The 45,814-nt window shown below is 54.8% G+C and carries 44 protein-coding genes and 2 pseudogenes; 27 read left to right on the top strand and 19 right to left on the bottom strand.

All coding sequences use genetic code 11. From position 1 onward, the window contains the following. Nucleotides 1-177: 177 nt before the first annotated feature. Both BMZ23_RS11080 and BMZ23_RS11075 read right to left on the bottom strand, forming a co-directional pair. Nucleotides 178-756 (bottom strand): REP-associated tyrosine transposase, encoded by a 579-nt coding sequence (locus BMZ23_RS11080; protein ID WP_093476961.1) that lies wholly within the window; start codon nucleotides 754-756, stop codon nucleotides 178-180. Nucleotides 757-1,152: 396 nt separating this feature from the next. After that, entirely contained in the window at nucleotides 1,153-2,520 is a 1,368-nt protein-coding gene (locus BMZ23_RS11075) for a class II 3-deoxy-7-phosphoheptulonate synthase (RefSeq protein ID WP_093476958.1), read from the bottom strand. A 55-nt stretch (nucleotides 2,521-2,575) separates the two neighbouring features. Here BMZ23_RS11075 and BMZ23_RS11070 point away from each other — a divergent pair, with 55 nt between their 5' ends. Both BMZ23_RS11070 and BMZ23_RS11065 read left to right on the top strand, forming a co-directional pair. Continuing rightward, nucleotides 2,576-3,340, top strand: a complete 765-nt coding sequence (locus BMZ23_RS11070) for a spermidine synthase (protein ID WP_093476955.1) — start codon at nucleotides 2,576-2,578, stop codon at nucleotides 3,338-3,340. 82 nt (nucleotides 3,341-3,422) lie between these two features. After that, on the top strand, nucleotides 3,423-4,535 hold the full coding sequence (locus tag BMZ23_RS11065; RefSeq protein WP_177197272.1) for a DUF5610 domain-containing protein: 1,113 nt from the start codon (nucleotides 3,423-3,425) through the stop codon (nucleotides 4,533-4,535). Here BMZ23_RS11065 and BMZ23_RS11060 read toward each other — a convergent pair whose 3' ends face one another. After that, complete coding sequence (locus BMZ23_RS11060; protein WP_093476953.1) at nucleotides 4,536-5,027, bottom strand: SprT family zinc-dependent metalloprotease; 492 nt, start codon at nucleotides 5,025-5,027, stop codon at nucleotides 4,536-4,538. A 47-nt stretch (nucleotides 5,028-5,074) separates the two neighbouring features. Here BMZ23_RS11060 and BMZ23_RS11055 point away from each other — a divergent pair, with 47 nt between their 5' ends. From BMZ23_RS11055 to BMZ23_RS11045, 3 genes are all read left to right on the top strand, one after another. Then, nucleotides 5,075-5,701, top strand: coding sequence for a DNA-J related domain-containing protein (locus BMZ23_RS11055; RefSeq protein ID WP_093476947.1), 627 nt, complete (start codon nucleotides 5,075-5,077; stop codon nucleotides 5,699-5,701). A 68-nt stretch (nucleotides 5,702-5,769) separates the two neighbouring features. Further along, a complete protein-coding gene (gene ttcA / locus BMZ23_RS11050; protein WP_093476943.1) occupies nucleotides 5,770-6,594 on the top strand; it encodes a tRNA 2-thiocytidine(32) synthetase TtcA in 825 nt (274 codons plus the stop codon). Nucleotides 6,595-6,604: 10 nt separating this feature from the next. Then, nucleotides 6,605-7,282 carry a DNA-3-methyladenine glycosylase I gene (locus BMZ23_RS11045; protein ID WP_093476938.1) on the top strand — a complete coding sequence of 226 codons (678 nt, stop codon included), beginning with the start codon at nucleotides 6,605-6,607 and terminating at the stop codon, nucleotides 7,280-7,282. 2 nt (nucleotides 7,283-7,284) lie between these two features. Here BMZ23_RS11045 and BMZ23_RS11040 read toward each other — a convergent pair whose 3' ends face one another. After that, nucleotides 7,285-8,064: a hypothetical protein gene (locus tag BMZ23_RS11040; protein WP_093476935.1), complete on the bottom strand. Its 780-nt coding sequence runs from the start codon at nucleotides 8,062-8,064 to the stop codon at nucleotides 7,285-7,287. 165 nt (nucleotides 8,065-8,229) lie between these two features. On the opposite strand from BMZ23_RS11040, the gene aroC reads away from it, so the two are divergent. The 4 genes from aroC (at nucleotide 8,230) to BMZ23_RS11020 (ending at nucleotide 11,282) form a co-directional block, all read left to right on the top strand. Beyond that, complete coding sequence (gene aroC, locus BMZ23_RS11035; protein ID WP_093476930.1) at nucleotides 8,230-9,324, top strand: chorismate synthase; 1,095 nt, start codon at nucleotides 8,230-8,232, stop codon at nucleotides 9,322-9,324. Nucleotides 9,325-9,349: 25 nt separating this feature from the next. After that, nucleotides 9,350-10,477, top strand: coding sequence for an MFS transporter (locus BMZ23_RS11030; protein WP_093476926.1), 1,128 nt, complete (start codon nucleotides 9,350-9,352; stop codon nucleotides 10,475-10,477). 68 nt (nucleotides 10,478-10,545) lie between these two features. Beyond that, nucleotides 10,546-11,076 carry a cupin domain-containing protein gene (locus BMZ23_RS11025; protein ID WP_093476921.1) on the top strand — a complete coding sequence of 177 codons (531 nt, stop codon included), beginning with the start codon at nucleotides 10,546-10,548 and terminating at the stop codon, nucleotides 11,074-11,076. Between the two features lie 14 nt (nucleotides 11,077-11,090). Continuing rightward, entirely contained in the window at nucleotides 11,091-11,282 is a 192-nt protein-coding gene (locus BMZ23_RS11020; protein ID WP_093476916.1) for a PLD nuclease N-terminal domain-containing protein, read from the top strand. Nucleotides 11,283-11,289: 7 nt separating this feature from the next. Here the strand turns inward: BMZ23_RS11020 and BMZ23_RS11015 are convergent, their stop codons facing one another. Further along, nucleotides 11,290-12,063 carry a ferredoxin--NADP reductase gene (locus BMZ23_RS11015; protein WP_093476912.1) on the bottom strand — a complete coding sequence of 258 codons (774 nt, stop codon included), beginning with the start codon at nucleotides 12,061-12,063 and terminating at the stop codon, nucleotides 11,290-11,292. Between the two features lie 102 nt (nucleotides 12,064-12,165). Here BMZ23_RS11015 and BMZ23_RS11010 point away from each other — a divergent pair, with 102 nt between their 5' ends. After that, nucleotides 12,166-13,056, top strand: a complete 891-nt coding sequence (locus BMZ23_RS11010) for a LysR family transcriptional regulator (RefSeq protein ID WP_093476908.1) — start codon at nucleotides 12,166-12,168, stop codon at nucleotides 13,054-13,056. Here the strand turns inward: BMZ23_RS11010 and BMZ23_RS11005 are convergent. Continuing rightward, nucleotides 13,053-13,385: pseudogene (locus BMZ23_RS11005) on the bottom strand (GreA/GreB family elongation factor); the annotation flags it as partial. The gene BMZ23_RS11010 and the pseudogene BMZ23_RS11005 sit on opposite strands and share 4 nt — an antisense overlap. A gap of 127 nt (nucleotides 13,386-13,512) precedes the next feature. On the opposite strand from BMZ23_RS11005, the gene gmtY reads away from it, so the two are divergent. The 5 genes from gmtY to BMZ23_RS14840 are packed head-to-tail and all read left to right on the top strand — an operon-like array spanning nucleotide 13,513 to nucleotide 19,795. After that, complete coding sequence (gmtY, locus tag BMZ23_RS11000; protein WP_093476899.1) at nucleotides 13,513-14,838, top strand: gamma-mobile-trio recombinase GmtY; 1,326 nt, start codon at nucleotides 13,513-13,515, stop codon at nucleotides 14,836-14,838. Then, complete coding sequence (gene gmtZ, locus BMZ23_RS10995; protein WP_093476895.1) at nucleotides 14,825-17,560, top strand: gamma-mobile-trio integrase GmtZ; 2,736 nt, start codon at nucleotides 14,825-14,827, stop codon at nucleotides 17,558-17,560. The genes gmtY and gmtZ overlap by 14 nt, the downstream gene beginning before the upstream one ends. A 10-nt stretch (nucleotides 17,561-17,570) precedes the next feature. After that, the gene (gene gmtX, locus BMZ23_RS10990) at nucleotides 17,571-18,176 is read left to right on the top strand and encodes a gamma-mobile-trio protein GmtX (protein WP_093476890.1); all 606 of its coding nucleotides are present in this window, start codon (nucleotides 17,571-17,573) and stop codon (nucleotides 18,174-18,176) included. Between the two features lie 6 nt (nucleotides 18,177-18,182). Then, nucleotides 18,183-18,668, top strand: coding sequence for a transcription elongation factor GreB (greB, locus tag BMZ23_RS10985; RefSeq protein ID WP_093476887.1), 486 nt, complete (start codon nucleotides 18,183-18,185; stop codon nucleotides 18,666-18,668). Between the two features lie 50 nt (nucleotides 18,669-18,718). Further along, the gene (locus BMZ23_RS14840; RefSeq protein ID WP_143069590.1) at nucleotides 18,719-19,795 is read left to right on the top strand and encodes a hypothetical protein; all 1,077 of its coding nucleotides are present in this window, start codon (nucleotides 18,719-18,721) and stop codon (nucleotides 19,793-19,795) included. 36 nt (nucleotides 19,796-19,831) lie between these two features. On the opposite strand, the gene BMZ23_RS10980 is transcribed toward BMZ23_RS14840, so the two are convergent. From BMZ23_RS10980 to BMZ23_RS10950, 7 genes are all read right to left on the bottom strand, one after another. Further along, nucleotides 19,832-20,581, bottom strand: coding sequence for a M48 family metallopeptidase (locus BMZ23_RS10980; RefSeq protein ID WP_245748192.1), 750 nt, complete (start codon nucleotides 20,579-20,581; stop codon nucleotides 19,832-19,834). 2 nt (nucleotides 20,582-20,583) lie between these two features. Beyond that, the gene (locus tag BMZ23_RS10975) at nucleotides 20,584-23,871 is read right to left on the bottom strand and encodes a type I restriction endonuclease subunit R (protein ID WP_093476882.1); all 3,288 of its coding nucleotides are present in this window, start codon (nucleotides 23,869-23,871) and stop codon (nucleotides 20,584-20,586) included. A 24-nt stretch (nucleotides 23,872-23,895) separates the two neighbouring features. After that, nucleotides 23,896-25,737 (bottom strand): DUF262 domain-containing protein, encoded by a 1,842-nt coding sequence (locus BMZ23_RS10970; RefSeq protein WP_093476878.1) that lies wholly within the window; start codon nucleotides 25,735-25,737, stop codon nucleotides 23,896-23,898. Between the two features lie 14 nt (nucleotides 25,738-25,751). After that, on the bottom strand, nucleotides 25,752-27,020 hold the full coding sequence (locus BMZ23_RS10965; protein WP_093476875.1) for a restriction endonuclease subunit S: 1,269 nt from the start codon (nucleotides 27,018-27,020) through the stop codon (nucleotides 25,752-25,754). Next, nucleotides 27,010-28,533, bottom strand: a complete 1,524-nt coding sequence (locus BMZ23_RS10960) for a type I restriction-modification system subunit M (RefSeq protein WP_093476871.1) — start codon at nucleotides 28,531-28,533, stop codon at nucleotides 27,010-27,012. The genes BMZ23_RS10965 and BMZ23_RS10960 overlap by 11 nt, the downstream gene beginning before the upstream one ends. Nucleotides 28,534-28,606: 73 nt before the next feature. Beyond that, entirely contained in the window at nucleotides 28,607-29,101 is a 495-nt protein-coding gene (locus BMZ23_RS10955; protein ID WP_245748191.1) for a restriction endonuclease subunit S, read from the bottom strand. A 207-nt stretch (nucleotides 29,102-29,308) separates the two neighbouring features. Then, a complete protein-coding gene (locus BMZ23_RS10950; protein ID WP_093476862.1) occupies nucleotides 29,309-29,599 on the bottom strand; it encodes a type II toxin-antitoxin system TacA family antitoxin in 291 nt (96 codons plus the stop codon). Between the two features lie 85 nt (nucleotides 29,600-29,684). On the opposite strand from BMZ23_RS10950, the gene BMZ23_RS15380 reads away from it, so the two are divergent. The 5 genes from BMZ23_RS15380 (at nucleotide 29,685) to BMZ23_RS10925 (ending at nucleotide 33,285) form a co-directional block, all read left to right on the top strand. After that, nucleotides 29,685-29,843 carry a DUF4113 domain-containing protein gene (locus BMZ23_RS15380; RefSeq protein ID WP_093476857.1) on the top strand — a complete coding sequence of 53 codons (159 nt, stop codon included), beginning with the start codon at nucleotides 29,685-29,687 and terminating at the stop codon, nucleotides 29,841-29,843. A 147-nt stretch (nucleotides 29,844-29,990) separates the two neighbouring features. Continuing rightward, nucleotides 29,991-31,040 carry an adenosine deaminase family protein gene (locus BMZ23_RS10940; RefSeq protein WP_245748190.1) on the top strand — a complete coding sequence of 350 codons (1,050 nt, stop codon included), beginning with the start codon at nucleotides 29,991-29,993 and terminating at the stop codon, nucleotides 31,038-31,040. Then, the gene (locus BMZ23_RS10935) at nucleotides 31,037-31,597 is read left to right on the top strand and encodes a non-canonical purine NTP pyrophosphatase (protein WP_093476851.1); all 561 of its coding nucleotides are present in this window, start codon (nucleotides 31,037-31,039) and stop codon (nucleotides 31,595-31,597) included. The genes BMZ23_RS10940 and BMZ23_RS10935 overlap by 4 nt, the downstream gene beginning before the upstream one ends. After that, nucleotides 31,594-32,391 carry an SIR2 family protein gene (locus tag BMZ23_RS10930; protein ID WP_093476846.1) on the top strand — a complete coding sequence of 266 codons (798 nt, stop codon included), beginning with the start codon at nucleotides 31,594-31,596 and terminating at the stop codon, nucleotides 32,389-32,391. The genes BMZ23_RS10935 and BMZ23_RS10930 overlap by 4 nt, the downstream gene beginning before the upstream one ends. Before the next feature lie 24 nt (nucleotides 32,392-32,415). Continuing rightward, a complete protein-coding gene (locus BMZ23_RS10925; protein WP_093476842.1) occupies nucleotides 32,416-33,285 on the top strand; it encodes a DUF2971 domain-containing protein in 870 nt (289 codons plus the stop codon). Between the two features lie 160 nt (nucleotides 33,286-33,445). Here the strand turns inward: BMZ23_RS10925 and BMZ23_RS10920 are convergent, their stop codons facing one another. Further along, a complete protein-coding gene (locus tag BMZ23_RS10920) occupies nucleotides 33,446-33,676 on the bottom strand; it encodes a helix-turn-helix domain-containing protein (protein WP_093477125.1) in 231 nt (76 codons plus the stop codon). A 99-nt stretch (nucleotides 33,677-33,775) separates the two neighbouring features. Here BMZ23_RS10920 and BMZ23_RS10915 point away from each other — a divergent pair, with 99 nt between their 5' ends. Together BMZ23_RS10915 and BMZ23_RS10910 are read left to right on the top strand one after the other, a co-directional pair. Then, a complete protein-coding gene (locus tag BMZ23_RS10915) occupies nucleotides 33,776-34,363 on the top strand; it encodes a hypothetical protein (RefSeq protein ID WP_093476838.1) in 588 nt (195 codons plus the stop codon). Then, nucleotides 34,360-35,742 carry a DEAD/DEAH box helicase gene (locus tag BMZ23_RS10910; protein ID WP_093476834.1) on the top strand — a complete coding sequence of 461 codons (1,383 nt, stop codon included), beginning with the start codon at nucleotides 34,360-34,362 and terminating at the stop codon, nucleotides 35,740-35,742. Before BMZ23_RS10915 ends, BMZ23_RS10910 begins: the two co-directional genes overlap by 4 nt. Before the next feature lie 54 nt (nucleotides 35,743-35,796). Here the strand turns inward: BMZ23_RS10910 and BMZ23_RS10905 are convergent, their stop codons facing one another. Beyond that, complete coding sequence (locus BMZ23_RS10905; RefSeq protein ID WP_093476829.1) at nucleotides 35,797-36,063, bottom strand: hypothetical protein; 267 nt, start codon at nucleotides 36,061-36,063, stop codon at nucleotides 35,797-35,799. A 261-nt stretch (nucleotides 36,064-36,324) separates the two neighbouring features. Here BMZ23_RS10905 and BMZ23_RS10900 point away from each other — a divergent pair, with 261 nt between their 5' ends. Beyond that, on the top strand, nucleotides 36,325-37,575 hold the full coding sequence (locus tag BMZ23_RS10900) for a hypothetical protein (protein ID WP_093476825.1): 1,251 nt from the start codon (nucleotides 36,325-36,327) through the stop codon (nucleotides 37,573-37,575). A 173-nt stretch (nucleotides 37,576-37,748) separates the two neighbouring features. Here the strand turns inward: BMZ23_RS10900 and BMZ23_RS10895 are convergent. From BMZ23_RS10895 to BMZ23_RS10885, 3 genes and pseudogenes are all read right to left on the bottom strand, one after another. Next, nucleotides 37,749-37,922, bottom strand: a pseudogene (locus BMZ23_RS10895) (transcription elongation factor GreB); the annotation flags it as partial. Then, nucleotides 37,919-40,423: an ABC transporter permease gene (locus BMZ23_RS10890; protein ID WP_093476821.1), complete on the bottom strand. Its 2,505-nt coding sequence runs from the start codon at nucleotides 40,421-40,423 to the stop codon at nucleotides 37,919-37,921. The pseudogene BMZ23_RS10895 and the gene BMZ23_RS10890, both read right to left, overlap by 4 nt. Next, nucleotides 40,423-41,100, bottom strand: a complete 678-nt coding sequence (locus BMZ23_RS10885; protein WP_093476817.1) for an ABC transporter ATP-binding protein — start codon at nucleotides 41,098-41,100, stop codon at nucleotides 40,423-40,425. The genes BMZ23_RS10890 and BMZ23_RS10885 overlap by 1 nt, the downstream gene beginning before the upstream one ends. Nucleotides 41,101-41,126: 26 nt before the next feature. On the opposite strand from BMZ23_RS10885, the gene BMZ23_RS10880 reads away from it, so the two are divergent. Together BMZ23_RS10880 and BMZ23_RS10875 are read left to right on the top strand one after the other, a co-directional pair. Beyond that, nucleotides 41,127-41,765: an arylesterase gene (locus BMZ23_RS10880; RefSeq protein ID WP_093476814.1), complete on the top strand. Its 639-nt coding sequence runs from the start codon at nucleotides 41,127-41,129 to the stop codon at nucleotides 41,763-41,765. Further along, nucleotides 41,765-42,697, top strand: coding sequence for a L,D-transpeptidase family protein (locus BMZ23_RS10875; protein WP_093476810.1), 933 nt, complete (start codon nucleotides 41,765-41,767; stop codon nucleotides 42,695-42,697). The genes BMZ23_RS10880 and BMZ23_RS10875 overlap by 1 nt, the downstream gene beginning before the upstream one ends. 19 nt (nucleotides 42,698-42,716) lie before the next feature. Here the strand turns inward: BMZ23_RS10875 and BMZ23_RS10870 are convergent, their stop codons facing one another. Continuing rightward, complete coding sequence (locus BMZ23_RS10870) at nucleotides 42,717-42,971, bottom strand: Lpp/OprI family alanine-zipper lipoprotein (protein WP_093476806.1); 255 nt, start codon at nucleotides 42,969-42,971, stop codon at nucleotides 42,717-42,719. A gap of 208 nt (nucleotides 42,972-43,179) precedes the next feature. Here BMZ23_RS10870 and BMZ23_RS10865 point away from each other — a divergent pair, with 208 nt between their 5' ends. Then, nucleotides 43,180-44,565, top strand: coding sequence for a GntP family permease (locus tag BMZ23_RS10865; RefSeq protein ID WP_093476803.1), 1,386 nt, complete (start codon nucleotides 43,180-43,182; stop codon nucleotides 44,563-44,565). 184 nt (nucleotides 44,566-44,749) lie between these two features. Then, the gene (locus BMZ23_RS10860; RefSeq protein ID WP_245748188.1) at nucleotides 44,750-45,064 is read left to right on the top strand and encodes a GNAT family N-acetyltransferase; all 315 of its coding nucleotides are present in this window, start codon (nucleotides 44,750-44,752) and stop codon (nucleotides 45,062-45,064) included. Nucleotides 45,065-45,814: the final 750 nt, after the last annotated feature.

Below are 45,814 nucleotides of genomic sequence, written 5' to 3'. Positions count from 1 at the left end.
CCGAAAACCCAACCCCAGCGCCCGGCTACGCCGTGCTGGCCGAATGAATTCGGCGGTCCCAGAGGCCGCACAGCCTGCTCGCCCAGCGCTCGGTCAAGGGTGTGCTTTTCTGGGACCGCCGACTTCAGTCGGCAAAGCAGCCCGTAGGGCTGCCCGATGGTTATGGCACCACTCCTGTCACATGCCGACAACCCGCTGATTTGCGCTGCTCCATTGCCAGTCTGTAGCCTGCGTAACCAAGCCGGCGGCTACGGGGTTGTTTTCAATGTAATGGACGACATTCTGCAAGTGCTGTTGGTTGCGAATGAACCTGTCCCAGTAATCCCTATGCCAGAGAGGCTGAATGCAGTCATCTGGATACGCCGACCGGATCAGGCGGCTGCTGCGACCTTTCCAGCCTTTGACAACCTTACACAGAGCAACGTCCCGCCATTGTTCGATCAGCACGTGCACATGATTTGGCATGATTACCCATCCAAGCAGCAGGTATTCATTGCCGTCGCCAGCCAACAATAGGCGCTGGACTATTTCAGCCACCCGAGGCCTGGCCAGCAAGCAGCTGCCGTGTCCCACATCCAGTAATTGCTCGATCTTCTGCAGGCGCTGCAGGTCATCAGTTTGGGCGCCGAGACGCAGCAGCGTTTGTCTGGGCAAGGAGTCGCCAAGACGGAAACAGACATGCTGGAGTGCGCCTGGTGCATCAAAATGTGGAAGATAACCGCGCGAATGCCAGTTGTCCTTGCCTGTGGTTTCCATGGTTCATCCTTGCCGGGGTGACATGGAAGTATAGGTGGTGGCATCTGCGAAGCAGTCTTGGTTGTTGGTTTTTGTGAGCTGTTTAGCAGTAAGACAACCCTGGCAGCCCTGTGGGCTGCTTTGCCGACTGAAGTCGGCGGTCCCAGAAGACCAATCCCCGCTCGGGCGCTGGGCGGGTAGACTGTGCGGTTTTTGGGACCGCCGGATTTATCCGGCCAGCACGGCGTAGCCGTGCGCTGGGGGTGTCTGATGCAGCGCTGAACCCCGGCAGCCCTGTGGGCTGCTTTGCCGACTAAAGTCGGCGGTCCCAGAAAGGCACACCCCGGCAGCCCTTTGGGCTTGAAGTCGGTGGTCCCAGAAAGCAGCTGCCAGGTAGTGTTGTGGGGGCGGTTCTGGTTATTGGGGGTCGGTGGGTTTTCGGACCTTTTTCAGGGTTTCTGCGATCATGAATGCCAGTTCCAGTGACTGGTCGGCGTTCAGGCGTGGGTCGCAGTGGGTGTGGTAGCGGTCTGACAGGCCGGCTTCGGTGACCGGGGTGGCGCCGCCGATGCATTCGGTGACGTTTTGTCCGGTCATTTCGATATGGATGCCACCGGCCCAGCTGCCCTGGGCCTGGTGCACCGCGAAGAACTGTTCGACTTCACGCAGTACCGCAGCAAAATCGCGTGTCTTGTAGCCGCTGGACGCCTTGATGGTGTTGCCATGCATGGGGTCTGAGCTCCAGAGCACCAGCCGTCCTTCGTTCTCTACGGCAGCCAGCAGTTCCGGGAAGTGTGCCTCGACCTTGTCTGCACCCATGCGCACTATCAGGTTCAGGCGTCCGGGATCATTCTGTGGATTGAGTCGGTCGATCAGCCGCAGCAGGTCATCCGGGCGCGTGCTGGGGCCGATCTTTACGCCAATCGGATTGTGGATGCCGCGCATGAATTCGACATGTGCGCCATCCAGTTGGCGGGTGCGATCACCGATCCACAGCATGTGTGCCGAGCAGTCGTACCAGTCGCCGGTCAGGCTGTCGCGTCGGGTGAAGGCCTGTTCGTAGTTCAGCAGCAGGGCTTCGTGGGCGGTGAAGAAGCTGGTTTCTCGCAGTTGCGGCGTGCCTTGCGCGTCTACGCCACAGGCGCGCATAAAGGCCAGACTTTCGTCAATGCGCTCGGCCAGGTGCTGGAAGCGATCGGTCAGCGCCGAGGCGGCGACGAAGTCCAGATTCCAGCGATGTACCTGGTCCAGACTGGCAAAGCCGCCCTGGGCAAAGGCGCGCAGCAGGTTCAGGGTGGCGGTGGCCTGGTGATAGGCCATCAGCAAACGCTGCGGATCCGGGTTGCGGCTGGCGGCGTCAAAGGCGATGGCGTTGACGATATCTCCGCGGTAGGCCGGCAGGCTCAGACCATCCTGCTCCTCGTTGTCTGCCGAGCGCGGCTTGGCGAACTGGCCAGCCATGCGACCGACCTTGACTACTGGACAGCCGGCGGCAAAGGTCATGACCACCGCCATCTGTAGCAGTACCTTGAAGGTGTCGCGGATTTTTGGGGCCGAGAATTCGGCAAAGCTTTCGGCGCAGTCGCCACCCTGCAGCAGGAAGGCACGACCCTGGGTGACCTCGGCAAACTGTCGGCGTAGCTCGCGTGCCTCGCCGGCAAATACCAGCGGCGGGTAGCCGGCCAGTGTCTGTTCTACAGTGGCCAGTGCCTGGGCATCGGGATACCGGGGCTGCTGCAGGATAGGCCGGCTGCGCCAGCTGTCGGGTGTCCAGGGTGCGGTCATCGGGTATGCTCTTGGTTTCCAGTGCGCGATCTTACCCGATTCGACCGAGTCCTACATGCGTCCCGATTTACCAGACAATGAACAGGAACTGCTCAGCCTGCGTGACGAGTACGGGCTGCTGCGGGTCAGTGCGGCCGGTGATTACCGTTTTTTGACCTTTGGCGAGAGTAGCGAGCAGAGCTGCTGTTACCTGCCGGAGCCGCACTGGCTGGAGTATGACTATACCCGCGCCATGTTATTGGGTTGCCACTGGGCGCCGCCGTCTCCGCGCGCGGCGCTGCTCGGGCTGGGTGCCGGTAGTCTGGCTAACGCGCTGCTGGCACATTTTTCCCCGCAGCAACTGGATGCCGTGGAGTTGCGTCCGCAGGTGCTGGCGCTGGCCCGCGAACATTTTGCGCTCACGGATGATCCGCGCCTGCGGGTACATGTCGGTTGCGCCGAGCAGTGGCTGAACAGCGCCGGGCAGCCCTTCGATCTGCTGATGGTGGATCTGTATATGGAGGGCGGCATTTCACGATTGCAGTTGCAGGCGGATTTTTTCCGGTTGTGCCGCCAGTCGCTGTCTGCACAGGGGGTGTTGGTGATCAATCAGTGGCAGATGGGCACGTCTGGCCGGCCCTATGCCGAGCGGCAGTTGCGCTCGGTGCTGGGCGATTATCTCCAGGTTCAGGTGCAGGAGGGCAATATGCTGTTGTTTGCTGCCCCCGAAGGCCACAGTCTGCCCCTGGTGCGGGCTGGCTTGCGGGATTGGGCGACCGGGCTGCAAGCGTCATTGGGCTACAGTTTGCAGCCCTTTGTTGACGGGTTACGCAACAGCTAGCCATCACCCTTTGCCCGACCAGCGGTCATCAAGTCTGGCTGATTGCGGCCGATACTGAATAAGTCACGCGGAGGTGTATGCCATGACCCAGATCGGATCTTTCAATCAGCCGCAGGTGCGGCAGACAGCAGCCCAACAGTTTCAGGCCAACAAGGCCGCGGCTGCCGGTCATCAGCAGTTGCTGGCCAACCGGCTGGCCGAGCGGCTTGGTTTGCCGGCCGGCAGTCTGGATGGTCCGGCGGAACAGTTTGCCCCGGCCAAGGTGGCCGAGACGGTACTGGGCTTTATCGAGGGGCGCCTGGCCGGTGCGGCTGCCGATGGTGCCGACCGTGAGCGCCTGGAGAAGCTCTATCAGCAGGCGCAAAGCGGTATCGAGAAGGGCTTTGCCGAGGCGCGCAAGATTCTCGATGGCATGGGTGTGCTGAACGGTAAGGTGGCCGAAGATATCGACAATACCTGGACGCGGATCCAGGACGGTATGACCGATCTGGCGCGTCGTTTGTTGCCGGATACCCAGCCGGCAACAGAGGTTCGCCGCAGCGAGTCGATGCAGGCCCTGGCGCAGACCTTCGATCTGTCGGTAACCACCCGTGCCGGTGACCAGCTACGCATCAGCATTGCCGAGGCGTCCTTCAGCCAGAGTCGCAGCCTGCAGGCGTCGGATGGCAGCAGCAGTGTGTCCGCCCGCAGTGACAGTAGCCTGCGCATTGGTATGTGGCAGGTCGAGGTGCAGGGCGATCTGGATGCTGGTGAGCGCAAGGCGCTGGAGTCCTTGCTGGGACAGGTGCAGGAACTGGCTGGCAGCTTCTATGCCGGGGACATGGCGGGTGCCTTTGATCGCGCCCTGCAGCTGAACATGGACGGCAGCCAACTGGCCTCGATGTCATTGCAGTTGACCAGTAGCAGCGTCACCCAGGCCAGCAGTGCCTACGGCAAGGTGGCTGGTAGCGGCGCAGCGTCACCCAGTGTGGTCAACAGCGCCCTGCGTGAATATGCCGGTGGTCTGTTGCAGGCGCTGCAGCAGGCTGGTGAGCTGACCGAGCAGCCGCGGCAACTGCTTGAGGAGTTGCTGCAGGGCGGTCTGTCGCTGGATGCGCGCTTTGATCAGCCGCGTCTGGACAAGGCCATGGATCTCAGTCGCTTGTTGCTGGATGGCCTGCAGGCACTGCCGCAACAGCCTGACAGCAAGGCCTGATCAGGCGGCCTGACGGCGTTTGCCACTAAAGGTCAGGGCGCTGCCGCAGCGCAGGCACTGGTAGCGCCGGCCGCGCTTGACCAGTGCATGGCGTTGCGGCGAGAAGGGCACTGGCTCGCTGCAGCCGCACAGATACAGGTAGCGGGTCTGCACCCGTCGCTCTATCCGGTAGTTGTGGCAGCGCAGTGGCGGCAGGCCGAACAGGTCTTGCATCAGCATGCGCCACTCGCGGCCGTGCGGGGCGATGCGCGGCCCGAACAGGGCATGGGCGATCAGGTGGGCGACCTCGTGGGGTACTGTCTGATGCAGGAAGTCCTCACGGTTCTCCTGGTACAACCGGTGGTTGAAGCTCAGACGGTTTTCCATCAGCCAGGCCACGCCGGCCTTTTGGCCGCGCACGGCAAAATCCACCCGGGGGCGGCTGAAGCGCTGTTCAAGATGCTGTTCGGCCAGCTGGTAGCAGGCTTCTATGCGCTGCAGTATGGCGTCCAACGGTGTTTACCTCGGAGTCTCTGTACGGCTAATGCTAGACTTCCGGGATGACGGAATCCAGCTCTGATGCACCCAGCGCCGATCAATTGCTGCCACAGGGCTTCGAGCCATGGCTGCTGGATCTGCTGCGCGAGCACCCCAAGGGGATTGACGAATACCGGCTGATTCGTGCCCTGGCCGAGCAGTTTCCGGAGTCTTTGTTTGCCTTGCCGGGTGCGCTGCGTGAGCCCTTGCAGCTGTTCCAGCTGCACTTTCTGTTGTTCCATGCCCTCTACCGATTGTCCGACCGGCTGTCCGCTGAGGGGTTCGAGTTGCGTGTGCATGCCCTGGGTATTCGCCTGCAACTGCGCGCGGCAGGCGAGGAGGGGGTGGCGCTGACTGATCCGCTGCGCGCCTATTATCTGGACTGGGATCAGTGGTTGCAGACCCGTGATGAGGATGTGCGCCGCTTGCTGGATGATTTTATGCGTGGCGCTGGCTCGCTGGATGCGGACGAGCTGCAGCAGGCGCTCGGGTTGTTCGACCTGCCGGCGCAGGCCAGTGGCGCGCAGCTGCGTCAGCGTTACCGGCAACTGGTCAGTCGTCATCACCCGGATCGTGGCGGCGACACTGCCATGCTGCAGCGCATCAATCAGGCCTGGGAAGTGCTGCAACGCCACGCCGGCCGTGCCTGAGCGGCTGGCGAGCCGGGGGCGGCGAGGGTAGAATACCGGCCCTTGCCAACCAGCGGGTGCCGATCGCCATGACCCAACTCAGTGTCAACCAGAACAAGTTGCAGAAACGCCTGCGCCGCCTGACCGCCGAGGCCGTGACCGATTACGGCATGCTCGAGGACGGCGACAAGGTGATGGTGTGTCTGAGCGGCGGCAAGGACAGTTATACGCTGCTGGACATGTTGTTGTACCTGCAGAAGGTAGCGCCGATCCGTTTCGAGCTGGTGGCGGTGAATCTGGACCAGAAGCAGCCTGGCTTCCCTGAGCATGTGCTGCCGGCTTATCTGGACAGTATCGGTGTCAACTACCACATCCTTGAGCGCGATACCTATTCGATCGTCAAGGAGAAGGTGCCGGAGGGCAAGACTACCTGCTCGCTGTGCTCGCGGCTGCGGCGCGGCAATCTGTATACCTTTGCCGACGAGATCGGCGCGACCAAGATGGCGCTCGGACACCACCGTGACGATATCGTCGAGACATTTTTCCTCAACCTGTTCCACGGCGGCACGCTGAAGGCGATGCCGCCCAAACTGCGGGCGGATGACGGGCGCAACGTGGTGATTCGTCCGCTGGCCTATTGCGCCGAGGCGGATATCGAACGCTATGCGCAGATGCGCGAGTTTCCGATCATCCCCTGCAACCTGTGCGGTTCGCAGGAGAACCTGCAGCGCAAGGTGGTCAAGCAGATGCTGAATGACTGGGAGCGTGAGTCGCCAGGCCGGGTCGAGACCATGTTTCGCGCGCTGAAAAACGTGCAGCCCTCGCAACTGGCCGATCCCAAACTGTTCGATTTTGCCGGGTTGCGGGTTGATGAGCAGGCGACGCCGCGCTTTGTCAATGTGATGAACCTGTAAGGCTGTTGTTGTGCGTGACTATCGCTGGTTGCAGGCGTATTGCCTGAACCGCTTCGGTTCCGAAGCGGCCTTGCAGGCGCTGCTGCCGGTGCCGCGAACGCCTGAGGAATTGCGCAGCACAGCGGATGACCGTTACCTGTCACTGCTGGCGCGCCGGGTGTTCCGCGCCGGGCTGCGTCACGCCATGGTTGACGCGCGCTGGCCGGCCTTCGAGAAGGCGTTTTTCGGTTTTGACCCGCACAAGGTGCTGTTGATGGGCGACGAGCATATCGAGCGCCTGATGCAGGATGCCACGCTGATCCGTCACCTTGGCAAGCTGCGCAGTGTGCCACGCAATGCGCGCATGCTGCTGGAGCTGGGCGTGCCGGCGGGAGGCTTCGGCCAGTTGCTGGCGGACTGGCCGGAGCAGGACATCGTCTCGTTGTGGCAACTGCTGGCGCGACACGGAGATCAGCTGGGTGGATTGTCAGCTCCCGGCTTTCTGCGCATGGCCGGTAAGGACACCTTTTTGCCGGTGAAGGATGTGCTGGCGGCACTCAAGGGCATGGATGTGATTGACGGGCCGCTGACCAGCAAGCGCAATCGCCAGGCTGCGCAGGCGGCTTTCAATCACTGGCAGCAACAGAGTGGCCGGCCACTCTGCCAGTTGTCGGCAATGCTGGCGTTTACCGTTAACCAGCCGGTTTAGGGTCAGCGCAGCACTACCCATAGCAGCAGCAAGGCCTGGAACAGGCAGAAGATTACCAGGGCAAAGATGGCAAAACGTTGTCCGGCATCCTGCTGTTGCAGGGTTTTCATTTTTGCCTCGCGCTGGTTCAACTCGGCCTGAAGCTGTCGGCCGGCGGCTTCCTGTTCGCGCAGTCGGCGCAGTAGCTCGCCGATATGCAGGGGCTCGATCTTTTCATTATTCCAGCTGCTGATCAGTGCGCTGACATCGTTGACCTGGGCGCGGCCCTCGGTCTGTTCCTCGTTCTGGTAGCTGATTTCAAAACCGGCGCGGCGCAGCAGGCGTTCGCGAATTTGTCGTTGCTCTTCGGTGGTGACCTGATGGGCATGCAGGATAATCGGCGTTACCTGGTAGTCGACCAGATTGCGCAGGCACCAGTCGCACAGTTGCGCCAGCAGGAATCCACCCAGGCCACGTTGGGCCGGTGCCAGCTGCACCGTCTGCAGCGGACCGAACCGCAGGCGTTTGTGTTTATGGTCAATCAGCACCTCTACCGGTGTGCAGTGGCCGGCAATACCGTCCGGCCGCGCCTCCAGTCGCAACAGCTCCAGCATGCCACGTTGCTCGTGGGTCACGGCTATTTGTACCAGCGCCTCGGCATGGGTCTGTTTCTGGGCCTTGAAAACCGGCTTGAGCCGGGTCCAGTACAGATCGGATGGCCGGGCATTGGCAAAGGGGTCCGGTGGTGCAGGGGCGGTGCTGGCCGTTTCGGCTTCTGCGGGCGCACGCTGCGGGCTGTTCATGGGCTACATCCTGAAGTAGGGCTTTTGCCTGTATCGGCAGTCGCGGGCATTTCTGCAATATTGAGCCTGCAGTGAGCCAATCCGCGAGTCAAGCACCGGGCTGTCACCGGATGGGCGCTGCCGCTATACTGCGGGCCTCATTGATTATCACTGCAGGTAGCTCGCATGTCCGGAAATACCCTTGGCACTCTGTTCACCGTGACCACCTCCGGCGAGAGCCATGGGCCGGGGCTGATGGCGATTGTCGACGGTTGTCCGCCCGGACTGGAACTCTGTGAGGCTGACCTGCAGGTGGATCTTGACCGCCGTCGTCCCGGCACCAGCAAGCATGCGACCCAGCGTCAGGAGCCGGATCAGGTGGAGATCCTCAGTGGCGTGTTCGAGGGTCGCACCACTGGCTGCCCGATCGGCCTGCTGATTCGCAACACCGACCAGAAGTCCAAGGACTATTCGGCCATCAAGGACCAGTTCCGTCCGGCCCACGCCGACTATACCTACCATCACAAGTACGGCATCCGTGACTATCGCGGCGGTGGCCGCAGTTCCGCGCGGGAAACCGCCATGCGCGTGGCAGCCGGTGCCATTGCGCGCAAGGTGCTGGCGGCGGAGGGTATCCGGGTGCGTGGCTACATGAGCCAGCTTGGGCCGATCGAGATTCCGTTCAAGAGCTGGGACGGGGTCTACGACAACCCGTTCTTCAGTGCCGATCCGGACAAGCTGCCGGAGCTGGAAGCCTATATGGAGCAACTGCGTCGCGATCAGGATTCGGTGGGCGCGAAAATCACCGTGGTGGCCGATGGTGTGCCGCCGGGGCTCGGCGAGCCGGTGTTTGATCGGCTGGATGCCGACCTGGCCCACGCGCTGATGAGCATCAATGCGGTCAAGGGCGTGGAGATCGGTGACGGCTTTGCCTGTGTTGCCCAGCGTGGCACCCAGCACCGCGACGAGATGACCCCGCAGGGCTTTGTCAGCAACCATGCCGGCGGCGTACTCGGCGGGATTTCCTCGGGCCAGCCGATCATTGCCCACCTGGCACTGAAGCCGACCTCCAGCATCACCACGCCGGGTCGCTCGATTGATGTGCATGGCAATCCGGTGGAGGTCATTACCCGTGGTCGCCATGACCCCTGTGTCGGCATTCGCGCCACGCCGATTGCCGAGGCGATGATGGCGCTGGTACTGGCTGACCATCTGCTGCGTCATCGCGGCCAGAATGCCGGGGTACGGGTCAGCACACCGGTGCTCGGCCAGTGTGACTGACGCATACGGCTGGTATTGATACGCCATGCCCTGGTGGCGGCTGTCGAATTTTTATTTCTGGTACTTTGCCCTGCTCGGTGGCGTAGGGCCCTTCCTTGCGTTGTATTTCGAGCATCTGGGGTTTTCCCCGGCACGTATCGGCGAGCTGCTGGCCATGCCGATGCTGATGCGCTGCCTGGCGCCCAGCCTGTGGGGCTGGCTGGGTGACCGAACCGGTCAGCGTCTGCCGATTGCCCGCTGGGGAGCCTTCTGTTCGGTGCTGGCCTTCAGTGCCATCCTGCTGCGCCAGGATTACCTCTGGCTGATGCTGGTGATGGCCGGTTACAGCTTTTTCTGGCATGCGCTGTTGCCACAGTTCGAGGTCATTACCCTGCAGCATCTGGGCGATCAGGCGGCGCGCTACAGCCGTATCCGGTTGTGGGGCTCGATCGGTTTTATCTGTACTGTGGTGATTCTGGGCGCACTGCTGGATCGCTGGTCGCTGGATATCTACCCGCTGGCGATGTTGGTAATACTGCTGCTGATTCTGCTGGCCAGTTTGCTGGTGCCGGCGCCGGCGCGGGTCGTTCAGCGGCATGGCGCCGAGCTGGCCAGCGGGTTCCTGCGCAGCCTGAGACGTCCCGGCATCCCTGCCTTTTTGCTGGCGGTAGCGCTGATGCAGCTGTCGCACGGCCCCTATTACAGTTTTCTCAGCATCCATCTGGAGAGCCTGGGCTACAGCCGTGCACAGATTGGCGGCTTCTGGGCACTCGGGGTGGTGGCGGAGATTGTATTGTTTCTGCTGATTCAGCCGTTGCTGCGGCGGGTTTCCTTACCGGCGCTGCTGATTGCCAGCCTGTTGCTGGCAGCGTTGCGCTGGGTGCTGTTGGGTAGCCTGGCGGAACAATTGCCGGTGCTGCTGTTGGCGCAGCTGCTGCATGCGGCCACCTTCGGTTGCTTCCATGTGGCGGCCATCCACTTTGTCCAGCAACACTTTGATGCCGCTCATCAGGGGCAGGGTCAGGCGCTGTACGCCACCCTGTCGGGTCTGGGTGGTGCCTTGGGTGCCCTCTACGCCGGCTATGCCTGGCAGACCCTGGGCCCGCTGCCAAGCTTCCTGATTGCCAGTGTGGCGGCGTTGCTGGCTGCTGCGGTACTTGCCGTACGCCGCTGATGCCTTTCGCCCTTTTCCCCCTGCACCTATACTGCGGTCAGCCAATTCCAAGATGAGCGATGTCACCGATGAGCATTCTGGCCGTGTATCGGCAAGACCAGTTGCAGGAACCCATGCGGGTGCTGACCCATGCCGAGGATATTGCGCGTGATCTGGCGCGGGTTGGTGTTCTGTGGTGGCAGTTTCCGCTGTCCCAGCCGCTGGCGGATGACGAGGCGCTGCGTCGGCAGTTTGCCCCTCAGGTGGAGCAGTTGATGCTGGAGCAGGGCTATCGTCATGCCGAGATCGTCAACAAGCCGCCACTGCCTGCCTATCTGGAGGCAGAAGAGGTGGTGGCCGAGTCCTGGCACAGTCACCCGCAGGAGGGGTTGCGGTTGTTTCTGCGTGGAGGCGGGGTGCTCAGCCTGCTGGTTGGTGACGAAGTGCTGAGTATTGGCTGCCAGCCGGGTGACGCCCTGAAGGTGCCTGCCGACATTGTGCACAGTTTTCGCGGGCGCCCTGGTGAGGACTGCATGCTGGTTTGCCTGATGCCGGGAATGGACGGTGTGCAGCGTCAGGACTACACGGGGCTGAAAGGTTTCAGACCCTTGGATATCTGAGTTCGGAGTTGATGATGGATGTGAATTTTTCTGGTGGCCTGTTGGGCCTTCTTCACCTGCTGGCCTGTATCTGGGCTGTGGTCAACATCGTACAGAGCAATGCCGGCAACGGCGCCAAGGTCTTATGGATCGCCTTTGTGCTGCTGTTGCCGGTCTTCGGTCTGATTGTCTGGTTCTTTGTCGGCCCGCGGGGCGGGCGACGCTAACCGGCACTCACTTCTCGACAAAGGCGCGCTCGATCACATAGTGCCCCTGATCACCGTGACGGGCTTCCTGAAAGCCCCAGCGATCCAGCAGTGCGGTCAGGTCCTTGAGCATGCTCGGGCTGCCGCACAGCATAAAGCGGTCGTTCTGCAGATCCGGTTGCGGCAGGCCGATATCGGCAAACAGCTTGCCGCTGTCCATCAGCTCGGTCAGCCGGCCCTGGTTGCGGAACGGCTCGCGGGTCACCGTGGGGTAGTAGATCAGCTTCTCGCGCACCAGCTCACCCAGATATTCATGATTCGGCAATTCCTCGTTGATCAGTGACTGGTAGGCCAGCTCGCGCACCCAGCGGCAGCCGTGGGTGAGAATCACCCGGTCATACTGCTCGTAGGTTTCCGGGTCTTGAATGATGCTGATAAAGGGCGCCAGACCGGTGCCGGTGCTCAGCAGGTAGAGGTTACGGCCCGGCAGCAGATGATCCAGTACCAGAGTGCCGGTGGGCTTGCGGCTGATCAGGATCTGGTCGCCCTCGCGGATATTCTGCAGGCGCGAGGTCAGCGGGCCGTCGGCCACCTTGATGCTGTAGAACTCCAGATTGTCTTCGTGGTTGGGGCTGGCGATGCTGTAGGCACGCATCAGCGGACGGCCCTCGACTTCCAGACCGATCATGATGAAATGGCCGTTCTTGAAGCGAAAGCCGGGGTCACGGCTGGTCTTGAAGCTGAACAGGTTGTCGGTCCAGTGGTGCACGCTCAAAACATCTACGGTGTCGAAGCCGGCCATGCGGGTTTCCTCAAGGGCTGTAGCGAATGGACGGAAGTCTAGGCTTGATTGATAAATCGGTTAAGTGGATTATTTAGATAACGCTTATCGGAATAATCGAATATGAAGTTTACCCTGCGTCAGCTTGAGGTCTTTCTGGCGACCGCCAGCCGCGAGAACCTCAGCCGTGCCGCCGAGTCACTGGCAATGTCGCAGTCGGCGGCGTCCAGTGCGCTGCGCGAGCTGGAAACCCAGTTCGATGTGCAGCTGTTTGACCGGGTTGGCAAGCGCCTGCAGCTGAATGAGCTGGGGCGCACCCTGCGCCCGCGCGCCGAGGCCTTGCTGGAACAGGCCCGTGACCTTGAACAGGCTCTGCAGCAGCACCAGCAGGCCGGGCATTTGCGGGTTGGCGCGACCCTGAGTATCGGCAACTACCTGGCGGTGCAGATCATGGCGCGCTATATGGCCGAGCAGAGCGGGGCGCGGGTTGAGTTGGAGGTGGCAAATACCGCCAGCATTGTGGCCAAGCTGGCGAATTTCGAGCTGGATATCGGGCTGATCGAGGGCGAGCTGCAGCACCCGGAACTGCAGATGATCCACTGGCGTGATGATGAACTGGTGGTGTTCTGTGCCCCGGACCATCCGTTGGCCGGGCGGCCCTGGCTGACCGATGCCGATCTGCTGGCGGCGCAGTGGGTGGTGCGCGAGCGCGGTTCGGGGACCCGCCAGCACTTCGAATGGGCGATGCACGGTTTGCTGCCGGAGCTGGATATCCGTCTGGAGTTGCAGCATACCGAGGCGATCAAACGTGCAGTGGAGGCCGGCCTGGGGCTGGGTTGTCTGTCCTCGTTGACCCTTGAGGAGGCCTTTCGGCGCGGCTCGCTGGTGCCGCTGGCGGTGCCGCAGCGTGATTTTCGCCGGCGATTGTATTTTGTCCTGCAGCGCGAGCGTTTCCTCGGTCCGGGGGTGCTGCGCTGGCTGGAGCTGTGCCGGGAGATGGGCGGGACGGCTTAGCCGCGGTAATCAATCCCCAGCACCCACCAGAGTTTCTCCCCGGTCGGCGTCTGTACGCTGATTTCGTCATCCACTGTTTTGCCCAGCAGGGCGCGGGCCAGGGGGCTGTCGATGCTGATCCAGTGGCGCTTGGGGTCGATTTCGTCGGGGCCGACGATACGTACCTGCAGGGCGTCGCCCTGTTCGTCCTCCAGACTGACATGGGCGCTGAAAAATATCCGGTTCAGGTCGGCCGGCGGCTGCTCGACCACCTTGAGTTTCTCCAGTCGCTTGCGCAGAAAACGCACGCGGCTGTCGATCTCGCGCAGCATCTTCTTGCCGTAGATGTATTAGAACCCCTAAAGAAATCCTACTATTTTTAAGCTCAAGGGCTGTCTTCAGCTGCCTTCAGTGGGGTAGGGTTGGTGTCATCACATCACATCACATCACATCACATCACAGCCACAGCGTTTTCCCATGAAAAGTACATTCAAACTGATTGTTGACTACACAGATATCGCTAGCGGCAAAAAGCAAACATTGCCTGCTGTGTACACGAGTAAAGGGATACTGATTTCGCACTTGAGATATCTTGCCTGGAATTCTGACAAGAGTCAGTCTTGGAAGCAACGGTCGGTATTTTCGGTGCGACTTTTAATTGATTATGTAGAAGCGGCGTTTGGTTTTAAAAAGACTACTGCACTACTTAAGAGTTTCACAGAGGCATTGGTGACAGGAACTATTGACTATGAATCTAGTACTGACCCGCTAGGGTTGTATTGGAAGCCAAGAGACCTCGTGGACGCCAATAATATTCTTTCTAATATTACAAATTACACTGACTTTATTGCGCGACAAGAAGGGCATGATGATAGTCTAATAAATCCTTTCAGAGAAGCAACTGGCTGGGAAGAGAGGATGAATTGGTGTGCTTACTATAATAAGCAGGCAAATGTGTTCTTGAATCATCTCTCTTCGTACTCTGAAGCTAAAAAGATGGCGGGAAGAAAAAGGCTGATTTATACACCAATGCAAATGATGGTAAGCAACGAAAAAGCAGAAAGATTTCCAGAGGATAAAATTGAAAATTTGTTAATGAAAGGTTTTTATGCAAGAAATAAACATGACTATCGCTCGCAGTTGATAACCATGTTGATGAATTATGGCGGCCTGAGGAAGAGCGAAGTTTTTCACTTGTACATATCAGATATTACAGTGCATCCAGTTCATGCAGATGAGGCTTTAGTAAGGGTTTATCATCCGGAATATGGTCGTTCGCCTGATTTGAAATATAAGAATAGGTCGGAGTATTTGATAAGCGAAACAGATTATAAGTCAAGGAATAAATATCAAATAACTGAGCGTCTGTACTCGGGGTGGAAAAATCCGATGCTCGCCAGTAAGGATGGTTATTTTGAGGTTGTATTTAATCCTGCAAGTAAAGCAAGAGACTTTATTAATTTATGGGTTAAATATTTAAAGTTTCAGCGTGTTGAGCCGGTTAGATTTCACCCATTTGCCTTTACTAACGACAAGGGAGAACCGGAAACTTTGAAAAATTTCCAGCAGCGACATAAAAGAGCTGTAGAGCGAATTGGTTTAATCTGTAAGAAAGAGTTTGGTACAACAGAGCATGGGCATAGGCATGCTTACGGTTATAGAGGGAGGAAAATGGGCTTTAGTCAAGTCGAGTTGCAAAAAATGATGCATCATAAGAGCCCAAACTCATGCTTGATATACATAAAGCCAACCAATGAAGATGTGAGGGATCAGATGAGGAATTTAAACAATGAAAAAGGATGATAAAGGTGATTTTATTGGGGCGCCTGTCAGTCCGTCTAATTTGGATGAGCTTAAGTCAATAATTAGAGAAAATGGCATAAATAATTCGCCCCAATATAGGCGGCGTTATAAAGATATACCAGGGCTGCCGGCGCATCCTGAGAGGGTTTTTAGTGAAGAGTGGAAAGGATATGTGGATTTTTTTGATATCCCAGATTTGATTTCATACAAAAAGCTCAAGAAAGAAGTAATTGCCAGTAAAATAGGCTCTAAGAAAGCGTACATATCATGGGTTAATTCCTTGAATAATGATGCGCGCTATCCTAGAGCACCTGAAGAAGCTTACGGAGAAGAGTGGGAGGATTGGTACGAATTCTGCGGAAAAGAAAAGCCTTACCAGTTGAGATATATATCTGAGCCATATAAGTTATGGGCAGATAAGATAGAAGAGTTTATGAGGCAGGCTTTGGGGGGTGGCTCTAAGATAAACAACCTTTGTAGATTTGTAAGAATGTATATTGAGAAGCACGAAAAGAGTAAGTCGCCACAAGAATTCCTCACAAAAGAAAAGGTTAATATACGACCATTTCGTAAAGAGCTTGATTTGCTCCCGACGGATAACTATCGCCGAAACGTGATAATCGCAGTAAATGAGTTCCTGAACTTTGTTATTGAAAATGATCTTACTGACGAAGATGAAGATACTGGTGAAATTGTTCGTGTCATGAATGCTCGTAATCCTTTCCAGTTTATGACTGATGATAAGAGCGTTACATCGCCTGTTAGAGGCGAGTCAACTAAGCCATGTTTGCAGTATTATTTTGTAAGGCGCTGCCAAGATTGGATTGTTCCGAAAAATGCAAAGACATTTAAGGACTTGGTTCATCTGCAAAAATTTGACACTGACTGGATAAGCGTTCCTAGAAAATTAATAGATAAAAAAGATCCGGACTGTGTTTACAGGGAGCGGCTAGGAGAGTATCAAATTTGGTGTCCAATTGACTGGATCCATACTTATGCCTTGACAAAGGTGCCGTTGAGAGGCAGGCAGATATCATATAACGATTCAGGGGAAGGCGATAATGAGATCGCTGAAATTGGCCCCAATGGATCAATAATTTGGGTTAAGAATACTGGGGGTTTGGCCGGCACTACAAAGGCCCAGTCATTCATTAAAAAAATGTCTGATGGCAACATAGGGATGTATGTTACTACAAACAAGACCAGTAACAACGGAGCTGGGTATAGCATTCCCTGGATCCCAGAGGATCTAGCCTATTGGTTGGTAAGACTCCGAAAATGGCAACAAAAATACAACTCAATTTCTGAGGCAACGCCATGGACCCGTTGTGTGCGTACAAACCTCAATGAACTACAGCTTCGAGCCAGAGGCGTTAACTGCTTTCTATTTCGGGCTTTTGGTGACGTAGAGCCAAAGAATCCGAGTTTGGCACTTACCACGCGTCTTGCTGCCGCGCTTTATCATATCCAGCCTGCTAGCCTTAAGTTGGCTGAGGTGAATGGAACTCCTTACCGTCTTTCCAACTACAAATCAAAGTATACGCCACACTCCATGAGAGTTAGTTTGATTACCGCATATGTTATGGAGTATGGGCTGCCAATAGAAGTTGTAATGAAGATTGTAGGTCACTCTTCTATTGTCATGTCTATCTATTATTGCAAAATAAATCATACAGATATTAGGCAGCGCTTAGAAGAGGCTGAGAAGAAGGCTTTAAAATCACAAGCAGAAGCCACTCAGGCACTTATTGAGCAAAACCAAATTGAGTCGGTAAAGAATCAGCTTGTTGGTTCAAATCAGGATTTGCTTCGGTCTCTTACGAATGATGTTCCTGCGGGAAATTATGTTTTTAGAGATTACGGTATCTGTCCGTACGCTGCCTCCAGGTGTGATGATGGTGGAGAGGAAATTGCTGGCTCGAAAGTAAGAAGCCCTGCTCCAGCAGGATATCTTGGGATTCAAAATTGTTTACGTTGCCGACATTTCATTACTGGCCCCGTATTTTTGGGCGGTTTGCTCTCAATTACCAATGAGGTTTTGTTTGAGGCTAACGAGCAATCTGCTATTTGTGATGATCTACAAGTAAAAATTCAAAATATAAATACACGGTTGTCAGATCTTGATAGGCAGGAATATTTGGCACAGCTAAAAAATAAAAGCTTTGATTATGAAGAGCGCAAGGTCTTGGAGTTTAAAATAAGAAAGCTGGAGTCTGAGTATGAGTCTGCGGCTAAAAAGTTTGATATGCTTTTATGTGATCTTCAGTCTTCATATAAATTAATTCAGCTTTCGCAATCAGTCGCTAATGGTGTTCTTGACTCTGGTGAATCAAGTTTGCAGCTGATAAAAATGCCAGAATCTGAAATAAAGATTGAAGTAGAAGAGTCATCACATTTTCAACAGCTACATGAGATTTGTGAGAACGCAACTATTTATGAAAGTTGTAATCCATCAAGGGCTGTATTTCCACGGTCTCAGTTGTTGGATCGTATGGCTACTTTTAACGATATGGCTCCCGGATTGTTTTTGCTTTCAAAAGAGGAGCAGCTGGTGGTTGGTAATCAACTGGTCGCTTTGTTTAAGACCAGAGTTGGTTCGTGGGGTAAAATTAATAGTTTGATTAATGGTGATTTAAAACTTTGCGATTTGGTTGGTCCTGAAAGAATAGAGCTTTCTGAAATTGAGCTAATCCGAAAAAGATCCGTACAGGAAATTTTATGAGGAATTTTCAGTGAATGCAGAAGATTTTCTTAAAAACCTCAAGCAGTCTTCATCGCCTAAAGTAAGCAAGACGCTTGATGCTATTTATCAGATTTGTCTTGAGCAAGAAAAGCGTAAGATATATGACTTTTCTGCAGCAACTATCGCGCGCCTTGGTTACAATAGGGGTGTTCCTAAAGCACAAAGTATTAATAATAAGACGGGGCAAGTTTATAGAGAGCTATTAAGTTTTTTTTCTAGCCAATATGCTGAAAAGAAGTCTGTTATTTATCCTAAAGGCGATGATGATTGGATTGAAGAAATTAATAGCCCAAAGCTTAAGCTTTTGGTTCGTATGCAGGCGGCTGAATTGGCGGCTGCAAAAAAGAAGCTTGCTGAGTTTATACCCCCATCCGCACGTATTGCCGTAAGTGATTATCAAAACGTGATTTTAGATGAGGATGCCAAATTTACAAATCTTGAGCGACGCGCACTTGAGTATATTGTTTCTGATGATTTTCTAAATAAGTGGGGTTTTTCGATATCGGAGTATGGCGAAATTGTTGATGCCTCTGGTACTGTTGTTTTGCGCGCAGCCACATCTGATGCCGTAAGAAAGGCTCTCAATTTTCTGTAGGATAATATGGATACAAACGTAATTACTCCCGAAGGTTTTTTGCAGCTTAAAAGCGAGCTAGATAACTTGTGGCGGAAAGAACGTCCTGAATTTACAAAGCTAGTGCAGTGGGCTGCAAGCCTTGGAGATCGTTCTGAGAATGCTGATTATCAATATAATAAGAAAAGGTTGCGAGAGATAGATCGTCGGGTACGGTTTTTGAGGAATCGCTTAGAAAAACTTCGTGTAATTGAATATAGCCCCGTTCAAGAAGGAAAGGTTTTCTTTGGCGCCTGGATCACATTGCTAGATGATGAAGATAATTCGTTGATTTTTAGAATAGTTGGTCCTGATGAGATTTATGGAAAGAAAGATTACGTTTCTGTAAATGCGCCTATTGTAAGGGCGTGCTTAGGTAAAAGTGTTGGTGATGAATTCATTTTGGAGTTGCCTGATTCTTTTGCTTCATGGGTTATTGAATCTATTGAATATCGGCCTGATTTTTTTAGATAATATTTTTCTGCGGTTTCCGATTTCTGATGTATGGTTGATTAGGAGGTTTCTTGAGATACTATTCTGATTATTTCAAGTATGTAATCCTCAAGGCTTGCGAGGAGCTTGGCGATGATGAGGTTTTTGATCGTGTATGTCATGTTCAAAATATTTTACCGATGAAAAGGAAAAGTACTATTTCGCGTTGGCGATCTCAGGTTTCTAAGCATTCGAATGATTTACGAGAACAGTTTGATAAGTTTGTCTGTGGGCAATTGAATTCTTCTTCTTTTTTTTATCATGGTCATATAATTGAGTACCATCTTATTCTTAAAGATTTTTATAGGCAGCAGCGAGATGTTAATGAGCTTTCTAATTTGGAAAGATCGGTCTTTAGGAAGTACCTTAATAAGGAGAGGTTAACTAAGTCTGATGTTAGGCTTTTGCGCTGTGGTGCTTTGATTGATCGCGATCTTAAGTTGACGAATATAGGTCGGTCATTTTCGTTGAGCACTAAGTCTCTTAAATCCCAATGTGATGCTATTGATATACCGATTGAGCAGGTTCATCTACCTTATTCAGAACGTCCGCTTGAAAGTATTTTTTGTGATCATATGTCTTCTTTTCAGCAGTGGTATTATGTTGAAAATGATATATGGAGGGTATTTATTCGTGATCTTGAGAGAATGATTTTTGATGTTATGCGTAGTTTTTATTCAGGTGTAAGGGTGTCTTCAATTCTTGGTGTTAAAGCGTTTGGTTTTGAAGAGATTTTTTTGGATGCTTTTACAGAGAAAGTTTTTTCTGATTATTTATATTTTATAAGAAATGAAAATCGTTCGCTTGATTTTTGTTTTGCAAAAAATAATTCTTATAAAATACAGAGCAATATTACATCTGATGTTGTTGTGCAGATTTTAGAGGGTATAGGCTTTTCTCGAATGAAAAAAATACTAGAGCGTTATGCCAATGAGCCTCTTTCATGTGTTAGAGGGTGGCCAGACCTAATTAGTGTTAGTTTTGGTGTTGTAAGCTTAGTTGAAATAAAGGGTAAGGAGTCCCTCACTGTAGGTCAGCTTGAGAATTTTTCATTTATTAAGAATTTGTTCGATGGTAGGTTGGTTGTCAATAAGATTATTTTAAAATAGCGGGGTTTGTTTATCGCTAGATGGTTGCTTTTTTAATTATGTTATAAATAACTTAGCCATCCCATCCAACCGCTCCTTGGTCTTTTCCCACTCAGGCATAACCTGTCTCATCAGCCGGTAAAACCGCTCGCTGTGGTTATGCTCGGCGATGTGACAGAGCTCGTGCAGAATGACGTAATCAATGCATTCCCGTGGCGCCTTGACCAGATGTGGGTTCAGAGTAATTCGGCCTTTGGGTGAGCAGCTTCCCCATTGGGTCTTCATGCTAAGAATCCGCAAGGGTGGCTTATCTGCTACCCATAATGCCTGCTCCAGAACGGCGTCCAGTCGTCTGGAAAATACCTCCTTCGCCCGCGCCTTGTACCATCGGGATAGTTGCTCTTGTACCCGGTCAGCGTCTTTGTTGCGTACGGTGACTTCCAGCTTCCCACGAAGCAGTTTGACGCCTTGCCCCTGGTCGGGAGCTTCATTGACCTTCAGCAGGTACTGTTTGCCCAGGTAGTAGTGGGTTTCGCCACTGATGTATTGCCGTGGCCTGACGTGCTCAAGCTGTTTGCGAAACTCACGCAGTTGCTGGTAAATCCAGCGGCCGCGCTTTTTTACGGCGCATAATACGTCCTCGTTGTTCGCATTTTCCGGTGCTGACACCACGATACGGCAATCGGGGTGAACCTTGATCAATATGCTGGCTGTTGCCAATGGGCGTTTGACGCGCTCGAAGGCCAACTGCTCGTCCCCATAGCGAAAACTCATGGGCAGACTTTTGGGTTTAATCGGCAGGTTCATGTTTACTGCACACCGTTCAGGCCGACACGGGTGATCTGCACCACCATTTCCACAATTTTCTTCGCCTGGTCCATGCCGCCGCCAATGACTTTGCACTCCTGAAACATCCGGGGCAGAAGCTTTTTGCGGATATCAGCTTCGATGTTCTGCGGATTGATCGAGTTCTCGGAAACGGCAATTTCGACTACCTGATCGATTTCAAATGCCAGTTTGACCCACTTGTCCTGAACCTGCTGATCCATCACGGCGAGGGCTTCTGGCAGTACCGTTTTAAAAACACCGAAGTAGGCCTGGGCATGACGGTTGCCGCTGAACGCATCGGGAATCCCGTCCACGCGGCGCTCACGCACCTGTTCTTCGAACTCATGGAACAACAGATACTGCTTGAGCGGATGGTCGAAGAGTTTTTCCGCCTCTTCAATCGCTTGTCGTAGGAGCTTGGAGAAGGATTCCTGCGCAAAGGGATCATCTCGCAATTCCTGCTCGATCATCTTGGTGATGCGGGTCTTGATGATATCCGTTTCGTTCCGCGTCTTGTCCTCGCTCCAGTCCTCAGGTTGCTGTGACTGACCCATCTTGCCGACTTCATAGACACCTTGCGGATCTTTCACGCCAACGCCGACAACGTGCTTGTCGAGGAGCTTTTTCACTTGATCGGCATACTCGTCGTAGTCGATCCTTTCTCCGGCATCCTGTTGCACCAGTTGGCGCAGGCTGGATAGTTGCTTGACCGTCTCCTTGTAGTGGCGACGGTCGGCATCGGTGAAGCTTTTATCGTCAAAGAAAGTAGCAGACTGCAAGGCCACCTTCAGGCAGCTGGCAAAGGCCGTCAGAGCCTCGTAGAAGTCCTCGCGCACCTTCTGGTGCCCATCCACCAGCTCACCATCTTTTTCCTCAATACGGGGCACCAGAACCTGCCGTAGCTGCTCGATGTCACTCTTGTTCCTGACGCCATCGAAAATGGCCCATAGCTGCTTGTACAGCTGCGGCAGCCGTTTGTACTCAGTGCTCATCTCGTTATAGAGACCGGCAATGTCATTGATGTCATATCCGCCCTGAGTCCGTGAGGCCAAGTCCTGGTACTTCTGGATGGTGGTATCCAGCTCGGCCAGAATGCCCCGGTAGTCGATCAGCAGACCAAACTTCTTCTGCGGGTGCAGGCGATTGACCCGGGCAATGGCCTGAATCAGGTTGTGTTCCTTGAGGGGTTTATCGATGTACAGCACCGCGTTTTTCGGCTCATCAAAACCAGTCAGCAGCTTGTCCACCACGATCAGCACTTTAAGCGGGTCCTTGGCATCGGCAAAGCGTTCAATCAGATGCTTGGTGTAGCTCTGCTCATCCTGACTCCCCACCGTTGCCTTCCACCACTGTGTGACTTCTGGGCTAGCGCTCTCATCCACAGCGGTATTGCCCTCTCGCGTATCGGGGGAGCTCATTACTACAGCCGCCTCAAATAGCCCTGCCTCGTCCAGGTACTTCTTGTACTTGATGGCAGAGGCTTTGCTGTCGCATGCCAGTTGCCCCTTAAGACCATCGTCGATGTTCTTCACAAAGTGATTGGCGATATCCAGCGCAATAAGCCGAATGCGATCATCCACGCCGTACAGCTCACCCTTCCTGGCAAACTTGCGCTTCAGGTCGGTCCTCTGCTCGTCCGTCAGACCTTCGGTAATTCGCTCGAACCAGCTGTCGATAGCGCGTTCATTGACTTCCAGATCAGGGATGCGCTCTTCGTAAAGCAGCGGCGTGACCGCTCGGTCTTCCACCGCACGCTGCATGGTGTAGGCGTGCACAATGGGGCCGAATTTGTTTGTGGTTTTATCGTCTTTCAGAAGTGGCGTACCAGTGAAGGCGACGAATGATGCGTTCGGCAGTGCCTGGCGCATGCGGATATGGTTCTCACCGCCCTGACTGCGGTGGCCTTCATCGATCAGTACGATGATGTCGGTACTGCTGTTCTGACATTCCGGCAGCTTGGTAGCCGAGTTGAATTTCTGGATCAGAGAGAAAACGATCCGCTCCGAGCCTTTGCCAATCTGTTCCGCCAGGCGTTTGCCTGAGGTTGCCATAGCGGCTTCGCGGTCTTTCTTGTCTGCTAGCTCACCGCCAGAGGCAAAGGTTTTGCTCAGCTGGTTTTCCAGATCTACCCGATCGGTAACCACAACAATGCGGCACTGCTTGAGACTGTCATGCAGGATCAGCGCCTTGCTGAGAAAGACCATGGTGAAAGACTTGCCGGAGCCTGTGGTGTGCCAGATCACACCGCCCTCACGCCCGCCATCCGGGCGACGGGTATTGATGCGTTCGATCAACCGCTTGATGCCAAACACCTGCTGATAGCGGGCAACAATCTTGCCGGCCTTCTTGTCGTAGAGTGTGAAAAACCGAATCATTTCAAGCAGGCGGGCAGGACTCAGCAGGCTGATCAACAGCCTGTCCTGGCCGGTAACCGCCAGATGCCCGGCCGCGATAAGGCTGTCATACCAGCGCCGATCAGCGGCTGGGCGGTAGTCGAACAGGCCAGCCAGATCGGAATCACTCAGCGAGCGGTTCTTGATCGCATACATATCGGCGTCGGAAATATCCTCCTCACGCCAGGTCGCCCAAAACTTGGCCGGGGTGCCGCAGGTGCCGTAGCGACCGTCCGTTCCGTTCACAGACAGCAGTAGCTGACTGTAAGCGAAGAGTAGAGGGATTTCATCGTGGCGCTGGTTGCGCAGGCTTTGCGAGATGCCTTCGTCGATGGTTGGGCCTTTCTTGGCGTTCCCATCCGGGCGTTTGGCCTCAATGACGACCAGGGGAATACCGTTCACAAAGCACACGATATCCGGGCGGCGATTTTCCTCGCCACCGGAACGGGCCACAGTAAATTCTTCGGTAAACACAAAGCTGTTGTTGGCCGGGTTGTGCCAGTCAATCAGTGCAATGGTCGGGTTGGCTTTTTTACCGTCCACAAACTCGGTAACGGAAATACCGTAAAGCATGTGGTTGTACAGGCGCTCATTGGCAGCCTGTAGCCCTTCGTTAAGCGGTGGGCTGCATACCTCTGCTATCAGGTTGTCGATGGCCTTGTCTGACAGGGAGCAGGTCTTACCCGCCACGCTATAGGTGCGTTTTTGCAGGGCCTGACGCAGCAAGCCGCGTAGCACCACACCGTCGGTTTTACCGTCGCGGGCTGCCAGTGCCTGCTCTGGCGACAGGAATGTCCACCCCAGGTTGGTCAGTAACGTCAGCGCCGGTAGCTTGGCGCTGTATTCTTCCTGAAATTTTGGGGTGTTGTAGTTCACATTAAGTCCCTTTTGTCAGCGAGCTCAACCTAGCCGCGCAGGCCAGATGCGTTCACATATTGCCTGATACAGCGCCTGCCGTGCTTCTATATCCTGCTTTTTGAACTGCGGATGGGCGCTAAAAGGCAGGTTGTGATGGCGGGTGAGTGCCTGGAAATTCGGGTTGTTCTCATAGGCCAGTGGGCTGAGAGACTTCACCAGCAGGTTTTCCTTGATGTAGTGCGGTTGTTTCTCGGCATAGGGCAAATCGCCGTAGGATTGGTTGGTACCACGCGGCAGCAACACCAGGTCACCCAGCCGGTTACGGTAGTTCTGGAACTCGTGCTCCTGCTCAAACTCGTCCTTGTGCCGGGAAAACTTGTCGGCCCAGATGTGTTCTACCTCGAAGGGTTTGCCACTGACAGGCTGGTAGTAGGTTACAAAATTGGTACTCATGCCCGCCTGCTGCTCGCACCAGGCCGTCATGCGGGCCAGCAGAAACTTCACAAAACGCTTGTTCTGGCCATGCATGCGGAACTTGTCCATGCCCTCAAACGACTCTTTCATATCCGCCAGTTTTTGCGTCAGCAAGGCCTGCAATGCTGGTAAATCCAGTCCGCGCAGCTCTTTGACCAAGCTGTACATGGTGTAGCGGATAGAGCTGGCAGAAAAGTTGCGGAAATTGACGGAGCGGCGCACCACAAAGGTTTCGATATAGGAGGCCACTGTGCTGATCTTGGCGGCCACGGTGCTGTCGTCATCATCGGTATTCAGAGCAGCCAGCAACAGCGGATAGCTAAGCGTCGGTGCAATGCCCCAGTGGTTGATGTAATACACCGGCTCCAGCCCAGGGGTTAAGGTGCGCTCGGCATCCAGAATGCGCAGGTAGGCTTTCAGGTAAAAACGTAAATCCTGCTGCACAAAGCGCTCGAAGCTATTGCCATCAGTGGCGTCCAGCCCGACCTTATCCAGGTTGTCGCGTACCCAGCTGTGAAAGCGCGTGCCAATCTTTTCAAAGTCCTCGTTTTTGGAGCCGGCCTTACCGGGGCGGATACTGTCGGCATAACGGGCTCGCAACCAGGACTGGAAGAAACGCTGGTCCTCGTCCTTGTCATAGGCTTTCAGCTGCAACATGCTCTGCTTCCACAGCTCGTTGGCATTGTGCCGCTTGGCAGGCTGATCGAACCGCGACAACACATAGCCCTTCAGCATTTCAGAAGGGGTCAGGTTCAGGCCACGGTCGTTCATGGTTTCAAAGATCGTGTAGGCGTTCTCATCCGAGTAGGCGATGATTTCTACCATGATCACGTTGTACTTCAGCCAGTCGATAAAAAACGGAAAGGCATCGGCTTTCAGTTCTTCCGGGAAGGCGCGCACAATGTCCTGATAGCGCTCAGCCATGTTGCGGGTTGATTCGGTGGAGTTGTCATCAGGCTGGTATTCGCCCTGGGTGAACAGGCTTTCCAGGCAGGGAATACGCTCATCTACAGTGATGTTGAACGACTTGCTGCCGCGCAATTCGGAAAAAATCATCGGCTCGATTTTTTCGTTGTAGCCGAGCTCTTTCTGCAAGTTATGCAGGTAGATCAGAAACAGCGTCAGCGAGGTCAGGCGCTGCTGGCCGTCGATAATGCTGCGCTTGCCGTCCTTGCTGCTGACCACAAAGGGGCCAAGGTAATAGTTGTTGTACTGCTCACCCTGTTCGCGTTTATCGCCGGGGCTGTATTCCGCCAGAAAGGCTGAGGTCAGGTCGGTCACCAGCTCTTCAATGTGCTTTTCGCCCCAGCTGTATTCGCGCTGGAAATAATCGACCGTGTACTTCTGCTGATTCAGCACATCGAACAGATTACGGTGGCGGGCTTCAATTTTGTTCTCCAGTTTGCTCATGGCAACCTCCTTGTTCAGTTCAGGGTCACGCGGCGCTTACCCGTGAGTAGCTGCTGCATCAGGGCTTTTTTCTCTTGTTTCAGGCCCTCGAGCTGGGATTGCAGGCTTCCGATTTCTTGGTCTGCATCGGAAAGAACCGAGGCTATTTTTTTCTGCTCATCAACAGGCGGGAGCGTAAGCTTCAGTTTCATTAATTGCTTTTTCGAGAGGTTGTAGCGGGTAGCGCCCTGACCGAGTACTGCAATTTCACCGCGAACATGTTCACTTCGAAGAAGATAGCTGGCGAATTCTGGGTGCAGTGATTCAAAACCAAATAGGCGATAACCAAAACAAAATGAGTTAAGGTATAACTCATCGACATGATCAAGCAACACTGAAGACATGCCAACTTCATCTGGAGTTTCGGATGATGTAGTGAAGAAAATATCGCCATATTGAGACAGCGACTGGGATTCACCTTCATTGACATCAACAAGCTCTAGCGCTCTCACATCGATTCGGCTGTTTTTAAAGATGTTGATGTATGGAATGTATTTCTTCCCAAAACCAAAATCTTCTTTAGTTTTTCCGGTTAAGCCGTTGAACGTATTCCCCAGCTCACCGAGCGTGTACTTTTTCCAGACCCCCTCAAAACCAGGAAAGCGTTTTTTGCCGGTGAGCAGTTGTTGCATCAGGGCTTTTTTTTGCTGCTGGCTGTTGGCGAGCAGTTGTTCGGTGGTGGTAATGGCCTTATCCCAGGTGGAGAGGATTTGGGCGATTTTTTTTTGTTCGGGGATGCTTGGTAGTAGTACCCGAAATTTCTTCAAGTCCTTCGTGTTAATGTGGAGGATTGTCGAGCCGACCTCAAGACCTCTCATGCGAGCGCGACCTATCTCAGAATTTATGTAATAAGACAAAAATTCTGGATTGGCTTTTTCTTTTTTTAGCCTTGTTACGATGAGAGCATGGCAGTTTGCGCCGTCGAGCTGACTTGTAACTACGGCGGTCTCCCCAATGTGACCAGACTGAACCGTCAATAAATCTCCTGGCTTGAGAGCGGTTTTACTCTGAGCTTCATGGAATTCTTGAGTGATATAACGAACAGTATCTAATTCTAGCTTGTTGGCTCTTACATTGGTTCCGTAGAGGTAAGGGACTCCAGTATTGTCTGTGTAAAAAGGCGTAGCTGTGCCTACAAAGCCATTTGTTATTAAAATGGAAACTTCACTTAATCTGGGTGCACCCCATTCCAATGGAGATGGGCCAACATCGTTTGGCGTGTATCTTTCGCGTTTAGCGCCCATATCCCAGCTCCTCCAGGTACTTCGCCATCTCCGCTTCCAGTTTAGTCAGCTGTGTTTTTAGCTGTTCACGCTCAGCACGCACCGTCATCAGGTCGATTTCTTGCTCTTCTTCAAAGGTATCGACATATCGCGGAATATTCAGGTTGTAGTCGTTTTCCCTGATCTCATCGAGGCTGGCAAGGTAAGCGTATTTATCAGCGCTGGTTCTGGTTTTGTAGGTGTCGAGAATTTTCTGGATACTGGCTTCATCGAGAAGGTTCTGATTTTTTCCGGCCTTGAAGTCGCGGCTGGCATCGATAAACAACACCTTGTCGTCGTTCTTGGCTTTTTTGAACAGCAGAATTGCTGCGGGAATGCCGGTGCCATAGAACAGCTTTTCCGGCAGGCCAATCACAGCATCGAGGAGGTTTTCGTCGATCAATTGCTGGCGAATCCTGCCTTCGCTGGAACCACGGAACAGTACCCCGTGCGGCACCACAACCCCCATGCGGCCTGTCTTGGGCTTAAGGGTTTCGACCATGTGCAGGATAAAAGCGAAGTCGCCTTTGGTTTTCGGCGGCACGCCACGGCGGAAACGGCTGAATTTGTCGTGTTCGGCCTCGTCATGGCCCCACTTGTCCAGACTGAACGGCGGGTTGGCGGTGACGATATCGAACAACATCAGGTCGCCGTTTTTATCCAGCAGCTTGGGGTTGCGGATGGTGTCGCCCCATTCGATCTTGTGGTTGTCTTCGCCATGCAGAAACATGTTCATCTTGGCCAGCGACCAGGTAGAGCCAATGGCTTCTTGACCATAAAGGGCGTAGTTTTTGCTGTTGTGATGGGCGCGTACCTTGCTACCACATTTCATCAGTAGTGAGGCCGACCCACAGGCCGGGTCGCAGATGCTGTCGCCCGGTTGCGGGTCAAGCAGCTCGGCAATCAGTTCGGAAACCTCAGGCGGGGTATAGAACTCACCGGCCTTCTGGCCACCACTGGCAGCGAAGTTCTTGATCATGTATTCGTAGGCGTTGCCAATCACGTCCAATGTGCCGACGCGGCTGGGCTTGAGGTTCAGTTCAGGTTTGGCAAAGTCTTCCAGCAGGTGACGCAGAATGGTGTTCTTCTGCTTTTCCTCGCCCAGCTTGTCGGTGTTAAAGGAGATGTCCTGGAACACGCTTTTGCCAGCGTCCTTGAGTTTGGTGCCGTTGGCTTCTTCGATAGCGTGCAGGGCCTGGTCGATACGCTCACCGTTACCAGGCTCGTGGCGGTGCTGGAACAGGGTGTAGAAGGACGCGCCCTTTGGCAGCACAAACCGCTCGGTCTTCATCATTTCATCAAGCAGCTCCGGCTCGTCCCCGTACTGGGCTTTGTAGCCGTCGTAGTGGTCCTGCCATACATCCGAGATGTATTTGAGGAACAGCATGGTCAGGATGAAATCCTTGTAGGTGTCTGCGCTGATGGTGCCGCGAAATGTGTCGCAGGCGGCCCATAGGGCTTTGTTGATGCTGTCCTGATTGATCTTGTCGTTCATCCTGGTACTTCCTCTGGTTGGGCTGTGTATCCGGCCCGGTTAAATTCATTCTGCCCGCCACACTGCGGGCTTTCTACTGGCTATGACCTTTGTGCAGATCGATGGCTATTGCATTCATCATGCGTTCACCGCTGTCTATCAGTTGCTGTGCCAGTCGCTGCTCTTGCCGCAGGGTATGTGCCATGGCAACGACTGCCCGCTGTTTTGCCAGGGGAGGAATCACGATAGGGGCTTCCTCCAGCACACTGCGACGGATGCTTTTGCTCAGGCTTCCTTCGGCGTTTTGTTCAAAGTAACGCTGGCTTGGCGTCTGGTTCAGTAGCCAGGTTAAAAAGTCGGCGCGTAATTCCTTTCCCTTCAGACGCACCACGAAAAAGTGAGGAGCGGCCACCACCTGTTTGCCAGCAGCAGCCAGACGGCTGTCAACCTGAACGGCATAGTTATGGTTGCCACGGGCGGCTATGAGAATGTCGCCCTCGCCAAGGAAGTCGGGCGCTCGCTTGCCTGTCAGCTCAGTTTCAAGGCAGCCAGCCCAGCGAATGCCCTCAGACGGAGAAACATCCTTCATCTGGACAACAAGCACGGGCGAGCCAGGGACGCGGGGTATCTTGCCCCGAAATGGATAGCCTGCACTGATGTTGGCGACTTGACTTAATTGCATTTGAAAATTTGCATCAAAGGGGATGATGCAAAATTAACTGTGGTGGCAGCCCTGGTCAATCAGAAAAGGGCACTACCGGGATAGATGCGATTGGCTGCTTGGTCTGCCATGCCTTCAACCCCAGCGTTTGGGGCGGCCCAATAGTTTTTGTAGGCGTTCGTCTACGTCGCTCGATCTTGGTTGGTACAAGGCCTGATCGAAGGCATCGAAATCTGTAGCGGATAGCACGAACAAACGCCGGTTGAGGATTACGTCCTCTGCATGAGCCGTTGCGGCATCAAGGACAAACTGCGTTCGTTGATGACCTAGCAGCTGCGCCGCATAGTCAATCAGGCGGAGTGTCTCCTCGTCGACCTTCATTTTCAAAGGAACGATTTTTTTGTGGGTTTGCACACGGGAGGTCATAGGCACTCCTTTACGGTGAAAAATTTGCTCGGATCTTCATCTGGCATTTCTAAGGAAACGCTGCACAAATCAGCCATCAGCCTGAATGCGTAGCCCTGAGTATACTCACCTGCCGCTGGATGAGACCAACAGCCGGTGGGGCAGAGGTACGCTGCGCTGGGTTCGGATGCCGTTGGAACTAGGCTGGGAGATGCGTCTAGAGTGTTTGAGTCCGCTGTGCACGACATACTGGCAGGGGACATAGAAGGTGCCTTTGCGGAAACTGGCTGCGGGCGTCAGCTATCGGCCAAAAGCGGCCGCTTATGAGTGTAAATAGAATCAGCGGCAGCTAGAATGTCGCTTCGCTGTGCTCTCAGCGGCAATTAGCGGTAAGCGAGAACAAGGAGGTTATGTGCATCATGAAGAAATAACTCAGCCCTGCTTCTGCGGCAAACGTTGGAGTGGAACTGAAGCGCTTCGGTCGGACAGTGTCTCGGAGATCGTTCTCGATAAAGGCGAGCTTCACATTCATCTGAACGGGGCAGTACCAGCAAAAACAGTTCTAGAGATTTTGGGAGATGAAGGAACCGAAATTATCACGGACTTTAATCCCGAACGAGATCTTGTGCGCAGGTCACCATGTTCTTCACTGGCAGAGTATTTGGTACCGTGGCAGTTGTTACGGAGGCTACCAAAGCGGGAAGAAAACCTCCGACGCCTTGTAGTTGCTGTAGTCAGCAACCTTCATACCAACGGCGTCCGCTTCGTTGAGCTTAGAAGTAGTGTACTTTACCTTGCCGCTATTCAAGAGTGCTCGGTACCCGAAGCACTTAACCGGCTAATAACCTGCATAAATCAGGCGACCGAACTTTATGCAATGCAGTGGGGGCTAATCTTGACGGTCACCCGCGGTGACTATAGCTCAGTTCATCTTGCAGCCCTACTTTCGGCCTACGATGCACTTGGTAGGTCAAAACATGTCGTTGGTATTGATCTCGCCGGAGATGAGGAGGTCTCTTATCCCACTGAGCTGCCTAGTTTGTTCAGAAAAGCAAAAGATGACTTTGGTCTCGGCATAACTATTCATGCTGGCGAAACGGGCCGTTCAGAAAATGTACGGACGGCTATTGAACTATTTGGAGCCGATCGCATTGGGCATGGTACTGCGGCCGGGAGTGATCCTGCGCTAATGGAGCTTCTAGCAAAGCGAGATGTTTGCGTAGAGGTATGCCCAATCAGCAATCGGTTGACCGGTGCGATACCACCGGAGAAGGCTCATCCCCTACGTGATTTTTATGAGCATGGCGTACCGTTTGTAATATGCTCAGATAACCCCGCGATACATGAACAGGGGCTGAATGAGGATTATGCAGCTGCATTGGCCGAAGGACTCCCGGCTCAGGTTCTTCGCGAACAATACACACAAGCTAAGCGATACTCCTTCATCAGGGGCATTTCATGAAGATCAGATTCCTGTCAGGAAATCAGCACAAGCTCAATGAGGTGCGCAAGATTCTTGAGCCAGCAGGCGTGGAAGTAATTGCTGTCAGAGAGAAGATTGAAGAGCTGCAAACTGAGGATGTAGAACGTCTTGTCCGTGACAAGCTTTCAAAGGCATTCGCACTGATTGGCAGACCCTTATTTGTGGAGCACACAGGGCTCTATTTGGCAGGAATGAACGGACTACCTGCGGGCCTCACACAGATATTCTGGGACAAGCTTGAAGCCGACAAATTCACGACTTTAGTACAAGGCCTCGGTGATGCTTCTGTAACCGCGAAAACGGTTCTTGGGTATTGTGATGGCCGACAGATTCATATTTTTTCAGGTGAAGTACACGGAATAGTCCCTGCGATCCCTGCAGGGCTCCGAGATTTCCAGTGGGACTGCGTGTTCGTACCAGACGGGTACACGGAGACGTTTGCAGAAATGGGGGATCGTAAGAATGATGTCTCGATGAGGCGCAAAGCTTTAGACGCCTTTGCCGTATTCTTGAAAGCAGCAAAGGGGGCGGCATGAAGACAGAACTGTTGCATGCATATCAGACAGGCAAGCTCGTTCTCTTCGCCGGCGCAGGTGTGTCCGCAAACCTTGGCCTCCCATCTTGGGGGGAGCTCATTTCCAAGCTTGCCACTGAGCTAGGCTACGATCCACAGATTTTCTCCTCATACGGCAGTCACCTTGCATTGGCTGAGTTCTACCGCAGGAAGAAAGGCACATTGGGACCGCTTCGGAGCTGGATGGACCGGGAGTGGCACAAACCAGGCATTGATGTCGGTGGTTCAGAGATTCATAGACTCATCGCCCAAGGTAACTTCTCGAAGATATATACGACGAATTACGACCGATGGCTCGAGCTGGCGCACGATTATTACGGGACCGCCTACACCAAGGTTGCAAGCGTATCGGATCTCGTAACGGTGCATGATAGCCATCGTCAGATCATAAAGTTCCACGGGGACTTTGACGACGATACTTCTATTGTCCTTGATGAGACTAGCTACTACGAACGCCTCAACTTTGAGTCACCACTGGACATCAAGCTTCGGCACGACGTTCTGGGTAACTCAGTGCTGTTCATCGGTTATAGCATTACCGATCTCAATATTCGGTTGCTCTTCTATCGCTTGACGAAGATGTGGGGCAGCCATGCCCTCGCAGCAGCGCGCCCTAAATCGTATCTCTTCACCAATCGCCCCAATCCGGTGGCTGAAGAGTTGCTTGGGCACTGGGGTATAGAAATGTTGGTGTCAGAAGAAGATGACAGAGAGACTGCGCTGGCGGAGTTTCTTGCTGAGCTAGTTCAGCAGTAGTAGCCCTACATCAGGAGCGACTTTATGAGCTGCCTTTACCATTACACCAGTCAGATTGGATTGCTTGGCATTCTGAGCACCAAATCGATTTGGTGCACAAATGCTTTATTCTTAAACGATCCCACTGAATTTAAGCATGCCATCCAGCATGGCAAGCAGATGGCAAATCGGCTTTTTGAAGACGACTATGACGAGCGTTTCGGTTGGCTACTTCGGCATGAGCTGGAATTGACAACCGCTGACGATCTTTACGTTTCCTCGTTCAGCGAGCGACCAGACTTGCTAAGTCAGTGGCGAGGCTACTGCGCCGGAGGCAACGGTTATTGTTTAGGCTTCGATCGTCAAGCACTTGAAGACTATTGTGCTGCAAATGGGATGCGTTTAGAAAAGTGCTTGTATAACCATGATGACCAGCTGGGTGCAGTGGCTGAAATCATTGCCGCAGCCCTGCGTGAGTTTCCTGCGATGCCTATGTCCCGCGCGGAATTTGAGGGTTTTGAATCCAAAGAGAAAGTTGATGTTATGGTGAAATATTGGGCCCACCTCGAAGAGGCTGGGGCCCATCAAGCCAAAAGCATCATTTCTACCGCTTGCGAAATGTTAATCGAGTTGGCGCCTAGATTTAAACATGAAGGATTTCATGAGGAGGCGGAATGGAGAATAATTACCAATGAGCCCACCCGCCAGATCCTATACAGACCTGGACCTTCATACGTCGTGCCATACATCTCACTGGACATACTGGAGCATAACAAGCACGCGCTCTGCGAGGTAATCGTAGGTCCGAACCCAAATCAAGACCGGGCCCAGAAGGCCGCAGAGATTGTATTGCGCGCTGCGGGTTACGATGCGAGCATCGTCAGATCCTCTTGCGTACCATTCAACTACTGGTGATCTAGCCGCATGTTGAATCGCCCCAGTTCAGAGCACAGTTCTGAGCGTCAATTTTTGGCCGGGTTCTGCTTGTCGCGACTGTCCGCTTCTGGCCGAAAGCAGTTATCCATGACAGATGCAATAGGGATTCATCGGAGCAAGATTCAGTAGCGGTACGAGACTAATCGATTCGAAGTCCGCTCATGGATGGAAGCAGTGCGGAGGGGGCGCAATCAAGGGCCTTGGCGATCTGGTAAAGCTTCTCCACCGTAATATTCACCTCGCCGCGCTCGATACGGCCCATGTAGCTGCGATCAATGTTGCAAGCAAGCGCAAGGGCATCCTGGGAAAGTCCGCTGGCCTTTCTCTGCGTCCGGACAAGTGTTCCCAGCGCTTTTGCCAGCTGCTCCATAATCGCCTCAATGCCATTTGAGGCAGTACTATCAAGCGTTTGCGGACCCATCGGCCACGGACTATAATCCGCAATCCGTCGCCACTCTTGGTTGTTCGCATGAAGTCCTCTCCATTTATCCTCGATAGACGGCTGTACGAGCTGCTTCAGGATGGAGGGTATGCGCAATTCACCACTTGTGATCTTCGGGATGCCTATGCCGCGCAACTGCAAGGAACCCGTTTCAAGCTCGCAGATGTACGGCGGTACGTGTATGACCAGATCCGCCGTATGTTGCGTGTCGGCTGGGTTGTCCCGGACAAAGATCTTCGCAAGAGGGATCAGGTCTATCATCTTCAGACATGCCCAAAGCATTTGAGGCTGAAACTGGTTGATGGCATCTTTGAGAGCAGCATCAAAGTGGATGCCGAACCTCAGGTGACAGCTCCGGTTGGGGATGTTGGTGTGTCATCACCCATGCAGCCCGACATGAAGAAGCACTTGCAGGCTCTGCTGAATGAAACTCGTCTCGATTTTCTGGCTGCGATGGGTGAGGCAGAGCGGTACAAGCTGCTGCTTGCTGAAATGCCGCAGTTACGCGAAAAGGTTGAGCCTGACTACTTGGAGGCGCGGGATCGGAGCTCCAGGCTGCTCGGGCATCTCCGAGCAGTAGAAAATACGCTCAATGCGCTTGATGCTTCTCGGTGACATCTTCATTGCGCAAATGGCAGCGCTGTTGCATTGATAAAGCGCTGCTTCGATTCGACACTTCACCGCACTTTTTTTGCCAAGCCACGCCTGGCGCTGGAAAGACGCGAATGGCGGCCGAGTTGGCGCGTGTGCTGTTTGAGCAAGGCAAGATTGATCTGGTGTTTTGCTTTGCACCTTCCTGTCAGGTCGTTGAAGGTTTTCGTACAACCTTTTCACAAGTGCTTGGTAAGCGTCTGGATGGTCAAATCGGTGCTGTGGGCACTGCTCTCACATACCAGGCGATGGACTATCAGGATGATGAGTTTTGGCGTTTGCTGGATGAATACCGTGTCTTCACTGTATTCGATGAAATTCATCACTGCGCCGGCCATGACCCGCTTCTGAGCAATTCCTGGGGCCAGCAGATTATTCAGCATGTTCAGGACAGGGCTGCCTATACGCTCGCGCTGTCTGGCACCCCATGGCGATCCGATGAGCGTGCTATTGCCTTGGCCCGTTACTCATCCCCGGAGGAGCAACTGATCTGTGATTATCGCTATGGCTTGCGCGAAGCTATCGCCGACGGTGTGTGCCGCACGCCACGTATTACCCTAATCGACAACCAGAAAGTGATGCTCACTGAAGACGCGGAATCAGGCAGTTCTGTAAAGAGCTTCCCCAGCATTGCCAAGCTGCTGGATGAGTCACCGGTCACTTACCAAGAGCTGCTGCGACATGATGAAGTGGTAGATAAATTGCTCGACTTGGGGTGCGCAAAGCTTGATGAACTTCGCCAGACAGAGCCAAATGCTGGTGGGTTGGTCGTTTGCACGGATATCGAGCATGCGCATCAGGTGGCAGGTGCCCTGGAAGCCAGAGGTGAGACTTGCTGTGTCGTTACCAATAAAACGCCAGATGCCCAGCAGCGAATCAATCAGTTCAGACGAAGTGACCAACGATGGATTGTTGCTGTAAGCATGATCAGCGAAGGCACTGACATTCCCCGCCTGCAAGTGTGCTGCTATCTCAGTCGTATCCGAACCGAACTGCATTACCGGCAAGTGCTGGGGCGAGTGCTGCGGCGTTCAGGTGAGTCCGACGACCAGGCATGGCTATTCATGTTGGCGGAACCAACCCTTCAGGTTTATGCAGAACGAATCGCAGAGGATTTGCCTGAAGATCTGGCAGTTTTAAGCCGCGCTCATCTCTCAGAGGGGGTTGCTGTGCAGATGGGTGCTGCAAGTGATCCTGGAAGCTCTTCTGGCAGCTATGACCAGCATGACTCGGAGTTTACAGGGCTCAATACTGGGAGCGCGTTGGCGGCTGAGGTCAAGAGGCAGGCTTATCAGCTAAGTTTTTCACGGAATTACCGCGAAATGCTTTTGGCGTGTTTCTGAAGATTAGGTGAGCTCTGCAAAATCAGGGCCAAGGCCTGCGCGCCTAGTTTGTACTTAGCCAAGCATGACATCCTCCACGCCAAAGCGGCCCGACCAGGTGCCGTTCAGGAACGGAAAGCAGGCGCGAGGTAGTATCTGCTTCTCCGTGCCATCTTCCATTTTCCTGATGGTACTGCGCCGTGCAGCAATTCGCAGCGGAAGGATCGTGATGCCATCCCCACCAAGACGCTTTCCTAGCCCTGAGGTGTTTTGATCAGGCATGCCCGCTTCGGCATCACACAGGAAGCGAATGATTAGCTCATCTGTGAGTCGCTGCTTCATGTCAAATCCCCTTAGTGATGGAATTTGGCTCTAAAAGCGGATGTTGCAGAAACAGTAAGTACGCCTACTGAGCAGAGGTATGCAGGCTCTTCAAGTGCATGATCAGATTTTATTGCCACTTGGTTATGCCGTATTTGCGCAAATTTTTTAGTGAGTTTAAAGTTAAATTCATTATGGTGCAGCCTGGTGTTGTGAGCTTAAAGTTTCATTTTTGAGAGATAGTTCACAAATTTTACATTTGTAGCTTTATGTGGGGTTTTCATGATTTGCTATCCGGTAGATGTAAAAGAGATAGAGGTCTCAGCGATAAATGATTACTGGGAAATGGCACCTGAAAAGAAGACAGGATACTTTTATACTGTCGAGGAAGTTAATAAGAAGTATCAGCCAATGGGTGCTAGGTCGATTAGTTTTTTGATAAAAAATACTTTTCTGTTTGTGCATAACCGATTTTTCTTTTGTGAGGTATGTGGTTGTAAATCACCCGTCAACAACCGTATGCAGCTGAAAGGTAGGATATTAAGTGTTGAGGGTGTTATTTGTGATGACTGTCGTAATAGAAGGCTTATAGAGGAGTTTGAGGCTTCAAAAAAAATATTGGCAGATTATAAGTCAAGTGTTTTTGAGGCGCGCCATTATCTGGATGATCTGGGTTTTATTGAAACTCTAGCTTTTTTAACAATTTCTTATGGAAAAAAGGAATGTGAGATTGTCGCCAACTCTGTTGATGATTTAGAAATTACGGGTTTAGCTGGAGTAGATCAGGATATTTTGATGTCTCTTATAAAAAAGAAGGCGCTTGTGAATATTTCTGAGGTTTCCGAGGATGTGAGGAAGGCGGATCATATTCTGCATAACCAAGATTTTTTTCCAAAAAGTCTGAATAGTAGATCTGGTGTTATGCCTAGATATAATACTCTCCGTCCAGGCGTCTATTTGCGTCCGATGAATTTAGGTGGCGGGCAGGTGGAGAGCATTGGCTCAGTAGTCGAGAGAAAACTTAAAAGTATAGAGGTTTCATCGAAAGAAGTTATGGTGGTGCATGATGTTATCAAGGGTATTCAAGTTGATAAGCTTTATAGGTTGATAGCATATCTCGCTAAGGATTTAAGGTTGCCTGTTCGGCAATCAAAAGTTTTAGCTACAATTGTGGAGCATGTGGCGACAAAATATCCACCAGTAAATCTATTTTATACTTTCAGGTATATAGCTAATGGCGCGATTGTTGAGATCCATAAAGGAAATTACGTTCCATATATTGCTGATAAAATCTTTGCAAAGAAATTGTCTAGCTATATCGCGTTCGTTGAGGAGAAAAATTTGATTTTGGATAAAGCTCTTTCCATTCCGATTCAGTTTCACATATCTCCATTCGAGAATGTATTTTCAGGCTTCTACTTAATGCATCACTTAAACTGGAACAAGTTGTCGGTTAGTGACGTTCTTGCTCAGTGGCTTGATGTGGTGCCTTTGTCGGAGGATGCCCAGAGGGAACTGTTCCATGACGAATGACGGATACGCCGTTGCGCAGCTGAAAAAGTTTGATTGCAGCTGGTTGCGGAGTAGTAGATGGATCGTCTTTGTTTGGGTGCGGAAAAATAGTAGCTTAAGAATATTATTGTACTAAAATAAAATCATTTTAAATCATGGGGTTGTAGATTATAGTATTGCAGATGAGGTTCTTTGACGGCCTCTGCATTCTCGGAGCGATCGCCGAGGGCGGCGGCCTCGCTGACTGCCTGAGTCACCTGCGGGCGGCGCACCTGCCAGAGTTCATGCAGCTCCTCGCGCAGCCGCCGGGCGCCCTGCGGGGTGATCAGCGGGGTGCCGGCTTCGCGCGGCGGGCGGTAGCGGCTCATTGGTTGTCTCCCTGGCGCAGGATATGCAGCGGGCTGCGTTGCACCACCGCCCGGGTGCCCAGACTGCCGGCCAGGGCGATCAGCAGGGCCCCGGCCAGCGGCAGCAACAGCCACAGCAGCCAGTGTGGTTGCCAAGGCATATCCAGCACCTGGCGGTAGAGAATCCAGCTGGCCAGTTCCGCACCGGCTATCGCCAGCAACCCGGCGAGGGCGCCGAGCAGGCCGAATTCACGCCGGTGGCTGCGCCGCAGCAGCTGCCGCCCGGCGCCCAGGGTGCGCAGCAGCGCACCCTCGTGCAGGCGCTGGTCGAGACTGCTCTGCAGGGCAGCAAACAGCACACTGAAACCGGCCAGCAGCACGAACAGCAGAACGAGCTCCACTGCGATGGTGACCTGCGCCAGTATGTCGCGAACCTGCTGCAGTATGGCTTCCACCTCCAGCAGGGTCACCGCCGGAAAGGCCCGGCGCAGCTCAAGAAGGGCCTGTTGATCCTGCGGATCGAGGCGGAAGCTGGTGAGCATGCTCTGCGGGTAGTTATCCAGACTGCCCGGCGAGAAGATCATGAAAAAATTCGGGGTGAAGTTGTCCCAGTTCACTTCGCGCAGACTGCTGACTTCGGCATCCAGACGTTGACCGGCAATCTGGAAGCTCAGGCGGTCACCCAGGGCAATACCCAGATTCTCCGCCAGTCGGGCCTCGACCGAGACCTTGGGCCGGGTTTCGGCCGCACTCCACCAGTTGCCTGCCAGCAGGCGATTATCGGCCGGCAGCTCGGCGCTCCAGGTGACGCTGAGGTCGCGGTTGATTGCCCGTTCCGGCTGGCTGCCGGGTTCGGCGCGCTGCAGGGCCGGCTCGTCGTTGATCAGTTCCAGACGGGCCGGGGTAATCGGGTACAGCGGCGCCAGGCTGGCGCCCAGCTCGCCCAGACGCTGGCTGAAGGACTCGGCCTCGGCCGGCTGGATATTCAGGGCGAAGTGATTGGGGGTGTCCTCCGGCAGTTGTGCCTGCCAGTTGTCGAGCAGCTCGGTGCGCAGCATCAGGATCAGCGTCATGGCCATCAGGATCAGCCCGAAGGCCAGAATCTGTCCGGCGGCGCCTGCGGGGTCGCGCAACAGCTGTCCGGCACCCAGACGCCAGGCCAGACTGGCATGCCGCAGGCGCTGGCCGATGCTGCGCAGCAGCAACCAGGCCAGCAGGCCCAGCAGCAGGCTGCTGCTGACGCCGCCCAGCAAGACGGCCAGGGTAATGCCGGCATCCCCGGTGAACTGCCACAACAGTAGCGCCAGACTGCCGAGCGCCAGGCCATGGATCAGCCAGCCACTGGCCGGCAATGGCAGCATGTCGCGGCGCAGCACCCGCAGCGGGGCTACCCGGCCCAGTTGCAGCAGTGGCGGCAGGGCAAAGCCGAACAGGGTGATCAGGCCGGTGGCGGCGCCCATGCCCAGTGCCGAGAAGGCTGGTGCCGGCAGTTGGCGTGGTAGCAGGTCGGCCAGCAAGGCAACCAGTACAGTCTGGGTGAGCAGCCCGAGCAGCAATCCGAGCAGGGTGGCGATCAGTCCGACGGCCAGCAGTTGCAGCAGGAACAGCCAGAGTACCTGATGGCGTTGCAGGCCGAAGCAGCGCAGCAGCGCGCTGCTGTCGAAGTGGCGGCTGGCAAAGCGCTGCGCCGACAGGGCTACGGCAACACCGGCCAGCACCACGGCGGCAATGCTCGCCAGCCCGAGAAAGCGCGTGGCGCGTTCCAGTGCGCCGCCGATCTGACGGTTGTCGTCCTGTACTGCGGTAATCCGCTGGCCGGCCTGCAGCTGTGGCTCCAGCCATTGCCGGTAGCGCAGCAGGTCAGCCTCGGCCCCGGCCAGCAGCAGGCGGTAGCGCACCCGGCTGCCGGGCTGGATCAGGCCGCTGGCCTCCAGGTCGGCCAGGTTCATCAATACCCGTGGATTGAGGCTGTAGAAGTCGCCGGCGCGGTCCGGTTCATGGGTCAGAACGGCGCTTACCTGCGGCTGCAGCAGACCCAGTTCCAGTCGTTCGCCGGGCAGGCTGTCAAGCCGTTGCAGCAGGCGCGCCTCGGCCCACAGGCTGCCGGGCTCGGGAATGCCCTCGGCAGTTTGCTCATCGCCGAGTAACTGCTGGCTCAGGCGCACTTCGCCGCGCAGCGGATAGCCCTGATCGACCGCCCGTACACTGGCCAGCAGCATGTCAGTGTCACTTGCCAGCATGCTGGCGAATTCCACCACCAGGGTGCTCTCCAGCTGCATCTGCGCGGCCTGGCGGCGCCATTCTTCCGGCAAGGGTGCGCGCCCGGAGATCAGCATGTCGGCACCAACGAACTCGGCGGCCTGCTGCAGCATGCCGCGCTGCAGGCGGTCACTGAACAGGCTGATGCTGCTGCTGACCAGTACCGCGATCAGCAGTGCGGCCAGCAGAATGCGCAGTTCCCCGGCGCGCCATTCGCGCCACAGCAGGCGCAGCGCCAGCAGGCCCAGATTGCGTGCGCCCATCAGCGCTGCTCCTGCAGGCGGCCACCCTCGAGGTGCAGGCTGGCGCTGCAGCGCTCGGCGAGTCGCTGCTCGTGGGTGACCAGTACCAGGGTAGTGCCCTGTTCGCGGTTCAGGCTGAACAGCAGATCACTGATGCGTTGGCCGGTGGCAGCATCCAGGTTGCCGGTGGGTTCGTCGGCAAACAGGATGTCCGGTTCGCTGGCAAAGGCCCGGGCAATTGCCACGCGCTGCTGCTCACCGCCGGAGAGCTGGCGCGGGTAGTGGCTGGCGCGGGCACCAAGACCGACCCGTTCGAGCAGCTCGCGGGCCTGCTGGCGGGCATCGCGGCGGCCGTGCAGCTCCAGTGGCAGCATGACGTTTTCCAGGGCATCCAGGCTGCCGAGCAACTGGAACGACTGAAACACGAAGCCGACATGTTTCGAACGCAGCAGGGCGCGCTGGTCCTCGTCCAGTGTGCCAAGCGGCTGGCCGGCCAGAATCACTTCACCGCTGCTCGGTTGATCCAGTCCGGCCAGCAGGCCGAGCAGGGTCGATTTGCCTGAGCCGGAACTGCCGATGATCGCCAGGCTGGCGCCGCGCTCGACCTGCAGGCTGACGTCGTCCAGGATGCGCAGCTCGGCTTCCGGGCTGCGGACGACTTTGCTAAGGTGGCGGGCGATGATGACCGGCTCGGACATGGTGACTTCCCGTGAGGTGTGACTGGATGAAAGTGCGAATTGCACACCCTTTGGGTGCGGCCTTGCTGCTCTGCCTGCTGGCTCTGTCGAGCCTGTCGGCTTCGGCACGGACTCTGCTGATAGTTGGCGATAGTATCAGCGCCGGATGGGGCGTGGAACTCGAGCAGGGCTGGGTCAGCCTGCTGCAACAGCGCCTTGCCGAGCGTGAAATGGCCGCGGCGGTGGTCAATGCGTCGGTCAGTGGCGAGACCTCAAGTGGCGGTCTGGCACGGCTTCCGGCGCTGCTCGAGGCACATCAGCCGGACCTCCTTATGATCGAATTGGGTGGCAATGACGGACTGCGCGGCACCCCGCTGGCGACTATGCAACAGAATCTTTCGCAGATGATCGAGCTGGGGCAGGCGGCGGGCGCCGATGTGCTGCTGCTGGGCATGCGTATCCCGCCCAACTATGGTCCGCGTTACACCCAGGGGTTCGAGCAGGTGTTCGTTGATCTGGCCGCGCAGTACCGGGTGCCGCTGATGCCGTTCTTCCTTGAAGGGGTGGCCGGTGACCCGGCATTGATGCAGGATGATGGCATACACCCGCGTGCCGAGGCCCAGTCGCAGTTGCTGGAAAATGCCTGGCCGTTGCTGGCCGACTGGCTTGGCTCCGCTGGAGACTGATGATGCCAATGGTTCGATCTATCTTGCGCAACAGCTTGATCTTGCTGGCTTTTTCTGTCGTCAGTACACAGGCAGCCGAATACCCGCTGGCGAGTGCAGGGCAGCATCTGGTCGGTGCGCTGCGCACGGTCGAGGCGCGTTTTGAGGATACCCTGGATGATCTGGGTGAGCGCCACGGTTTTGGTTACCTGGAAATGCTTGCGGCCAATCCCGGGGTCGATCCCTGGCTGCCCGGTGAGGGGGTCGAGGTGCTGTTGCCGGGGCGGCATGTACTGCCGGATGCGCCACGCAGTGGCATTGTCATCAACCTGCCGGAGTATCGCCTGTATTTCTTTCCGGCAGACGGGCAGCGGGTGATTACCTATCCGGTGGGGATTGGCCGCGAGGGCTGGTCATCACCGATAGGTCAGACCCGGGTAGCGCGCAAGGAGGCTAATCCGTCCTGGTATCCGCCGCAGTCGATCCGTCAGGAGCATGCCGCGCAGGGCAATTTTCTGCCCACGGTGGTGCCGCCGGGGCCGGACAATCCGATGGGGCCTTACAAGATGAATCTGGCACTGGGTGCCTATGTAATCCATGGCACCAACAAGAAGTTCGGCATCGGCATGCGCGTCAGTCACGGCTGCTTTCGGATGCGTAACCCGGATATTGGCGAGCTGTTTCCGCAGATTCCGCTGGGCACCACGGTAACTATCGTCAATCAGCCGTTCAAGCTGGGCGTTGAGGGAGATGTGCTGTATCTGGAAGCCCATGCGCCGCTGGATGAGCATGGTCTGCCGTCCACCATTGACCGTCAGGCGGCGATCCAGCAGTTGCTTCAGGAGCAGTCGGCGAAGGTGACAGGTTTCAGGCTGGACTGGACGCGCATTCGTGATGTGGTGCACGCCGAGGATGGCGTACCGCGCCAGATAGGTGTGCGGCTGCCGGAGTGACAGCCGCACCAGGGACCACTTACTTGCGGCTGGCCTTTTCGAGCATGCGCAGGGCGCGCTCGTTGGCTTCGTCAGCGGTCTGTTGGGCACGCTGGGCAGCAGCCAGCGCTTCGTTGGCCTTGTTCCAGGCCTCGTCAGCACGGGCTTGAGCAGCGGCGGTGGCGCGCTCGTTGGCAGTCAGTCGGGTGTTGGTTTCCTGCAGTTGGGTGTTGCTGCAACCTACAGCCAGCAGAGATGCCAGTGCAACGGCGGAGAGCTTGAGTGCAGTTTTCATATAAATCCCCTTGGTTGAAAGTCCTTGCCAGAGGTCTGGCGAACCTATATTAGCAGTTGCTTCAGGAATGAAAACTGACAGGCGTCATAAATTGCCGGGTGTTGCAACCATTCAGCTGAGTGAATTTACCTGTTCTGTCTTGAAATGATGCGAATCTTGCGTAAGGTGTAGTTCCAGATAATCACAATCACAACTAGGGATGCACTCCATGCTGGGAAATCTTGGCCTGCTGGCCGGTCTGGCGCTGTTGATCTTTATGGCGCTACGCGGCGTCAATATTTTAATCGCCTCATTGCTGTGTGCGCTGGTAGTAGCCTTGACCAACGGTTTGCTGCTGCCGAAGACGCTACTGGAGTTCTATCCCTTCGGGCCGCTGGGTGCCTTTACCTTTGCCGGCAAGTTCTTCCTGTTGTTTCTCTGCGGGGCGATTTTCGGTAAGGCGATGGCTACCAGTCAGGCGGCCAAGAGTATTGCCCTGGCGATTACCCGCAGTCTTGGCGTCAAACGCACCTTGCTGGTCGGCATGATTGTCTGTGCGCTGCTGACCTACGGCGGCGTGGTGGTGTTTGTGGTGGTGTTCACCATGTATCCGCTGGGTATCACGCTGATGCGCGAGGCCAATCTGCCCAAGCGCCTGTGGGCGGCGGCCACTTCGGTAGGGGCTGGTACCTTTACCATGACGGCGTTGCCGGGCACCCCTTCAATCCATAACGTGATTTCCGCCAGCTCCCTGGGCACTGACCTGTTTGCCGGTGGCTGGATCGGTATCTTTGCCGCACTGATCATGGCCGGTCTGGGCATGTGGTATGTGGAGCATGGCTGGAGAAAGGCCCGTGTGACCGGCGAGGGTTTTGTCGAGAATGCCCAGGACCGCCGCATGGAGCAGTTGATTGGCGACCAGGCGGATGCGCCGCCGTGGCAGATGGCGATCATCCCGATGGCCGTGGTGCTGGGTACCATCATGCTGCCGCGCCTGTTGGTGGCTATCTTCGATGTCTCCACCAGTGAAAACCTGTTTGCCGAGTTGTTGCGATTCAGCCAGACCCAGCCGATTGTCTGGCCGAGCATTGCATTGGTGCTGGGTGCGCTGACCTGTGCGGTGATCTTTCCGTCGATGCGCCGCAAGCTCGGGCAGGTGTTTGGTCAGGGTGCTGAAGACTCGATCATGCCGCTGATCAACACCGCTGCGGTGATCGGTTTTGGTGGTGTGGTAACCCAGACCGCCGGTTTCGGCCATTTCGCTACCTGGGTGCTGGGGCTGGATCTGCCGCCGCTGCTATCGGTGTTCACCTCCGCCAGTGTGGTGTCGGCGATTGTCGGTTCTTCCTCGGGTGGTCTGCAGATATTCATGCAGACGCTGGCGCCGCATTACCTGGAAATGGGCGTATCGCCGGAAATACTGCACCGTATTGCGGCTATCGCTTCCGGTGGCCTGGATTCGCTGCCGCACTGCGGCGCGGTGATCGCTACCTTTATGATCATGGGTATTACCCACAAGGAAGCTTACAAGGACATGTTTGCGGTGACGGTGGCCATTCCGGTAATTGCCTGTCTCGCCGCGATTGCTTTGCTGATGGTTCTGGGAATCAGCTGAGGCTGCTCTGATGTCATGCAGACAGGTTTTTGCTTGTCTGTCTGCATGATTTGAAGCCATTTGATTTATCTGAAGGTTTTTCCCTGCCGGATTTTTCCTGATGATTGCAATGCAACTTTGGTCTTGGGTTGCTGTCGGAAATAGTCCCTTGGACCAGAATCGGTAATCTGCAGGAGGCTTGCTGGTGAGCACGGAACCACAGGTAAGTCACGATCCGAACAACAGGAACTTCTATGTTGAGCTTGAGGGCAGTCGTGCCACTCTTGATTACATGGATCTTGGCAGTCGGACGCTGGACTTTTATCGGACCTTTGTGCCGGTTGCCTTGCGTGGCAAGGGGATCGCGGCGCTGCTGGCCGATCAGGCTTTGGCCTGGGCCCATGGACAGGGTTACAAGGTGATTCCTTCCTGCTCTTACATCGAGCGCTTTATGCAGCGCCGCGCTGGTCGCAGCAGATCATCCGCACAGACTTCAAACAACCTCCAGACAATCCGCTGATGCTGTGATTGCCGACGTCAGTCGGCAACGCAGCCCAAAGGGCTGCCGGTTTGGATCTTTGGGACCGCCGACTTCAGTCGGCAATGCAGTCCGAAGGGCTGCTGGGTTGGGTCTTTGGGACCGCCGACTTCAGTCGGCAACGCAGCCCAAAGGGCTGCCGGGTTTCAGGCGACCATCCCGGTATTGCTTCCCGGCACCACACCCCAGCGCACTGCGTTGCAGTGCTGGCCGACTAAAGTCGGCGGTCCCAGTGGTCCGTACAATCTGCCCGCCCAACGCTCGGTCAAGGGTGTGCTTTTCTGGGATCGCCGACTTCAGTCGGCAACGCAGCCCAAAGGGCTGCCGGGTTGGGTCTTTGGGACCGCCGACTTCAGTCGGCAATGCAGCCCAAAGGGCTGCTGGTTTTCAGGCGACCATTCCGGTATTGCTTTCCGGCACCATACCCCAGCGCACGGCTACGCCGTGCTGGCCGACTAAAGTCGGCGGTCCCAGTGGCCGTACAATCTGCCCGCCCAACGCTCGGTCAAGGGTGTGCTTTTCTGGGACCGCCGACTTCAGTCGGCAATGCAGCCCAAAGGGCTGCCGGTTTGGATCTTTGGGACCGCCGACTTCAGTCGGCAATGCAGTCCGAAGGGCTGCTGGTTTTCAGACGACCATCCCGGTATTGCTTCCCGGCACCACACCCCAGCGCACTGCGTTGCAGTGCTGGCCGACTAAAGTCGGCGGTCCCAGTGGCCGCACAATCTCCCC

This window comes from Halopseudomonas yangmingensis (assembly GCF_900114825.1).
GTDB classification, from domain to species: Bacteria; Pseudomonadota; Gammaproteobacteria; order Pseudomonadales; family Pseudomonadaceae; genus Halopseudomonas; species Halopseudomonas yangmingensis.
Note: the sequence above shows the minus strand (reverse complement) of the source record. Positions and strands in the feature narration are given on the sequence as shown.

Bases quoted from the DNA above. Each gene is read 5' to 3' on its own strand.
- BMZ23_RS11080 (WP_093476961.1), bottom strand. From the start codon at position 756: ATGGAAACCACAGGCAAGGACAACTGGCATTCGCGCGGTTATCTTCCA.
- BMZ23_RS11075 (WP_093476958.1), bottom strand. From the start codon at position 2,520: ATGACCGCACCCTGGACACCCGACAGCTGGCGCAGCCGGCCTATCCTG.
- BMZ23_RS11070 (WP_093476955.1), top strand. From the start codon at position 2,576: ATGCGTCCCGATTTACCAGACAATGAACAGGAACTGCTCAGCCTGCGT.
- BMZ23_RS11065 (WP_177197272.1), top strand. From the start codon at position 3,423: ATGACCCAGATCGGATCTTTCAATCAGCCGCAGGTGCGGCAGACAGCA.
- BMZ23_RS11055 (WP_093476947.1), top strand. From the start codon at position 5,075: ATGACGGAATCCAGCTCTGATGCACCCAGCGCCGATCAATTGCTGCCA.
- ttcA (WP_093476943.1), top strand. From the start codon at position 5,770: ATGACCCAACTCAGTGTCAACCAGAACAAGTTGCAGAAACGCCTGCGC.
- BMZ23_RS11040 (WP_093476935.1), bottom strand. From the start codon at position 8,064: ATGAACAGCCCGCAGCGTGCGCCCGCAGAAGCCGAAACGGCCAGCACC.
- aroC (WP_093476930.1), top strand. From the start codon at position 8,230: ATGTCCGGAAATACCCTTGGCACTCTGTTCACCGTGACCACCTCCGGC.
- BMZ23_RS11030 (WP_093476926.1), top strand. From the start codon at position 9,350: ATGCCCTGGTGGCGGCTGTCGAATTTTTATTTCTGGTACTTTGCCCTG.
- BMZ23_RS11025 (WP_093476921.1), top strand. From the start codon at position 10,546: ATGAGCATTCTGGCCGTGTATCGGCAAGACCAGTTGCAGGAACCCATG.
- BMZ23_RS11020 (WP_093476916.1), top strand. From the start codon at position 11,091: ATGGATGTGAATTTTTCTGGTGGCCTGTTGGGCCTTCTTCACCTGCTG.
- BMZ23_RS11015 (WP_093476912.1), bottom strand. From the start codon at position 12,063: ATGGCCGGCTTCGACACCGTAGATGTTTTGAGCGTGCACCACTGGACC.
- BMZ23_RS11010 (WP_093476908.1), top strand. From the start codon at position 12,166: ATGAAGTTTACCCTGCGTCAGCTTGAGGTCTTTCTGGCGACCGCCAGC.
- gmtY (WP_093476899.1), top strand. From the start codon at position 13,513: ATGAAAAGTACATTCAAACTGATTGTTGACTACACAGATATCGCTAGC.
- gmtZ (WP_093476895.1), top strand. From the start codon at position 14,825: ATGAAAAAGGATGATAAAGGTGATTTTATTGGGGCGCCTGTCAGTCCG.
- greB (WP_093476887.1), top strand. From the start codon at position 18,183: ATGGATACAAACGTAATTACTCCCGAAGGTTTTTTGCAGCTTAAAAGC.
- BMZ23_RS10980 (WP_245748192.1), bottom strand. From the start codon at position 20,581: ATGAACCTGCCGATTAAACCCAAAAGTCTGCCCATGAGTTTTCGCTAT.
- BMZ23_RS10970 (WP_093476878.1), bottom strand. From the start codon at position 25,737: ATGAGCAAACTGGAGAACAAAATTGAAGCCCGCCACCGTAATCTGTTC.
- BMZ23_RS10965 (WP_093476875.1), bottom strand. From the start codon at position 27,020: ATGGGCGCTAAACGCGAAAGATACACGCCAAACGATGTTGGCCCATCT.
- BMZ23_RS10960 (WP_093476871.1), bottom strand. From the start codon at position 28,533: ATGAACGACAAGATCAATCAGGACAGCATCAACAAAGCCCTATGGGCC.
- BMZ23_RS10955 (WP_245748191.1), bottom strand. From the start codon at position 29,101: ATGAAGGATGTTTCTCCGTCTGAGGGCATTCGCTGGGCTGGCTGCCTT.
- BMZ23_RS10950 (WP_093476862.1), bottom strand. From the start codon at position 29,599: ATGACCTCCCGTGTGCAAACCCACAAAAAAATCGTTCCTTTGAAAATG.
- BMZ23_RS15380 (WP_093476857.1), top strand. From the start codon at position 29,685: ATGCGTAGCCCTGAGTATACTCACCTGCCGCTGGATGAGACCAACAGC.
- BMZ23_RS10935 (WP_093476851.1), top strand. From the start codon at position 31,037: ATGAAGATCAGATTCCTGTCAGGAAATCAGCACAAGCTCAATGAGGTG.
- BMZ23_RS10930 (WP_093476846.1), top strand. From the start codon at position 31,594: ATGAAGACAGAACTGTTGCATGCATATCAGACAGGCAAGCTCGTTCTC.
- BMZ23_RS10925 (WP_093476842.1), top strand. From the start codon at position 32,416: ATGAGCTGCCTTTACCATTACACCAGTCAGATTGGATTGCTTGGCATT.
- BMZ23_RS10920 (WP_093477125.1), bottom strand. From the start codon at position 33,676: ATGGAGCAGCTGGCAAAAGCGCTGGGAACACTTGTCCGGACGCAGAGA.
- BMZ23_RS10915 (WP_093476838.1), top strand. From the start codon at position 33,776: ATGAAGTCCTCTCCATTTATCCTCGATAGACGGCTGTACGAGCTGCTT.
- BMZ23_RS10905 (WP_093476829.1), bottom strand. From the start codon at position 36,063: ATGAAGCAGCGACTCACAGATGAGCTAATCATTCGCTTCCTGTGTGAT.
- BMZ23_RS10900 (WP_093476825.1), top strand. From the start codon at position 36,325: ATGATTTGCTATCCGGTAGATGTAAAAGAGATAGAGGTCTCAGCGATA.
- BMZ23_RS10890 (WP_093476821.1), bottom strand. From the start codon at position 40,423: ATGGGCGCACGCAATCTGGGCCTGCTGGCGCTGCGCCTGCTGTGGCGC.
- BMZ23_RS10885 (WP_093476817.1), bottom strand. From the start codon at position 41,100: ATGTCCGAGCCGGTCATCATCGCCCGCCACCTTAGCAAAGTCGTCCGC.
- BMZ23_RS10880 (WP_093476814.1), top strand. From the start codon at position 41,127: ATGAAAGTGCGAATTGCACACCCTTTGGGTGCGGCCTTGCTGCTCTGC.
- BMZ23_RS10875 (WP_093476810.1), top strand. From the start codon at position 41,765: ATGATGCCAATGGTTCGATCTATCTTGCGCAACAGCTTGATCTTGCTG.
- BMZ23_RS10870 (WP_093476806.1), bottom strand. From the start codon at position 42,971: ATGAAAACTGCACTCAAGCTCTCCGCCGTTGCACTGGCATCTCTGCTG.
- BMZ23_RS10865 (WP_093476803.1), top strand. From the start codon at position 43,180: ATGCTGGGAAATCTTGGCCTGCTGGCCGGTCTGGCGCTGTTGATCTTT.